Genomic DNA, 57,671 nt, shown 5'->3' on the forward strand with positions numbered 1-57,671 from the left:
CCGCGGCGGCGGCTCCCTGGAAGATCTGCTGCCGTTCAGCCATGAGGACCTGGTCCGGGCGGTTGCCGCGGCGCAGACTCCGGTGGTCAGCGCCATCGGCCATGAAGCCGACCGGCCACTGCTGGACGAAGTCGCGGACCTGCGGGCCTCCACGCCCACGGACGCCGCCAAACGGATCGTGCCCGACGTCGGCGAGGAACTGGCCCGGATTGGAACAGCCCGTTCGCAGCTGCGGCGGATCATGGAACTGATGCTCAGCCGTGAGGCAGACCGGCTCATGCACATCCGCACCCGTCCGGTGCTTTCCGCTCCGCAGACCATGCTGGCTACCCGTGCCGATGACGTCTCCCGGCTCCGCGACCGGGCCTTCTCCGCGATGCGCGCCGAGGTACGGCGCGACGCCGACCGGATCAGTTACCTGCGGGCGCAGGTCCTCTCCCTCTCACCGCAGAAAACGCTGGACCGCGGCTACGCCGTCGTCCAGCTTGCCGACGGTTCCGTTGTCCGCGAGGCCGCCGCGGTGGAGCCGGAGTCCGCCCTCCGGATCCGGGTGGCGTCCGGCGAGCTGGGAGCCGTCGCCACCGGGCCGCACCAGCCCTGAGATTTTCCGAACCACGATGAGCCACCAGGAGAAACCCATGAACGAAGCAGCAGCACTTCCCGCCGATATCGAGGCCATGAGCTACGAGCAGGCACGTGACGAACTTGTTGGCGTGGTGACGCGTCTGGAGGCCGGCGGGGCAAGCCTCGAAGAATCACTGGCGCTGTGGGAACGCGGCGAGGCCCTTGCCACCCGGTGCGAGTCCTGGCTTGAAGGCGCACGCCAGCGGCTGGACGCCGCCCGCGCCGCCCGCGAGGGCTCCGCCGAGTAAAACGGGCCCCTACGGCTTGTAGGTGCTCAGGAATTCTGCCAGCCGGGACACGGCGTCCTCGATGTCTTCAAGGGCGGGCAGCGTCACCATACGGAAGTGGTCGGGACGGATCCAGTTGAACGCCGTTCCGTGCGAAACCAGGATTTTCTGCTGTTTGAGCAGGTCCAGGGCGAACGACTCATCCGACGTGATGGGATACGCTTCGGGGTCCAGTTTCGGGAAGAGGTAGAGCGCCCCCTCGGCGTTCTCGACGCTGACGCCGGGAATGTCGTTCAGCATCTTGAAGGCCAGGTCGCGCTGCGCCTTGAGCCGGCCGCCGGGCAGGATCAGGTCATTGATGCTCTGGTAGCCGCCCAGAGCCGTCTGGATCGCATGCTGCGCCGGAACGTTGGCGCACAGGCGCATGTTCGCCAGCAGGTTGATGCCCTCGATGTAGTCGGCGGCAGCCCGCTTGGGGCCGGAGATGGTCATCCAGCCGCTGCGGAAGCCCGCGATCCGGTACGCCTTGGACAGTCCGCTGAAGGTCAGGCAGAGGACGTCGTCACCCGTAATGGACGCCGCGTTCACATGGACGGCGCCGTCGTAGAGGATCTTCTCGTAGATTTCGTCGGCGAAAATGATCAGCCCGTGCTTGCGGGCCAGATCCACGATCTGCCGGAGGACGTACTCCGGGTAGACGGCACCGGTGGGGTTGTTGGGGTTGATGAGCACAATGCCCTTGGTCCGGGGAGTGATCCGGGCTTCCATGTCCTCGACGTCGGGCCACCAGTGGTTGTCCTCGTCGCACAGGTAGTGCACCGCGGTGCCGCCGGCCAGCGACACTGAGGCCGTCCACAGCGGATAGTCGGGGGTGGGCACCAGGATCTCGTCACCGTTGTCCAGAAGAGCCTGGAGGGACATCGTGATCAGTTCACTGACCCCGTTGCCGAGGTACACGTCGTCGACGTCGATGTTGTGGATGCCTTGGCTTTGGTAGTACTGCACCACAGCCGTGCGGGCGGAGAAGATGCCGCGGGAGTCGCTGTACCCCTGCGCCGTGGGCAGGTGCCGGATCATGTCCACGAGGATGGCCTCGGGTGCCTCGAACCCGAAGGGCGCAGGATTGCCGATATTCAGCTTGAGGATGCGCTGGCCTGCGGCTTCCATCCGCTGGGCATGCTCAAGCAGCGGTCCACGAATGTCATAGAGGACGTTGTGGAGCTTCTGCGACTGGGTGAATTCGACCATCTACTCAGAATGCCATAACAGGGCCCGGCACCCGCTTTACCTGACGTTCGGAGGCGCGTTCCGCTCCCCCAAACCCCGCGAGAGGCCAGTTGCGGCTCGTTTGAGGCATCATTCGAGCCGTAACTGGCCTCTCGGCGGGAGACTGTGCGGGGACTGGGGCGTACTAGGCCAGGCCCTTTTCCTTCAGCCAGGCCTCGGCTGCGTCCTTGGGATCCTGCTTCTGGTCACCGGAGACGGCCTGGTTCAGCTTGATGAGGTCTTCGGTGGTCAGGACGGCGGAGACGCTGTTCAGGATGTCCTGGGCTTCCTGGGTAACTGCGTCCTGGTTCACCAGCGGGACGACCTGCTGGGCAATGAAGTTGTTCTTCGGGTCTTCCAGCACCACCAGGCTGTTCTCCTCGATGGACGGCGTGGTGGTGTAGATATCCGCAGCCTGGACCTTGTCGGTCAACAGGGCCTGCAGCGTTGCTTCGCCGCCGCCGTCGTTGATGGCCTCAAACCCGCCCGGCACGCAGTTGTACTTCTCTGCCAGTCCCGGCAGTCCGTAGGCCCGTTCCTGGAAGGTGGTCGGTGCCGCGATGGTGATCTCGCCGCAGACCTCTGCCAGGTCCTCGAGCGAGGTGAGGTCATACTTCTCGGCGGTCGCCTGCGTGACCACCAGTGCGTCCTTGCTCTCGGCGTCAGCCGGCTCAAGAACGGCGAGGTTCACGTCCGGGGACTCTTCCTCCAGCGCCGCCGGCAGGGCATCCATGATTTCCTGTGCCGACTGTGCGGTTGCTTCGGTGTCTGCGAACAGGAGCAGGTTGCCGCTGTAGTCCGGAATGATCTGGACCGAGCCGTCCTCCAGTGCACGGTAGTAGATCTCGCGGGAGCCGATGCCCGGTTTTGTTTCGACCTGGATTCCCTCTGCCCGCAGGGCACCGGCGTAGATCTCCGCGATGATCTGGGATTCGGGGAAGTCAGCAGACCCGATGACCAGGGTCGCGGAATCTTCCACCCCGGTTGGAGCGGTGCTGGGCTCCTGGCTCTGCGGGTCCGAGTTCGCTCCGCAGGATGCCAGCACCAGGGCAGCTGCCAGTCCGGCCGCGCCGGTCAGCAGGGTTTTGGCCCGGGGTCGGGTGTTTGTGCTCATGATGATGTTCCTCCTTGGAGACCGGCGGGCTGCGCCTGCCGGTGTTGGGTGAGCGGTTTCCGGGTGCTGCGGAAGCGCAGGCCCGGCGAGAGTACGAGGCGCTGGACGGCTGCCAGCACCAAATCGACGGCGAGGGCCAGAAGCGCGATGAGCAGCGCCCCGCCGAAAAGCCTTCCGTTGTCCCGCAGCTGCGTCCCCTCAATGAGATAGGTGCCCAATCCGCCGAGGGAGATAAACGCGACCACCGAGACCGTCGCCAGCACCTGGAGGACAGCACCGCGGAAGCCGCCGAACACCACCAGCAGGCCGTTCGGCAGTTCGACCCGGAAGAGGATCTGGAACTCGTTCATGCCCATCGCCCGGGCAGCGTCGACCACGGTGCGGTCCACCGAGGAGATCCCGGCATAGACACCGGCCAGCAGCGGAGGAATGGCCAGCAGCACCAGCGCCCAAATGGGCGGCATGAGGCCAATGCCGGCAAGCAGGACGAAGAGGAAGACCAGGCCAAGGGTCGGCAGGGCACGCAGGATGCCGGTGCCGGAGACCACGACGACGCGTCCCCGGCCGGTGTGCCCAATGTAGAGCCCGAGGGGCACGGCAATCAGGACGGCGATGCCGACGGCGAGGGCCGTGTAGCCGAGGTGCTCCAGAATCCGTGCCGGGATACCGCTGCTGGAGGTCCAGTTAGCCGGGGCCGTGAGCCATTCGTACATCTGGACGAGGACGTTCTCACTTGAGTAATCCATCAGGACGCCGCCGTCCGAGCTTCAACGGCTGCGACCGGGAGCCGGGGTACACCGTTTCGGGCTGCCCGGGTCCACGGGGTCAGCAGGCGCTGGGCGAGGACCAGGACCAGGTCCAGGACAAGTGCCAGCAGCAGGATCAGCGCAATGCCGATCACAATTTCGGTGGGGAAATTCCGGTAGAGACCGTCCATGAACAACCGTCCGAGACTGTCGATGCCCAGCAGTGCGCCGACACTGACCAGGGACATGTTGGAGACGGAGATGACCCGCAGTCCCGCGAAAAGCACCGGCACGGCCAACGGGAGGTCGACGGCGAAAAACCTGCGCAGCGGGCGGTATCCCATGGCGGTTGCTGCCTGCCGCACGTCGTCGTCCACCGAGTTCAGCGCATCAACGGTGGAGCGCACCAGCAGGGCCACTGCGTACAGGGTCAGCGCGACTATCACGTTGGTGATATCCAGCACCCGGGTTCCCAGCAGCACCGGCAGCAGCACGAACAGCGCCAGGGACGGGATGGTGTACAGCACGGCGGAAGAGCCAAGGATGAAGCCGCCGAGTCCGCGGTGCAGCCGGGCAGCCTGCGCCAGCGGAATTGCGATGAGCACGCCCAGCAGCAGCGGGATGACAGCCTGGTAAAGGTGCAGGGCCGTGAGCCGGCCAATCAGCTCCGTGTTGGCAAAGAACCAATCCATGCTCAGACCGCCGAGCCGTGCAGCGCCATGCCGCGCCGCAGCCGTGCCTGTTCAATCAGGTCGAAGATTTCCCCGGCCCGCACGACGCCGATGGCCCGGCCCTCGCCGTCGACCACCACGCCCATGCCGGACGGAGAGGAGAGGGCTGCGTCCAGGGCGCTTCGAAGGCTGTCCCCCCGGCGGTGCAGTGAACCGCCCGGCACTACGTCCGCCGGTGACGTTACGGCCGGGCGGCCGGAAGCCGGCACCCAGCCCAGCGGACGGCCGCCGTCGTCGACAGCCAGGGCCCAGCCCTCGCGGACGGGCACGGAGTGATCCCCCAGCTCCACCGGATCAAGCATTTGGACGGGGTGGACGGCCACGCTGTTGCCGGCCTGGAAACCCAGGTGGCGGAACCCGCGGTCCCGGCCCACAAAGCCGGCGACGAAATCGTCCACCGGAGCGCGCAGGACCCCTTCGGGGGTATCGAACTGGGCGAGCCGGCCGCCCACGGCGAAAACGGCAACCGTGTCGCCGAGGATGGTGGCTTCGTCGATGTCATGCGTGACGAACACAATGGTCTTTGCCAGATCCCGCTGCAGCCTCAGCAGTTCCTGCTGCAGTTCGGCCCGGACCACCGGGTCCACGGCGCTGAAGGGTTCGTCCATGAGCAGCACCGGCGGATCGGCTGCCAGCGCCCGGGCCACGCCCACCCGCTGTTGCTGGCCGCCGGAGAGCTGGGCAGGGTACCGCTTGCCCATCGCTGCTGAGAGGCCGACGACGTCGAGCAGTTCGGCCGCGCGGGCACGGGCCTGCCGCCGGGACACTCCGTTGAGCCGCGGAACCGTGGCGATGTTATCGATGACGGTGCGGTGCGGAAGCAGTCCCGAGGACTGCATCACGTAGCCCATGGACCGGCGGAGTTCGGAGGACGGGCTGTCGGCGGCATTCCGTCCGTCAATGTGGATGGTTCCCGACGTGGGTTCCACCATCCGGTTGATCATGCGCAGCGAGGTGGTCTTGCCGCAGCCTGAGGGCCCCACGAAAACCGTGATGGCGCCCTTGGCGATGTCCAGCGAGAGGTTGTCCACTGCAGGAGAGTCGGAGTCCGGATAGGACTTGGTCACGCCCCGGAAACGGATCATGGGCTCAGCAGTCTCTGCCCCTGGCGTTCTGGCATCCGGGATGGACATGGCAGCCTCCGTGTGTTGTAGCAGCTGCACATACGCCCGGACGACCGGCAGTATGCTGACAAGCTGTGGACTTAAGCTATGCGTTTGCGCGCCCCTGAGTCCAGCCGTAAACGGCGTTACGCGCCTAGCGAAGCTGCGCAGGGCCCTCCACGGACGAGGTAGGCGCGGCACTGAGCATCTCCAGTGCCACGTCCACCAAACCCACGCGTTGCAGGGACGGAACCTCATCCAGCGGGAACCAAGCCGCCTGGTCTGTGCTTCCGGACGTTTCGCTGGCCAGCGACCCGCCCGTGACTTCCGCACGGTAGACGATGCGCAGCGCGTGCAGCATGCGGCCTTCGCCGTGCATCCGCTTGGCCGGGGGAACAAAGTGGCTGTCTACACCCAGCAGCCCGGCAAGCTCTACGGAGTACCCGGTCTCCTCAGCGACTTCCCGCACTGCTGCCGTGGGTGCGTCCTCGCCGAACTCGAGTCCTCCCCCGGGCAGCGTCCATGCCGAATTCCCGTGCTGGTTCCAGTGCGCCAGCAGGATCGATCCGTTCCGGATCACGACGGCGTACGCACCGATCCGCACATCGAAGTTTTTCGCACTCATGCGGCGCCGCCTTCGAGCAGGTACCGCACACCGAAGACGGGGTCCTGGGTAAGGAAACGGATATCACCCAGTCCGCGGGCAGAGAGACCTGCCTCAAGCAGTTCCTGGAGCAGCGGCTGATGGATTCCGATCCCGCCGCCGATGACCACCGGCCCGCGCACCTGCAGCTGCGCGGCGACGTCGCCCACCAGACCTGCCAGGTCCCGGGCAGCCGTCGCCACGATGCTGCGGCTCGGGGCATGCCCTTCCTGCGCTGCCTCAAAGACAACCCGGGCCATGGAGGCCCAGTACCGGCGTCCGGTATCCGCATGGAACCGTGCGATGAGCTGCTGCGGTTCGCTGACCCCGACGGCGAGCATGAGTTCTGCGGACAGCCGGTCAGGTTCCTGTCCGAGATCGTGAAGGCGGAGGGCGTGGCGCACCGCCTCGCGGCCGATCCAGTAGGCGCTGCCCTCATCGCCAAGGAGGTAGCCCCATCCACCGGAACGGGCCTGTCTGCCGTCCGAGTCCATTCCCCAGGCCACGGAACCGGTTCCGGCGATGAGGCCAATGCCCGCCGGCGCCTCCCCCGCTGCCAGGATCAGCCGGGTGTCGTGAACCACCGTCACCTCGGCCGAGGGAACGTGCTCCAGGATCAGCTCGCGCAGTGCGGCCGCGTCTTCGGGGGTGTCCACTCCGCCGGAACCGGCAATGACCCGGTTGACGCCGCTGGTGCCCAGCGCCGCAAAGATCTCGGCAAGGTTGTGCCGTGCCTGTTCACGGGAAACGTTCTGGACGTTGGCGCTGCCGCTGACAGCCTCGGCAACTGCCTCGCCGCCCTGCAGCCTGATGCCGTGGGTCTTTGTTCCACCGATGTCCAAACCGATGGCGGCGTTTTCCGCCGGTTCCGCGGAGTTGTGGCTCTGTTGCATCCCTCCAGCCTACGCAGTCCGGCAGGCCGGCCAGCTATCAAACCCGCTTTTTGACCTGGCCGCAGCCCAACGTCGGAACGCTATCTGTCCTGTCCGCGGCTGCCGCTGAGCAGTTTCGCGGCCGCTTCCAGGCGTGCAGCAGCATTCTCGGCCCGCGTCAGCCTCCCCGCCCTGGCTCCGGGCACCAGGGAGAGGGCCACTCCCGCGGCTCGGGCCGCCAACGCTTCCGGCGAGCTTCCCGCCGCGGCAGCGGCAGCGTCGAACCCCTGCCGGTAATCGGCAAGCGCCTGTTCCAGTGCGGAGCCGGGAGCCAGCTCGGCGAGGACTGCGAGGTGGCCCGTAAAGCACGCGAGGTCGTCCACGCGGTGGCCCGGGCCCATCCCGTCGACGTCGAGCACTCCGGTGATCCTGCCGCCGTCCACCAGCAGGTTCCCTTCGTAGAAGTCGCCATGCACCGGCACCATGGGACCCGGGTCCAGCGCAGCTGTGAGCTCCTCGATCTTCCGGGCCATCGCTCTGATCCTGCCGGCTTGGCCGGGCAGCACAGCGGCAGCAGAGCGTCCGTAAGCCCTGGCACGTTCGGACCAGGCCGGACGGCGTTTCAGCGACAGGGCCGCTTCCGGAAGCTGGTCCAGCAGTCCCGAAAGCTCCTCTGGTCCTGGCGCCGCGCCGCTCTCCAGCGCCCGCAGCATGGGCGCCCCGTGCAGCTCGGAGAGAACGACGGCGCCGCCCGGCCAGGTGCCCGCGGCACCCGGCGGAGGCACGAGACCGGCAGCAGGAACAGCGGTACCGGCAAGCAGGCGGTGCCGCAGGATGAGTTCCTTTTCCTGTCCGGGCTGGAGGACTTTGATGTAGGCGCTTTGGCCGGGAACTGCTGCATGTACTACTGCCCGGCGCAGGGGCCGGTAGGCAGCGAGGCGGAGGCCGGCTCCATCGGCGGTCAGCTGGGGCCGTTCAAAAATCCTTGCCGCTGCCTGCCCGGGATCCAGTGCCCACGCCAGCGACGGCAGCAGCGGATCATGGGGGTGCAACCACAGGGAGAGCGGTGTCCCGTTCAGCGACGTACGTACCGCAGCCGGCGCGGACAACGGGGTTCGCGAGGTGGTGGCGCCGGCATAGAGGCTTAGCGTGGCTCCGCCGCGGTTGATGGCACGGATCCGGTACAGGGCAGAGACCCCGGCACCGGGACGGTGGAAGGTCCGTTGATGGGACCACGAATCCAGGACCAAGTGGGAGCGCGTGAGCAGTTCGCCGATCGGCACCGACATCCCGCTGCTCTCCACGGTGTCTCGGGCGGCCGGTCCGTCATGGACTGCGGCGCGGCTGCGCGGGTCCCGCCGGCTGGGGTTGCGTCCGCCGCGGGAAGGCGGCGCCATTGCGGGTTCTAGGCCCGACGCCGCTGAAGAACGTCGTCGAGGTTCAGGATGCCGGTGGCGGGACGGGGTTCGATCGCCGTGCTTCCGGCAACGGGAGCCGCGACGGGGCGGATCGGTGTCTTGAGCACGGGTTTCGGGGACGCGGGTGCCGCCAGCGGCTGCGGCGCAGCCCGGGGCGCAACGGGTGCGTCCACGTAGGTCGGTTTCGGTACGGCGACCGGTTCCCAGGAAGACGCTTCGGCACTCTTGGCAGCTTCAGCAAGGGCCGCGTCGCGCAGTTCCTGGGCTGTCAACCGCGGTACCGGTTTCGGAGCCGGAGCCGCCGGGCGTGTTTCGGCCGGAAGAGCAGCCGCAGGTACGGCCTTGGTCTCTTCTCCGGCGCCGTCGAAAACGGAATCAGCACGGGGGTTGGCTGGCAGTGGTGCCGGCGCCTGTTCGCGTTTGGCAGCGCGGGCGGCAGCGTTGCGGCGGGCCTGCCGGTTGCGGCGGTCGCGCACCGCGAGGCTGCGCAGGGATCCGAAGACACCGGCGATGCCGACGGCGGAGGCAGCGGGAAGCCAGACGGAGACGGCTCCCAGCAAGGCGGCGACACTTCCGGCGAGGACGCCGACAATGAACACCAGGCCCAGCAGCGCCAGGGTTATGCGCCCGTAGCGCAGTCGCAGGGGCGCCGTGGCAGGTGCAGCCTGCCCGGACGAGGGAACTCCGGCACTGCTGCCGGGCCCGGACGCCGGGCGCACGGATCCGTGCGGCGTGTGCTGGACGCCGGTGCTGGTGTTGTGCATGGTGTTCCCCTGAATACTCGGGTCCGGTGCGTGGTCGGGACTTCTGCCTGCAGCTGGCAAGGTACCTGCTCCGGGGGAAACCGGTGCTGCAGGAGCCTGCTTTCCGTGCAGGTATTGCGGGGCAACCCACAGCAACCAGAGTCCGACGGCTGCCGCCAGTACCAGGGAGCTATTAAGAGGGATGTCCACAAGTACGACCGTAGAAGAAAAGGAACCGCGCCCCCGGCATTAGTAACGGTGTGTCGGCGGACTTCAGGGAAAACTTGCCTGCCAGGGCATAACCCGAAGTCAGCGGGTAGCCAGCCAACGGTGCAGCAGGCCCTCCGGGACCTCTTCCGCGGTCAGCGCGAAGCTGAGGTGATCCGCCCATCTGCCCGCAATGTGGAGGTAGCGCCGGCGCAGCCCTTCCTCGCGGAAGCCAAGCTTTTCGACCACTCTCCGGCTCGGCCGGTTCTCGGGCCGGATGTTGATTTCCATCCGGTGCAGCCCCAGGACCCGGAAGCAGTGGTCAGTAGCCATGGCCACCGCCGTGGGAGCAATCCCCCGGCCCGCACGGTCAGCGTCCACCCAGTAGCCCAGCGTCGCCATGCGCGCCGATCCCCAGATGATCGTGGACACCGTGAGCTGGCCTACGATCGCCGGAGGCACCCGGCTCCCCTGCCGTTCAGTGATGACGAACGGCAGCGCCGTGTCCTGGCGCGCCTGCTGGTTGAGGCTGCGGACCATGCCCGCGTAGCTCGGCAGATCCGCTCCCGAGAGCGGGTTGGTTGCTTCCCAGGGGCCGATCCAATCCGCATTGCGGGAACGGACTTCGTTCCATTCCGCGCGGTCGCGGTAGCGTATGGGCCGCAGTACGAGGTCGCCGCACTCCAGCGTCACGGGCCAGATGGCCGACCCCAGCACGGAAGCTAGCCCTCGGAGGAGCGGTCGAACTCCTTCAGCCAGGCACGCAGCTCCGGCCCGAGGTCTTCCCGCTCGGAAGCAAGCGTCACAACGGCCTTGAGGTAGCTGAGCTTGTCCCCGGTGTCGTACCGGCGTCCGCGGAAGACGACGCCGTAGACGCCGGATCCTTCGCCCTCACCCGAGGCGAGGGTCTGCAGGGCATCGGTGAGCTGGATTTCGCCGCCGCGGCCCGGACCGGTTTCTTCGAGGACACCGAAAACGGAGGGGTGCAGGACGTAACGTCCGATCACGGCAAGGTTGGACGGGGCGTCGGCAGCGTCGGGCTTTTCGACCAGCTTGTTGACGCGGACGTAGTCTTCACCTTCGATGACGGAGATGTCGGCGCAGCCATAGGCGCTGATCTGGTCCGGCTCGACCTCGATCAGGGCAATCACGGAACCGCCGGTCTTGGCCTGGACCTCAACCATGGTTTCGAGCAGCGGATCACGGGCGTCGATCAGGTCATCGCCGAGCAGCACGGCAAAGGGATCGTCACCGATGTGGAGCTTGGCACGCAGGACAGCGTGTCCAAGACCCTTGGGGTCACCTTGGCGGAGGTAGTGGATCTCGCCGAGGTCGGAAGACTCCTGGACCAGGGCCAGCTTCTTGTCGTCGCCCTTTTCCTTCAGCGTCTGCTCGATGAACGGCACGCGGTCGAAGTGGTCCTCCAGGGAGCGCTTGTTACGTCCGGTGATCATCAGGATGTCCGGCATACCGGCGTTGACGGCTTCTTCAACGACGTACTGGATGGCCGGCTTATCCACCACCGGGAGCATTTCCTTCGGCATGGCCTTTGTTGCAGGCAGGAAGCGCGTACCCAATCCGGCGGCAGGAATAACGGCTTTGGTGATCTTCGAGCGTGAGGTCATGACGGTAAGAGTACCTAAGGGAAGCCGCAGGGCGCCAAATGCACCGCCGCTGGAGGCACAATGGGGTCATGAGCGCCGAGAGCAAAGAAGATGTCAGGGCCCGTCTCAAGGCGCGCCGGCGGAAAATGGCCGGATTGGCCAGCTCGACGGCGTCCCGGCTGTCCGCTGCGGCCGCTCCCCTCCTCGAATCGCTGCCCGAAAAGTCGTCTGTAGCCTGCTATCTGTCAGCCGGCACCGAACCGGACACATCTGACCTGCTGGCTGCCCTGGATGCAGCAGGGCACACCGTCCTCGTCCCGGTCTGCGAACCGGAACGGCAGCTGTCCTGGTGCCCGTGGACGCCGGCAACGGAACTGGCTCCGGGACTCTTTCCCGGAATACCGGAACCCGTCGGACCCCGGCTCGGGGCGGAGGAAGTCCTGGACCTGGACCTGCTGCTGATTCCCGCACTGGCAGTTGACGCCTCAGGAACCCGGATGGGCAAAGGCGGCGGATACTATGACCGCTTCCTGGCACAGTTCCGCGCCGGCGGCGGCAGTGCACCGGCAGTAGCGGTCGTCCATGACCATGAGTTCCTGCCGGAAGGAGGGCTGCCGGCTGATCCCCTCGATGCTCCGGTAGATGGGGTCCTGACGCCTGCGGGCTTCACTCCTGTGCGTGGAACCGGGGTGTATACTTAGCACTCTAGACCCCAGAGTGCCAACGCTGATCCGAATGACGGTTTCGCGGGTAACACTGAGGTCTTCCTTTCGCCCTTCAGGAGGAGTAAGAGTGCCCACGTATGCCTATGCCTGCAAGGATTGCGGCCACGCGTTCGATATCCAGCAGTCCTTCACCGACGACAGCTTGACGGTGTGCCCCGAATGCAGCGGCAACCTGCGCAAGAAGTTCAACAGCGTAGGCGTTGTCTTCAAGGGATCAGGTTTCTACCGCACGGATTCCCGTGATGCTGCTTCCACGGTTCCGGCTGCTCCTGCCAAGGATGCCGCTGCGGCCAAGCCTGCATCGGAATCTTCCGCACCGGCCCCTGCGCCTGCAAAGCCCGCCGCGGCCGCAGCCGCCAGCTAGAACAAAACCACACAGCAGCCTTAAGAGGCAGAACCGCATCAAGAGATAAGGCGCCGCCGGTCCTCCACAGGGACACCGGGGCGCCTTTCTCGTCCCCTGTTCCCTGCCTGTTCCGCCGGGCCAGGCAACCATGGTCCTAGCGTGGGACCATGTCTTCCAGATCGCGCCGCCCGCCCGGGGGCCGCAACCGGGGCCGCGGCCGTGGCCGCGGCATTTCGGCCCAGGGTTCGACGGGGCGGAGCGGGTCACGGTCCGGGCGCGGGTGGTTCCACCGGTTCCTGGTTCGACGCCGGCGCACTCTTGCCGGATTGCTGGCGGCAGCTGCCTGTGGCATTGCGGTCCAGGCGCTGCTGCCCGCTGATACCCGCACGGAAGCAGCCGTTGCGGTCACGGCAGATCTGCCGGCAGGGCACCTTCTGGAAGCCAGGGATCTGCGGACGGCCCGCGTGCCCGCGGGCACTGCCCCGCCGGGCTCGCTGGCTGGACCGGACGCTGCTGCCGGCGAGCGGCTGGCGGTTCCCGTCAGGGCGGGCACAATCCTGACCGATTCCTACTTTGTTGGGCCCGGGCTGCTGGCGGGCGCTCCGGAGGGCACGGTGGCGGTGCCGCTGCGGCCCGCGGACAAGTCAGCAACCGGGCTGCTCTCCCCGGGCGTCATTGTCGACGTGATCCTGGCGTCGGCCACGGGATTCGACGGAACGGTGGAGACGACTGTCCTTGCCGCAGGGGTGCCGGTGCTGTGGACAGCTGGTGAAGCGGGTGCCGGCGGCACCTGGCCGGGACCGGCAGCGGAGGATGCCGGGCTGGTGGTCGTAGCCGCGAAAGGCCAGGAATCTGCTGCGCTTGCAGGTGCCGGCGAAAGGGGGAACCTCTATCTGGTCCTCAGTGCACGCTAGGAAAACCAGGCCCGCAGTCCGGGCCCAGCGCGGCCGCGGGGCACGGGGGCCCAGCTCGGGCCGCGGGGCACGGGGCCCAGCTCGGGACGCAGGGCGCGGGGCGCGGGGCGCCTGAGATGGGATGGTGCGGTTCAGGGTATCCGCACTGGTTTAGCCCCAGTGCGGCGGGCGCTGTTCACGCAGCCAGTCAGCAGTGTCATCGGGACGGTCGCCCCAGGCCCGGGGATCGTCTTCCTCCGCCACGGAAGGCAGGATGCCTTCCGCCGGGGCAGCAGCCGTTGCGGGGGCCTTGGCAGCCGCAGCGTGCTGCGGCGAGCCTGCGGAGGTTCCCCCGCTCCCCTGCCTGGTCGCCGAATCGCTGGACCCGGAGATCCCCGGGGGAAGGCAAGGTGCCGTCTGCAGCAGTCCCGGCGCCCGCGCGAGCGTCGCCGGGGCCACCGTACTCCGGCGGGAGCGGCGCCTGCGCGGCTCCGCCGAGGGCGCCTCAGCGCCTGCCGGCTCCCCAGATGACGGGCTAAGCTTTTTGTCCTGTTGTGCTGCCATCGCCTGTGTCTTTCCCTCCGGCTGCAGCGGCTGCGGCAGCAGCTGCCGCAGCACGTATTGCGGGATTCGGTTCATTGTCGGCGCGCGGCCTGATCCGGGTGCTGCCGTGGGGCACCACGATGTTCCGGACGGCGGCCGGTGCGGCCTCCTTGATCGGCTCCGGCTGCGTTGCAGGTGCCGGCAAACCCAGGTAGCGGCTGACAAGGCCGGCGCAGGCCGCAGGGTCTGTAAAGACCTCAATGGTCCACAGCGGCATGTACCGCCACCCCAGGCGTTCGAGGAGCTGAGGCCGCAGGCGGCTGCGCTCCCGTACGCTCATGCTCCGGTAGCGCGCTGTGCCGTCAGACTCGATGGCCATCGGAACAGCAGGATCGGATGCGGTCTGCCGGTCTACGGTGGCGACTATGTCAATGACGCCGTCGTAATGGTCCCAGACCTTGGCACCGCGGGACCGCAGCCGTCCCACGAGGTCCGCAACGAGCGGGTCGTCGGACATGATCGAGTTTCCGGCGGGCCGCAGCGGGGCGGCCGCTTCCGGAGCGGCGTCGAGCTCGCGCTGAATCAGGCGGTAAAAGTCGAGCGCTCCGTGGCCGAGGCGGGACTCGTCCAGGTCCGAGGGCTGGAAGCAGGTCAGCACGTGCAGCCGCTGGCGGGCCCTGGTCATGGCGTTTACAAACCGGCCGCGGCCGCCCGGCTCCGAAAGCAGCCCGAAGTTGTGCAGGGCACGGCCATGCGGAGTACGGCCGAAGCCCAGCGAGAAGATGACCGCGTCGCGGACCAGCCCTGCAGCGCGGTCGGCGGTGACTACGCGGAAGGATTCTGCACCCGGTGCGAAGAAATCTGAGGCCCAGGGGAAATTGGCCATCTGCACCCGGATCGCCTCGCCCACCCGTGCCGCATGGCGGGGGCTGGCGGTGATGACTGCCAGCGACTGGCTCGGACGGCGCCGAACGTGTTCGAAGACCAGGTCCACCACCCGGTTCACTTCGGCAGAGACGCTTTCCACGCCCTCCTGGTCCGCGCTCGGCATACCCGTGCCGTCAGCAAGGTACTCAACGGTCAGCGGCTTCTCGCCGGTGGCGACCTCGTCTCCCCGCGGAACCCAGGAAAGCCGTCCCCCGTAGAACTCGTCACTCAGCTGCTTCAGCAGTGCCTTGTCCGTACCGCGGTACACCGTGGACAGGGCACGGCCGGGCAGAATCCGTGCAAGTGCTTCAAACGCGCTCGGAAGATCTTCTGCGGCTTCTGCGGGGTGACCCTGCACGTTGATGCTGAAGGGCCTCGGACCGCCGAGGTTGCCGTCGCCAAAGGCAACGACCTGGCCGGCGCGGGCGATGGCCGGCACGGCAGCCTGCAGGCTCATGGATTCGGCATCCAGGATGATGAGCGCATCGAACCGACGGGAGCCGGGCAGCATCATGGGAAGCAGCAGCGGGCTCGCGGCCCAGACAGGAAGGAGCGAGGATACGAGCGCCTCCGACTGGCTGCCGAGGGAATCCACCGTCAGGGGCCCGGACTTGATGACTTCCTTCAGGCGGTCGGCCTCACGCGGCTGGTCCTTGATGCCTTGGCGCCACCGGCCGGCGAGTGCCCACCGGAGGCGTGCTGCGCCGGACGCGATGTGCGCGTTGTCCGCCAGCCGGTACTCCGCTTCCAGCCTGCGCAGGCTGTCGCCGTCGGACATGGCCAGGTAGTCGTCACCGCTGATCATGGCCTCAAGGGCGGACTGCCACCAGGCCAGTTCCAGTTCGTAGCCGACCTGGCGGGGCGTGACTTCACGGGTTTCCAGGTCATCGAGGAGTTCCCCAAGTCCCTGGCCCCGCATTTCGTCAACGAGCAGGGTCCGTTCCGGCAGTGTCTCCAGGGTTTCCTTGTCCCCGGCCAGCGCCCGCAGGCGTTTCTCAAGGTCGTCCAGCGACTGGGCCGCCAGGTCCGGCTTGCCCGGGGTCCCCGCGAGGATACCGGTCAGTGTGTCCAGCTTCTCCTTGACCGCCAGGTAGGTCCGGTTAAGGTCCGCCAGTCCGGTGGGAACGGACGGGTGGCGCTGGGTGGTCGCATAGCGGGACCAGGTGACCCGCTGCTGCTGGACCTGGACCAGGGACGTGTGCAGGTCCGAGATGTGGACGCCGGGACGAATGTATTCCTTGGCCACGCGCCGCAGGCGGGAGCGGGTCATGGAGCTCATGTCGACGCCGTGTTCACGGCGCCAGGAGGAGGAGGCTGTGGCGGAAATCAGGTCCGTGACGGGACGGTCAAAGATGTCCGGCGTGAACTTGTCCAGGCTTTCGCGCACGGCAACCAGCAGTTCGAGCTGCTCGCCCCATTGCGCGAACGTCTCCCCGAGCCGGATCTGGGAGTGCTCAGCCACTTCCTGGACGCGGGCGCGCAGCTGCGGCAGTTCTTCCGCCAGCTCTTCCGTGAGCCGGTGGGCTGCCTCGGTTTCCTTGCGGTTCAGCAGCTTGGCGCCGAACCAGGGGCTGGAGACCGCAGCGCGCGAAAAGCTGCCGAGTTCCGCTGCCCGGCGCAGGCGGCCGGTAAGTTCCGTGCGGTCGGTGATGCTGTCCAGCACGCTTCGCTTCAGGCGCACGGTTGTGGCCGGAGCGGGCGTCATGGAGGTCAGCTCAGCCAGTGACTGCATCGCCTGGTAGGGCGAACATCCCCAGCGCTGCCGGACGTTGTGGAGGGACTTTACGTGGTCGCGCAGCTGGTGCCGGCTTTCCTGCAGCACCTTGTGCAGGTTCCCGAGGTTGGGCTCGGAGGCCTTCTCGTTGCGGACGATCGCCCGGACCAGGCGGTCGCGAAGCGCTTCTTCGCCCAGCCCGGCGTTGACCTGGAGCACCAGGGAGCCAAGGTTCAGGGCATCCAGTCCGGAGACGAACTCGTTCAGGGTCCCCCGGCGTTCGGCCACCACCAGCACTGACTTGCCGGAGTTCACCAAGGCTGCGGCGGCGTTGATGGCCGTTTGGGTTTGTCCGGTGCCCGGAGGCGCGGAAACCACCAGGGATTCGCCGGCGGCGACGAGGTCCAGCACGTCCTGCTGCTCCTGGTCGGCGTCCAGCACCAGCAGTTCATCGGCCGGGGACCGGTCGTCCAGCGGCGGCAGCCCCGGGTCGGCGGCTTCGGCCGGTTCGGCGCTTCCGTTGACGGCCGCGTCCATGAGGGCACGGAGGATCGGGTGCGAGGGGTCCAGCGCGGCGTCGCCCGCCAGATCGGGAAGGTCGGCAAAGGTGGAGAGCAGCAGCCGGTGTTCAATGTTCATCCCGCGCACGCCGTCGGTCAGCGCCCGCAGGCGGTCCAGGACGGGATGCGGGTCGAAACGTGCGGTCCCGTACGCCAGCTTGGCCAGGGAATCGGCGTCGACGTCCAAGCCCTGCTGGACCTCCAGGTGCCGCACGAGAGCCGGATTCAGCTCTGCCTTTCCGGTGAGCTGCAGCTCGTAGTCATCCTGGGAAGCGTGGACCGTGAGGGTGACAGGCGTCAGCAGTACCGGGGCAGTGAGGGATTCCGGCCGCACCGCTTCATCGGAGGCATACCGCCAGGACGCAGTGCCCGCGGCGAGGTACCCGACGTCGAGTCCGCGGTCGGAGCCGAGTTCGTAGATCTTTGCCCGCAGCAGGCGTGCTGCACGCATCGCCGTGCGGTAGTGGTCGGCGTCGCGCAGCAGGGTTGACAGCCGGGTGCGGCGGCCGGCGAGTAGCTGCGCCAGGCCTGAGGGATGCGCGTGGGTCAGGTCGATGCTGTTATCTGCCGAGACGGTGAAATGGAGCAGGGTGTCCGTCCCCGCATGCTGGCCCAGCCCGGCCAGCCACGGCAGCAGGAAGTCCGAGGCACTGTCCCCGGGATTCTGCTCAGACACTGGAGTCCTCTTTCCTGCACTTCCGCGCGACGATCTCGACCAAACTGGCATACCCTCCAAGCTATCGTCAATTGCCGGATAGCTCCGAATAGCAACGCGGGGGGACGGCTTTTCAGCCGTCCCCCCGCGCCTAAGATGCTATTCCCACTCAATCGTTCCCGGCGGCTTGCTCGTGACGTCGAGAACCACCCGGTTGACGCCGTCCACCTCGTTGGTGATCCGGTTGGAAATCCGAGCCAGCAGGTCATACGGAAGCCGTGACCAGTCTGCGGTCATGGCGTCTTCGCTGGAGACCGGACGCAGGACGATCGGGTGCCCGTAGGTCCGTCCGTCTCCCTGGACACCGACGCTGCGGACATCAGCCAGCAGCACTACCGGCATCTGCCACACGTCGTCGTCCAGGCCCGCTGCGGTGAGTTCGGCGCGCGCAATGGCGTCGGCGCGGCGCAGCAGGTCCAGGCGCTCCTGGTTGACTTCGCCGATGATGCGGATGCCCAGCCCGGGACCGGGGAACGGCTGGCGGCCGACGATCTCGGCCGGCAGGCCGAGTTCGCGCCCTACGGCACGGACTTCGTCCTTGAAGAGCAGACGCAGCGGTTCGACAAGCTCGAACTGCATGTCCTCGGGCAGGCCGCCCACGTTGTGGTGGCTCTTGATGTTGGCTGCACCTTCGCCGCCGCCGGATTCAACGACGTCGGGGTAGAGGGTGCCCTGCACCAGGAACCGGATGGGTTCGCCGGCAGCTTTGGCCTCGGCCATGATGGCACGCTCGGCTTCTTCGAAGGCACGGATGAACTCGCGGCCAATGATCTTGCGCTTGGTCTCCGGGTCGGTCACGCCGGCCAGGGCGTTCAGGAAGCGCTCCTGCTCGTTGGCGACGTAGAGGTTGACGCCGGTGGCGGCAACGAAGTCGCGTTCAACCTGTTCGGCTTCACCTTCACGCAGCAGTCCGTGGTCAACGAAGACGCAGGTGAGCTGGTCACCGACAGCCCGCTGCACCAGGGCAGCGGCGACGGCGGAATCCACGCCGCCGGACAAACCGCAGATCACGCGGGAGGAGCCAATCTGCTCACGGATCCGCTCGACCTGCTCCTCGACGATGTTGCCGGTGGTCCAGCTGCGGTCCAGGCGGGCTCCCTTGAACAGGAAGTTCTCCAGGACCTGCTGGCCGTGCGCAGAGTGCTTGACCTCGGGGTGCCACTGCACACCGTAGAGCTTCTTTTCCTCGTTGGCGAAGGCCGCCACGGGTGCGCCGGCAGTGCTGGCAAGGACGTCGAATCCCTCCGGGGCTTCCTGCACGCTGTCCCCGTGGCTCATCCAGGTGTTCTGGTGCTCGGGAGTGCCTTCGAGGATGGAACGGCTGCCGTCAACTGCGGCGGCGTCGGTCGATCCGTATTCGCGCAGGCCGGTCTTGGCGACCGTGCCGCCCAGGGCAGCGGCCATGGCCTGGAAGCCATAGCAGATCCCGAAGACCGGAACTCCTGCCTCGAACAGTTCAGGGTCTACTTTGGGGGCGCCCTCGGCGTAAACGCTGGACGGCCCGCCGGAGAGGATGATGGCTGCCGGGTTCTTGGCCAGCAGCGCTTCAGTGCTGTAGGTGTGCGGCACAACCTCGGAGTAGACGTCGGCTTCGCGTACGCGCCGGGCAATCAGCTGGGCGTACTGGGCACCGAAGTCCACAACCAGGACGGGGCGCTCTTCAATAGGAGCAGTCGCGGGATTAGTCACGGTTTCAAGGATAGTCGCCGCGGTGCCCCTGCCGCACATCAGGCCGGCTGGCCGGACTGTGTGACAGCCTTAGCCGCCACACGGTTAATAGCGCTTAATAGCGCTTCGCGGCCTCAGGGTGCGCGGCGAGCTCGGCAAGGACCTGCTTGTGGGTGCGGACCTCCACGATGAAGGACAGGAAGGGCACGACGCCGCCGAGCGCAACAACGATGAACTTGGTGAAAGGCCACCGCATGAGCTGCCACAGCCGGAAGTCGGCGAAGAGGTACACAACGTACAGCCAGCCGTGGGCGATCAGCACAGCCGTATAGAGGTTCAGCCCTCCCAGCATGACCGGCGGAATGCTGAGCATGTACTTCATGACCATTTCCGCCACCAGGAGCAGCAGGAAAATGCCGGTCACCCAGGAGGAGACCTTGTAAAAGGTCAGGGCCGAGCGGATCTGCGCGTGCGTTCCGCCAAACCGGCGCTTCTTCTTCTTCGGGCGCGGGGGCCTGGTGACTGCGGGATCGCTCACTTCTTTACCTCACTGCTGGTTGGTGCCGGCGGCTGTTCTTCGCCGTCAACGTCTTCAAAGTCGTCTTCGTCATACTCGTCGTCCTCGTATTCGTCCTCTTCGAGGCTGCGCTGGTAGGAGTCAGCGAGGAGGCGCCACCAGAGGAACACCGCAAACCCGGCGAACACCACCCATTCGACGGCGTAGAAGATGTTCATCCAGTTGATGGTGGTTTCCTGCGGCTGCGGCGCCACGGTTACCGTTTCCAGGTCGCTTGCGGCTGCAGGCTCACCGTCCACCAGGGTTTCGTGTGCCGTGACGAAAGCCGAGAAGAGCGGCTCGTCCCAGAGGTTGCCCAGTTCGGCGGTGGACAGGGCTGCAGAAGTTCCCTCCGGTACAGGTCCGGCAATCGGCGCTTCGGTGGGCAGCAGCCGCCCGATGATCGTAATTTCACCCTCCGGTGCACTCCCCGCCGCAGCAGGATCGGCGGTCCATCCGCGGACGACGGGAATGGCTGCGTCTGAGGGCGCGCCGTCGACGTCGAACGCCGTGACGACCCAGTAGCCTTCCTCTCCGTCCTGCAGACGGTTCTGGACCAGAACCTGGTCCTCCCGCTGGAAGGTGCCCGTAAAGGTCACCATTTGGTCTGCTTCGGTCGCGTAAAGCGGTACGCCGGGAGTGAAGACTTCCGTGAGCGGACGTACTTCCTCAGTGGCGGTGACCGGAGGCGGGCCCTCGCTTTCAGCGGCGGAGAACTGCCATTCCGAGAGCAGCACGAACACGGTGGAAATGGCCAGGGCAAGGATCAGGCCGGCGATCCATCGCGGTTGCAGGGCAGTCTTAAGCACGGCTTAACGGTACTTCGTAGTCGTGTAGAAAACCCAATGGACGGTGCCCCGGCGCCTAATGGTCAAAGAACACCAGCGAGGAATTAATGAGCTCGGCGATGACTTCGGCATCCTCTGCATGCCTCAGTGAGTCCCGGAACGCCGGCCGGAAAAGGGAACGCGCCAGCGTCGCCAGGACTTCCAGATGTTCGGAAAAGGAGGCGGCGGGGGTAGCTATCAGCAGCACCACAGTCGCCGGGCCGTCTGATGCACCGAAGTCAAGGCTGTGCCCGTACTTGCAGATCCCGACGGCAATCGAGGTCTGTACCGCATACCGGCTCCTCGCGTGCGGCAGCCCGATCCCTCCGGGCAGGCCCGTGGCCATCTGGTGCTCACGGGCGCTGACATCGTTGATGAACCCCTCAAGGTCCGTCAGCCTTCCCTGCCGGTACATCCGCTCCGCCAGCTGCGCCGCAGCGTCCGTCCTGTCCTTGGCCACCATTTGCAGGATGACCATTTCCGGCTCGGTCAGGACAGCGCCCTTTTCATTCAGGCTCAGTTCGTCGCTCATCCGCTGGTGTCCCCGGGCTAGCGCTGCGGTGCTATGTCCTCGACGGCAAGCCGGGCTGCGTCGGCGGAAACGTCATCGGGCTGCTTTTGGCTGAGCCGTTCTGCTTCCACGCGGGCCAGGTAATGACGTACTTCGCTCTCCACCCGTTCGGCGTCCCAACCGAGGACAGGGGCCATGAGGTCCGCCGCAACGGGAGCCGCAGAGACCCCCCGGTCCCAGGACTCGATGGAGATCCGGGTCCGCCGTGCCAGCACATCTTCCACGTGCCGGGCACCCTCGTGCGTCGTGGCGTAGACAACCTCGGCGCCCAGGTAGTCATCAGCCCCTGGCAGCGGTTCTCCCAGCTTGGGATTCTCGGCAATCAGGTCGAGCACCTCGGTTGCGAGGGCACCGTAGCGATTGAGCAGGTGCTCCACGCGCACCACATGGATTCCGTATTCATCGGCTGTGCGGTGCCTGCGGTTCCAGGCTGCCTTGTAGCCCACGGCACCAAGCAGCGGGATCGTCTGGGTGCAGCTTTCGGGCACCTTCTCATCGAGCGCCCGCGCTGCTTCGTCGACGGCGTCCTTCGCCATGACACGGTAAGTGGTCCACTTGCCTCCGGCCACGACGACCAGGCCGGGAACCGGGTGGGCCACCACATGTTCGCGCGAAAGCTTGGCGGTGGAATCGTTCTCGCCGGCCAGCAGCGGCCGCAGCCCCGCATAGACGCCTTCCACGTCTTCACGCGTCAGCGGCGTCTTCAGGACGGTGTTCACGTGTTCGAGGATGTAGTCAATGTCCGCTGACGTGGCCGCGGGATGGGCCTTGTCCAGGTTCCAGTCCGTGTCCGTTGTGCCGATGATCCAGTGCCGGCCCCACGGAATGACGAAGAGCACTGATTTTTCCGTGCGCAGGATCATGCCCACGGTGGACTGGATGCGGTCGCGGGGAACCACCAGGTGCACGCCCTTGGACGCGCGGACCTTGAGCTGGCCGCGGTCGGTGACCATGGCCTGCGTTTCATCCGTCCAGACGCCGGTGGCATTGACCACCTGGCTCGCACGAATATCAAACTCCCGGCCCGTTTCCTGGTCGCGGACCCGGGCACCGACAACGCGCTCGCCCTCACGCAGGAAGTCGACGACGGAAAGCCGGTTCACCGCTGTGGCACCGTAGTGGACGGCGGTGCGGACCATGTTCGCCACGTACCGCGCGTCGTCGACCTGCCCGTCGTAGTAGCGGATGGAGCCAATCATGGCGTCATCCTTCAGGCTGGGCGCAGCACGCAGGGTGCCCCGCCGGGTCAGGTGCTTCTGCATCGGAACACCCCGGGAGTTCCCGGAGGTCATGCCGAGGGTGTCATAGAGGAAGATCCCCGCGCCGACATAGGGCCGTTCAACAAACCGTTTTGTCAGCGGGTACAGGAAGGGCACAGGTTTCACCAGGTGGGGTGCGATGCGCTGCAGCAGCAGGCCCCGTTCCTTCAAGGCTTCCTGCACCAGGGCGAAGTCCAGCATCTCCAGGTAGCGCAGGCCGCCGTGGATGAGCTTCGAAGACCGGGAGGAGGTTCCCGAAGCCCAGTCCCGGGCTTCGACCATGCCGACCTTGAGTCCCCTGGTGACAGCGTCAAGCGCAGCGCCTGCCCCGACCACTCCGCCGCCCACGATCAGGACGTCCAGTTCCCCTCCGGGCTCTGACGTCGCCTGAAGTTTTTCCAGGGCAGCTTCGCGGTATTCCGGACTGAGTGCATTTGTTGCCATGGTCAAGATTCCTCTCTGAAGCAGGTGCCCCGGGGGTGTGGGGTCGATCGCGATCAGGTGTTGTATTGGTAGGGGGAAACCAGCATCTCGATGCGCTGGAAGGCCTTCAAATCAGAGTATCCGGTGGTAGCCATTGCGCGCCGCAGTGCACCCATGAGGTTGGAGGTCCCGTTGGTGTGATGGGAGGGCCCCCACAGTACTTCCTTCAGCGGGCCGACGGTATCCAGGTGAACCCTGTCGCCGCGCGGAAGCTCACCATGGTGTGCTTCCTGTCCCCAGTGCCAGCCGCGGCCCGGAGCTTCTTCGGCGCGGGCCAGGGCGGAGCCCAGCATGACGGCGTCCGCGCCCATGGCGATGGCCTTGACGATGTCGCCGCTGGTGCCCATGCCGCCGTCGGCAATCACGTGGACGTACCGGCCGCCGGACTCGTCCATGTAGTCACGCCGTGCTTCAGCGATGTCGGAAATGGCCGTGGCCATCGGCGCGTGGATGCCCAGTGCGCGCCTGGTGGTTGTGGTGGCCCCTCCGCCGAACCCGACCAGGACGCCGGCCGCGCCGGTGCGCATCAGGTGCAGTGCCGGGGTGTAGCCGGCGGCGCCGCCAACGATGACCGGAACGTCGAGTTCGTAGATGAACTGCTTCAGGTTCAGCGGTTCAGCATTCTTGGAGACGTGCTCGGCGGAGACAGTTGTTCCGCGGATCACGAAGATGTCCACACCGGCGGCCAGGACAGTCTTGTAGAACTCCTGGGTGCGCTGCGGGGTGAGGGACCCGGCAACTGTGACGCCGGCGTCGCGCATTTCCGCGAGGCGGGAAGTGATCAGCTCTGCTCGGATCGGGGCCGTGTAGATCTCCTGCAGCCGGCGGGTGGCTGCCGGGTTGAAATTCTCCTGGCTGAGGACGGCGATTTCGTCGAGGACCGGCTGCGGGTCCTCGTAGCGGGTCCAGAGTCCTTCGAGGTTCAGGACCCCGAGGCCGCCCAGGCGGCCGAGTGCAATTGCCGTGGCCGGTGACATCACCGAGTCCATCGGAGCGCCGATAACCGGCATCTCAAACTGGTAGGCGTCTATCTGCCAGCTGACCGAGACGTCCTGGGGATCGCGGGTGCGCCGGGAGGGCACAATCGCTACGTCATCCAGGGAGTAGGCTCTGCGCCCACGCTTGCCTCGGCCAATCTCTATCTCGTTAGTCACTGCTCTAGGTTATCCCAGTCGCAAAAGGAAGCAGGCACCGCTCCGGAACGGAACGGTGCCTGCTTCGAGGACCAGCGGCCTAGCGGCGGCCGTAGTTCGGCGCTTCGACGGTCATCATGATGTCGTGCGGGTGGGATTCCTTCAGGCCCGCAGGCGTGATGCGGACAAAGCGTCCCTTGGCCTTGAGCTCGGAAATGGTGTGCGCGCCGGTGTAGAACATGGTCTGGCGCAGGCCGCCCACCAGCTGGTGCGCGACGGCGGACAGGGGCCCGCGGTAGGGCACCTGGCCTTCGATGCCCTCGGGGATGAGCTTCTCATCGCTGGGGACGTCCGCCTGGAAGTAGCGGTCCTTGGAGTAGGACGTGTTCTTGCCGCGGGTCTGCATGGCGCCCAGGGAGCCCATGCCGCGGTACGTCTTGAACTGCTTTCCGTTGACGAAGACCAGGTCGCCCGGGCTCTCCGCCGATCCGGCGAGCAGGCCGCCGAGCATCACGGTGTCCGCGCCGGCAACAATGGCCTTGCCGATGTCCCCCGAGTACTGCAGGCCGCCGTCGGCAATGACCGGTACGCCCGCGGGAATGGCAGCCTTGGCCGCTTCATAAATGGCCGTAATCTGCGGGACGCCGACGCCGGCGACCACGCGGGTAGTGCAGATGGAGCCCGGACCCACGCCGACCTTGATGGCGTCAGCGCCGGCATCAATCAGGGCCTGGGCACCTTCGCGGGTCGCTGCCTGGCCGCCGATGACATCCACGTGCGCTGCTGCCGGGTCCTTCTTGAGGCGGGCAATCATTTCCAGGACGCCTGCGCTGTGGCCGTTGGCGGTGTCCACCACGAGGACGTCGACGCCGGCATCCACCAGCGCCATGGCGCGTTCGTACCCGTCACCGAAGAAGCCGACGGCGGCACCGACGCGGAGCCTGCCCTCGTCATCCTTGGTTGCGAGCGGATACTGCTCGGCCTTGTCGAAGTCCTTGACCGTGATCAGGCCCTGGAGGCGTCCGGCGTCATCCACCAGCGGCAGCTTCTCAATCCGGTTCTTGCCCAGGAGCTCAACCGTCTCCTCCGGGGTGATGCCCACCCGGCCGGTGATCAGCGGCATCCGGGTCATGACTTCCCCGACCTTGCGGGAGGGGTACTCGGACTTCGGGATAAAACGGGTATCGCGGTTGGTCACGATTCCCAGGAGCTTGTTTTCCGGATCCACGACGGGAAGGCCCGACACCCGGAAATGCGCGCAGAGATCGTCCAGTTCCTGCAGCGTGGCGTCCGGGTCGATGGTGACCGGGTTGGTGATCATGCCTGATTCGCTGCGCTTGACCCGGTCCACGTGTTCGGCCTGGTCCGCGATGGAGAGGTTGCGGTGGATGACACCCAGGCCGCCGTGGCGGGCCATCGCGATCGCCATCCGCGATTCGGTCACGGTATCCATGGCTGCGGAGAGCAGCGGGGTCTGTACCGTGATCCGCTTGGTCAGCCGGGAACTGGTGTCCGCCTCGGACGGGATGACGTCCGTGGGACCGGGCAGCAGGAGGACGTCATCATAGGTCAGGCCGACGAAGCCAAACGGATCGTGTTCTGGGGACTGCTGGCTCAAGTGCGCGCCTCTTTCAGGACCGGGGAGTTGTGGGGCCGGGCATCACGGCCGCGTTTATCCAATCGTAGAACGAAATGGACAGGGTTCCGTATTCCGGACGCTACCTGGTCCAGCTAAACCGACGCTGGCACGGTGACGCCTTCCCACCCGGTGGCGTCGAGGATCCGCTGGGCCAGTTCCGGGGAGACGGTCTCCATGTAGGTGCGGTTGAGGTGGTCGTGGTCCTTGTAGACGATCACGTTGCCGATGATGCCGGGGCAGGAGTCCTCAAAACAGAACTGGTCGCTCATGTCCAGGACGTGGACGCCCGGGATCCGTTCCTGGAGTCCTTCCAGAGGGGAAACCTCTGCCAGCAGCTCGCTGCGCGGGACGTGGCAGGCCTGGACGGAGAGGTCGTTTGCCTCCAGGCACTTGAACATATCGAACTCGAAGCGCGGGTTGTCCCGCATGGCCAGCACGGCGATCCCGGCTTCAGCGAAGGCCCGCACGCCGTCATCGTAGCCGCCGGCCAGATATTCGGCCGGGCTGGATTCTTCGGTGACGGAGGCGACAGTGAACACGGCGTCCGGCATCAGGCCCAGGGTGTATTCGCCTGCTGCCTCATTGAACGCGTTGCAGTCCTCGGAGCGTTCCGGATCCGCCGCCCCGTAACGGCATCCCATCTTCAGGACGGTGACCACGTGCCAGTCATTGGCCAGCGCGACGGGCCGCAGCGCTGCCGTCCACTGCATGGCGTGGGAATCGCCGAGCACGACGATTCTCTTTTGTGCACCGTCTGCGCTGCCGATCTGCTTGCAGGACGTTTCCAGGACGCTGCCTTCAGCCGGAGCGAATGCTTCGTCGCACGCATGGTCGAGCTTCGCCCATTCCTGGTCCATCTCGGACGCGGAAGGTTTCACCAGGGCGGTCGTCGATGCAGCGGTTTGGAATTCAGGATCGAGTGAGAGGGCGCCGGGGTTGTCGGCAATGCTCTGCAGCCTGACTGCCTGCGCATCAGAGGCAACCTTGGCCTGCCACCCGGCCAGGGGCGCTGCGACCAGCGCGAAGGAGGCGGCGAGCACCAGTGCGGAGCGCCACGATGCGGCTTCCGGCCAGGACCAGCCGCGCAGCGGGGTTTCCACCAGTTTGGTCGTGAGCACCGCCAGGAGCAGCGAAACAGCAATCACTGCGGCGCCGTCGACGATTCCGGCGTTTTCCTGGCCGGAGGCGATGAGCCAGAAGACGAGGACGGGCCAGTGCCAGAGGTACAGGGCATAGGAGTTGTCTCCCAGTTTCACCAGCGGCTTCGCTGTGAGCCAGCGGTCCGCTCCCAGCCTGCTGCCGGTGTCACCCGCAGCAATCACCATGGCGGCTGCCAGGGTGGGCCACAGGGCCAGGTATCCCGGGAACTGCTGCTGCACCTGCAGGATGATGCCGCAGCCGAGCATGGCTGCCACGCCGGTCCAGCCGATCAGGATGCGAAGCCTGCGGCCAAGGTGCAGATACGGCAGCGCGAGTGCCAGGAGGGTTCCAAGCGCGAATTCCCAGAGCCGGGTCCGCGTATCGAAGTATGCATACGCCTGGTTCGCGCCGGTCTGCCAGATGGAAAACGCGAGCGAAGCGGCGAAGATTATCCCGAAGATCCCGGTGAGCACGGTTCGGTAGCCGATTCGGGCCAGCCGGGCCGCCGGAAGCGCAGCAGCGAAAAGAAGCGGCCACAGCAGGAAGACCTGGCCCTGGATCGAGAGGGACCAGAAGTGCTGGAGCGGGCTGGCGCCGCTGTGGTCAGCGGCCAGGTAGTCGACGGCGTTGTTCGCCAGGGTCCAGTTCTGCACATAGAACAGGGAGGACCAGGACTCGGTGATGAGGTCCTGCCGGTAGCTGGCGGGCAGCAGGAATGCAGTGGCCGCGAGGACGGAGAGAAGCACGACGACGACGGCCGGCAGCAGCCGCTTGAACAGGTGCAGCCAGTAGCGGCCCAGGGCCAGTGCCCTGCCTGCTTCGGCTTTGCGGACAAAGGAACCGGTCAGCAGGAAGGCGGAGATGAGGAGGAAGACGTCCACTCCGCCGGAAACCCTGCCAAGCCACACGTGGTAAATGACAACCAGTATCACCGCCAGCGCCCGCAGGCCCTGGACTTCCGGACGGTAGCGGCGTTCACCGGCTGCGGGGGCGGAAGGAACTGACGGTTTTTCGGAGCGCGAAGCGGCAGCGTGCTGCTCGGTTGCTGACACTTGCGGGTGTCCTTTCAGATGGCAAATACCGCAAGAGTTTACCTGTCCCTGCGCCCGCCCTTTGAATGTGCCGGCCCGGCGCGCCCCGGGCCGGCACACACAAAAGGGCCCCTCCGGGGCGGAGTTCCGCGCCTGGAGGGGCCCATTTGTTCAGCCCGAATTAGTGCTGGTGACCGTGGTCATCATTCTCTTCGGAGGGCTTCTCCACAACCAGTGCCTCAGTGGTGAGGACCAGTGCGGCGATCGATGCTGCGTTGCGCAGGGCCGAACGCGTGACCTTGACCGGGTCGATAATGCCGGCTTCGATCAGGTTGCCGTATTCGCCGGTTGCAGCGTTGAAGCCGTGGTTGACTTCGAGCTCGCTGACCTTGGAGACAACGACCATGCCTTCGGCACCGGCGTTTTCGGCGATCCAGCGCAGCGGCTGGGCCAGCGCGCGCCGGACCAGGCCAACGGCCGTGGCGGCGTCGCCGTCGAGCTTGGCTACCTCGGAATCGGTGTCCAGGGCGCGGGCAGCGTGGACCAGCGCGGAACCGCCGCCGGCCACGATGCCCTCTTCCAGGGCAGCGCGGGTCGAGGACACAGCGTCCTCAATGCGGTGCTTCTTTTCCTTCAGCTCAACCTCGGTGGCTGCGCCAACCTTGATCACGCCGATGCCGCCGGAGAGCTTGGCCAGGCGTTCCTGCAGCTTTTCGCGGTCCCAGTCGGAGTCCGTGCGCTCGATCTCGGCACGGATCTGTGCCACGCGGTCGGCGACGTCGGCTTCGGAGCCATTGCCGTCAACGATCGTGGTGTTGTCCTTGGTGACGGTGATGCGGCGGGCGGAGCCCAGCACCTCCAGGCCAACCTGGTCCAGCTTCAGGCCGAGGTCCGGGGACACAACCTGGGCGCCGGTGAGCGTGGCGATGTCCTGCATCATGGCCTTGCGGCGGTCGCCGAAGCCCGGAGCCTTCACTGCAACCACGTTCAGGGTGCCGCGGATCTTGTTGACCACCAGGGTGGACAGCGCTTCGCCGTCAACGTCTTCGGCAATGATGAACAGCGGCTTGGAGGCCTGCAGTGCCTTTTCCAGCAGCGGCAGGAACTCTGCAACCGAGGAAATCTTGCCGGAGTTGATCAGGATCAGCGCGTCTTCGAGGACGGCTTCCTGGCGCTCCGGGTCGGTCACGAAGTACGGCGAGAGGTAGCCCTTGTCGAACTGCATGCCTTCGGTGATGACCAGTTCGGTGGACGTCGAGGAAGACTCCTCGATGGTGATGACGCCGTCCTTGCCAACCTTGTCGAAAGCTTCGGCCAGGAGCTGGCCGACCTCTTCGCTCTGCGCGGAGATAGCCGCCACGTGGGCAACCTGGTTGCCTTCAACTTCCTTGGCGTTCTCCAGCAGGCGGGCCGCAACGGCCTCGACTGCGGTCTCGATGCCGTGCTTCAGGGCACCGGGAGCGGCGCCTGCTGCCACGTTGCGCAGGCCTTCCTTGACCAGTGCCTGGGCCAGCACCGTTGCGGTGGTGGTGCCGTCGCCGGCGACGTCGTTGGTCTTGGTGGCAACTTCCTTGGCCAGCTGTGCGCCAAGGTTCTCGTACGGATCGTCGAGTTCGACCTCGCGGGCGATCGTGACGCCGTCGTTGGTGATGGTGGGGGCGCCCCAGGTCTTGGCGAGCACCACGTTGCGGCCGCGCGGGCCGAGGGTGACCTTGACGGTGTTGGCGAGCTTGTCGACACCGGCTTCCAGTGAACGACGGGCGGAGTCGTTGAACTCCAACTGCTTTGCCATGTGTGTGTCCTTTCCGACAACAACTACATCTACAAAAGAAGACCCCGGCCGAATCTGGCCGGGGTCTTCAAAGACTTACTTGACGACGATGGCCAGCACGTCGCGTGCGGAGAGCACCAGGTATTCCTGGCCGCCCTGCTTGACCTCGGTTCCGCCGTACTTCGAGTAGATGACGACGTCGCCCTCGGCGACATCGATCGGCACACGGTTGCCGTTGTCGTCAACGCGGCCGGGGCCGACTGCTACGACTTCGCCCTCCTGGGGCTTTTCCTTAGCGGTGTCCGGGATAACCAGGCCGGAGGCCGTGGTCTGCTCAGCTTCGAGCGGGCGAACAACAATGCGATCCTCAAGGGGCTTAATAGAGACCGACACTCGGGCTCTCCTTTGCTTAGTTACTAACGGGTTTGTGGACCGTCGGTAGGCGCTTGCCGTCGTCGCGGGTGCCGGTGAACGCTTCCCTCAGGAATTAGCACCCTCACGTGGGGAGTGCTAGGTCCGACTTTATGCAACGGTTAGCACTCGGTCAAGGTGAGTGCCAACAAAGATCATTGGGATGCCCCTGCCTCCCGTGGCGCCGTCGTCTCTGTTACGGATTCGGTCTCCCCGTCCGGTGACTCAAGTTGCTTAGCCTTGCCTAACCAGATAACTTTCAAGGGCGCGCAAAAATTAGCCAACAATTTTGTGTCCTAATGGCGGAGGCATCCGGCAGGCGACGCATCCTTTGAGAGAAATACTGGAGCACCACTCGTGAAGACGACCCTGAAGTCCCGGCTGCTGGCCGGAACCGCCCTCGTGTCCCTGCTTGCCGTGAGCGCGTGCGGCTCCGAGACCGATGCCGCCGCCGAACCCGCCGCCACGGAACCCAGCATGATCACTGTGGAGCACACGCAGGGCACCACTGAGGTCCCCGTGAACCCCGAGGTCGTCTACACCTTCGACCTGGGCGCCCTGGATACCTTGGACGCCCTGGGCATCGAGGTTGACGGCGTTCCGGCAGCAAACTTCCCCGAGAGCCTCTCCAAGTTCGGCTCGGATGACTACGCCAAGATCGGCAGCATGAAGGAACCGGACTTCGAAGCCATCAGCGCCGGAGCTCCGGATCTGATCATCATGTCCGGCCGTACCGCCGACTTCTACGACGAGTTCTCCAAGATCGCCCCCACGATCAACCTCAGCACCGACGCTGCCGACCCGTGGAACTCCTTCATCGAGAACACCGAAATCATCGGCGACATCTTCGGCAAGGAAGCCGAGGTCGAGGAGAAGCTCGCCGCTCTGGACACCAAGGTCGACGAAACCAAGGCCACCGCGGCGGACGCCGGCAACGGCCTGATCATCATGACCAGCGGCGGCGAAATGACTGCTTATGGCGCGGGTTCACGCTTCGGCCTGATCCACGATGTCCTCGGCGTCGCCACTGCAGCGGACATCAAGTCCGAAGCCCAGCACGGCGAGTCGGTCTCCTTCGAATACGTGGCCGAGATCAACCCGGACCACCTGTTCGTCATTGACCGCGACGTCGCTGTCGGCAATGCAGGCGAAGTTGCCTCCGCTGTCCTGGACAACGAACTGGTCAAGGGCACCAAGGCAGCAGCCAACGACAACATCACCATGCTCGATTCCTCCAGCTGGTACCTGGTGGGCTATGGCCTGAACAACGTTGACGCAATGGTCAGCGCTGTCCAGGACGGCATCTCCTAACCCGTTCCCTTACCTGCTAGATCCTCATTGGCCGGGTCTGCCTTCGGGCAGGCCCGGCCAGTGAGGGAGACGGAATCGCATGACAACGCAGCTCACTCCCCCCACAGCCCCGGCCTCCTCCGGGGCCGCTGCCGTATCCAGGCGACGCCGCTTCGGCCCCGCGGCCATGATGGTCCTGGGCGGTGCGGCTGTGCTTGTACTCGCCGTCGTCAGCATGTTCGTCGGCGTCAGCGACGTCTCCCTGTCCTCGCTGCTGGCCGGCGATCAACATGCCTGGGACATCTTCTGGATCAGCCGGGTTCCGCGGACGCTAAGCATCATCCTGGCCGGCATGGCGCTCAGCGTGGCCGGGCTCATCATGCAGCTGATGGCGCGGAACAAATTCGTGGAGCCCTCCACAGTCGGGACCATTGAATCCGCGTCACTGGGCATCCTGGTGGTGACGGTCCTGCTGCCCGGTGCTTCGCTGTTCATGAAGATGTCCACCGCCACCGTCTTCGCCGTCGCCGGAACCGCCCTCTTCCTGCTCATCCTGCGCCGCATTCCGCTGCGCAACACGCTGATCGTGCCCCTGGTGGGAATCATGCTCGGCGGCGTGATCGCTGCCGTCACCACCTTCTTCGCCTACCGGTTCGACCTGCTGCAGACCCTAAACTCCTGGATGACCGGCGACTTCTCCGGGGTGCTGCGCGGACGCTATGAACTGCTGTGGATCGTGGGTGCACTGACCCTCATTGGGTTCCTGGCTGCCGACCGTTTCACCGTTGCCGGCATGGGCCAGGAGTTCACGACCAATTTGGGACTGAACTACAACCGCGTCATGACCCTGGGCCTGATCATCGTGTCCCTGATCAGCGCCGTCGTGGTGGTCAGTGTTGGTTCCGTGCCGTTCCTGGGGCTGATCGTCCCGAACCTCGTCTCCCTCCTGGTGGGCGACAACGTCCGCCGCGCCATACCGTGGGTGGCGATTTTCGGTGCCGGCTTTGTCCTGGCCTGCGACATCATCGGCCGGACCATCCGCTATCCGTATGAAATCCCGGTCGGCGTGATCGTCTCTGCCGTGGGCAGTGCCCTGTTCCTCTACCTGCTCCTGAGAAAGCGCTCAGCCCGTGCCTAGCTCCCCCACCAGCGTCCTGCCTTCGGCCATGACCGTGCAGCGCCGGCGTCCGGTGCGAAACCTCTCCCCGCGGTCCTGGATCATCATCCTCTCTGTGGTGGCCGCAGCACTTGTGGCCGTCTTTATGACCATTGAGCTGCGCGGCAATATCGGCTACGTGCTGCCGCGCCGCGCCATCAAGGTGGGCTCGATGATCCTGGTGGCGTACGCCGTCGGGGTTTCCACCGTCCTGTTCCAGACGGTCACCGCCAACCGGATCCTGACGCCGTCAATCATGGGGTTTGACGCCCTGTACGTGCTGATCCAGACGGTCCTGGTATTTACGCTGGGCGGCGGGTTCGTGCTCGCCATGTCCGAGCCGCTTCGCTACGGCATGGAAGTGGCCCTGATGGTGGGCTTCTCCTTCCTGCTTTACCGCTGGCTGTTTACCGGGGGCGGGAAATCCCTGCACCTGATGCTGCTGGTCGGCATCGTCCTGGGCACCATGTTCCGGGGCATGTCTTCGCTGCTGCAGCGGTTGATCGAGCCCAGCGAGTTCATCATCCTGCAGGACCTGTTCTTCGCGTCCTTTAACAACGTCGACGGAGCGCTGCTTGGCTACTCGTTGATCGCCGTCGTGCTGGTCAGCATTCCTGCCTGGCGGATGCGGCATCAGCTCGACGTGATGTCGCTGGGCCGGGAAACGTCCATCAACCTGGGCGTGAACCACAAGCGGTCCGTCACCCTGGTGCTGGTCATCTGCTCCGTCCTCGTGGCGGTGTCCACCGCCCTGGTGGGCCCGGTGACCTTCTTTGGCCTGCTGGTGGCGTCGCTGGCCTACCAGCTCTGCTCGCACTTCAAGCATTCAGCCGTTGTGCCCATGGCCGTGCTGATCGGCATCATCGCCCTGGTGGGCGGCCAGCTGGTGCTGGAACGGATCTTCTCGTTCAACACTGCGCTGAGCATTGTCATTGAATTCGTTGGCGGGATCGTCTTTTTGATCCTGCTCCTGAAAGGCTCCCTCAAATGATCCAGGTCACCGGCGTCACTAAGCAGTACGCGGGCACTACAGTTGTGGACGGGGTGAGCTGCCACATCAAGGAGGGCGGAGTCACCTCAATCATCGGCCCCAACGGCGCCGGCAAATCCACGATGCTCTCCATCATCAGCCGCCTGCTGAAGGCCGACGAGGGTTCGGTCACGGTGGACGGCCTGGATGTCTCTGCCGCCCCGGGCAAGGAGCTGGCGCGCAAGATGGCGATCCTGCGGCAGGACAACCACCTGACCGTCCGGCTCACCGTCCGCGATCTGGTCGGCTTCGGCCGCTACCCGCACAACGGCGGACGCCCGACGGCGGTGTGCCGGGAGAAGATCGAGCAGGCCATGGCCTTCCTGGACTTGAGCGAACTGGCCGACCGGTTTGTCGACGAGCTATCCGGCGGGCAGCGCCAGCGCGCGTTCATCGCGATGGTGCTGGCACAGGACACCGACTACCTGCTGCTGGATGAGCCGCTGAACAACCTGGACATGAAGCACTCAGTGGAGATGATGCGGCTGCTGCGCCGGCTCACGGACGAGCTCGGCAAGACCGTGGTCCTGGTCATCCACGACATCAACTTCGCGTCCTGCTACTCCGACGACATCATTGCCATGGCTGACGGCAAGCTGCTCCACCAGGGACCGCCGTCGATGATCATGCAGCCCGAGGTCCTGAAGGACATCTACGAGATCGACATCCGGATCGAAGAGATTGAGGGCAACCGGATCGGCGTGTACTTCGCCTAGCCGGGCCTAGGGGTACTCCGCCCAGACTTTTCCTTCGGGGACTCTGCCGTCAGCCGGGCGTTCGTCGAAGCCCGGCAGCTCCGGGATCCAGAGCGGTGTCCCTTCGACCGAGGCATGGATAAACCGCACCAGCGTGTCCCAGACAGCGGCTGAAGAGACCGGCTCCAGAATCACCGAACCGCCGTAACCCGGACCCAGCCGGTACTGGCCAGCCGTTCCGGCGTTCACGAAGCCGAACCAGCCTCCTGTCCGCTCATCGAGGAGCTCCCATTCTGTCCATGGCTGTTGCCACATTCGCCGGGCCGCTTCGCTCAGGCCTATGGGGGCTCTCGCCCGCGCGGACTTCACCTTGGCTTCGTACTGGTCCCTTGCCAGGACCACCGGTTCATGCGCAATGCTCCATGCCGGTGAGAACCCCAGCCAGTCCGCTATGGCTTTGGGAACGGCATTTGCCTGGAGGACCTGTACGGACAGGTCATCCGGGCCGGGTACGCGTGCGGATGGACGGGAGAAGCGTGACGGTTCGGCCGTCACCCTTCCGCACCCTCCCCCAATCCATGCCTGAAGGACAGCCCCGCCGCGCTCATCTGCAGCGGTGACTTGGAAGGCTGCGACCGGGGTCCGTAACGGGGCGCCGTAGTCCGTGCCGGCCGGGGTCAGCGAGCCGTCGGCGGCAAGGAAGCCTGCTTCCCGGAGTGCCGTGAACTCCGGGCCCTTGCGCTGGAACATCCCCAGCCGGTTCCTGTCCGCCAGGCTGTCCATCAGTTCCAGGGCGGGAATAGGCAGGAGCAGTACCGGTTCCTGGCAAGGCTGGGCGGCGGCCAGAGCGCCGAGGTCTTCACGGTCCTCACCGGCCAAACGCGATGCTGCCTCGTCCAGCCGCGGCTCTGTGGGCGCAAAGGTATCCATGGCGTCGCGTTCCTGACCATCAGCTGCCGCGTTGGCCGGTTCGATCCGAAGATCCATAATCATCTGCTCGAACAGCAGCTTCATTCCTGCGTGCTGGTCAACGGTGTAGCTTGCGGTTGCTTCGAAGACCTGGTGGCCTGAAATCCACAGCCAGCGGTCCACACACACCGGGTGCTGCTCCACCTGATGCACAAAGCGCTGCCTCCGGCCCCTCACCGGCCCCTCGGAGCCGTTCACCGGCCACGTCTCGTGTGAAATGATGCGGACCTGCTGTGCCGTCTGCAGGGTCGAGGCCAGTGCCGCGGTTGCATATCGGGCCAGGGAGATTCCGTTCGCCGGCGCCCAGCGTAGAACCATGTTGGGGCGAAAGATCCCTCGTGGCACGGGAGGATGTGCCACGACGAGCATGTCTGCGGAATTCACTTCCATTTCCCAGCCCTGGGGACGAGGCACCAAGACACCGGACATCCGTTCGTGGCTGAAGCCATCGGCGTCAGTGGTCATGGACTTCCTTTCCCCGTTGGAGAAGCGTTTAGTGAACAGGTCTTCCCCGCGAGCCTCCACCTTGTCTCCTTCTTTCATCCAGCGCGGCTGCATAAACCGGGGCATCCAGAACCAGCCCATGAGTCCGATCGCGAGGCATCCGAGAAGAACAATGCCGTAGGGAACAATGAGGGCGTCAATGCCGGTTTGAAGTACGAATTCGCTGGGTGCCATCAAGAGGAGCCACGCCCCCAAAAAGGTGGTAGCCAGGGACGGTTTACCCGGCATGAAATTATCCAGGACCAGCAGGCCAACAAACTTATTCGTATAAAGCAGGACGCCACCCACAAACGGGACGATCCCCAGCAGAAAAAGGATCGCGGAGAGCGCCCACTCGTTAGTTCCAGATTCCATGTCTTGCCTTACCTTCGTTGTGTTGCCGATGTCGTTCCTGCTGGACAGCCCCCCCTGACCTTCCGTACCTCTAGCAGTGCGGGCAGCCTATCCTCCGAAGAGCTTGTTCCATCCGTTGGCCATGTTGTCGATGGCCTCCATGGCACGGTCTGCGGCAGCATCCTTGATGGTACGGCCATCCAGGAAGTCGAACTCCATTGAAGTAATCACCGAGATCCCGATCCCGATCCCCGCACCAACCACGGTGCCTACTGGCCCGCCAATTGCGGTACCAATGGCGGCACCCGTGCCTGCAGCAACGAGGTCAATGCCGACCTTAGTCCCGCCCTTGACCCCGCCCTCGAGGTTTGCACGTCCCTCGAGTTCATCCCGGCTCCAGGTAGGATTTGCGTGCAGCAATTCGTTGTATGCATCTTCCCGTTCATCGGCAATGGTGAATCCCGCCGTGACGAGAGTAAATGCGCCACCCCCGAGTTTGATACTTTTCGCCGCGTTAGTGAGGTCGCCGAATCGTTCCGCATTCACCCACTTTGACGGGTTAGCATCCACCCTCGCTCGGTACCATTCGAAGTTGTTGTAGAACATCCTGCTCACGGCTGGACGGGGCTCAAAACGAAGCGTGGTTCTTGCCTTCCTTTCCCCTTGCATCCACCGCCCCCTGGCCATGTGCCGCTGGCGTTCTTCCGTAGTGTCATAGCGGAGATAAGTACGTTCGGATTCCCTGGTTGTCTGCCGCACCGCAATTCTGTTGATTACGCCCGAAGCCGTTCCGTACCCGATAGTGGCGGGAATGCTCGTCAGGTTGTCCAGCAAGGTATCCCTGTTGTACGCGGACCGCAGTCTGGCAGCCGTTTCTTCTTCCAGGTTTCGGTACCTCGCCGCAAGTCCGGCGATCTCCGCCGGCAGCAGCAGGTCTTCCCCGGTGACGGGCCGGTCAAACGGAACATTGGGTTCGCTCCGATAAAGTCCTTCCGGAGTGTCAGACGCCCGGGTACTGGCAGCCTGGATCCTTGCCATGAGTTGATCCCGCTTGGCTTCCAAGGTTCGAATACCGGCGGCGAAACCCACCAGCGCGTCTTTCACACCCGCTGCCGTCTCTTCGAGCATCTCCGCGTGAGGCATCACGGTCCGGAAAGCCCCGACCATTTCGTCCCCGCCATCCCCGGAGTAGTGGAGACCTAACTGTTTCCAGGTCTCCCCGGTTTCCTCTACCGCGTTGAGGTAGGCTTCACCGGCTGCTTCCACGGAAGGATAGGCGGACTCGATGCTGTCCGATGACGGCCACCCGAAAAGTCCTGACGTATCTACAGCCATGAGCGCTTGTCCCTGAACCGGGGTTCGGCGTAGATCCCAGCCTGCACCTCAGCAAGGCTGGCCTTCGCTGTCGCAGCCATCTCCTGGTCAGCACCGGCAATGATCGAGACCGCTCTTCGGACGCCTTCGACCGCGTTGTGGATGCGGACTTCCGCGGCCTCCAGCTGCGGGCCCATTGTGTCTTGCCAAACCTCGGCGAGCGCCTGTCCCACGATTCCGGAGCCGGCCATGCAAGCTGCCTCTGCTGCGTTCATGCCGCCCCGCAAGACAGACACGGCCGCGTACCTGGTCTCGTCTTCCTCCACCTGGGAAAGGACGTTTGCACACCCTTCCGGATTGACGTTGTAGCCGTTGAATGGCATGCGTATCCCCTCCCCGTTGCAGCTCGCCACAGCGCGTGTGCGTACACGCTCGCCTTCATCCGGCGTCCGCGCTGCTCTTCCTTTCGGGCGAGTGTACGTGCTCCCGGGCCGTTAGGATTTGGCTGCGCTCAGCCTGTGGATAGCCTCCTCGAGTACCTCGGGCGCACAGCCAAAATTCAATCGGGCACAGCCTGCCCCGGCCGTCCCGAACTTGAGGCCTGGTTCAAGTGCCACACGTGCCTTTTCGAGGGCGGTTGCCGCTGGGTCGTCTCCCCAGCCCAGCGCGCGCAGGTCAAGCCAAGCCAGATAGCTGGCATCGGGGAAGCGGTACGCCACTCCCGGAAGCTCCGCGGACAGCAGTTCTCCGAGCAGTTCCCGGTTGGCTGCCAGGACGGCCAGCACGCCGTCGAGCCACTCCTCGCCCTCGGCATACGCGGCGGCCGTGCCGTGCAGGCCAAGGATTGAGGTCCGGAAGCCTACTTCCTCCGGCATTTCATCCAGCAGCAGCCGGGTCTCGGGGGCCGAAGCAATCATCAGGGCGCACTTTGACCCGGCGATGTTCCACCCCTTACTGGCCGCCGTGACGCACACTCCGTGGGCGCGGGCATCGTCGGAGACGGACAGGAAGGGGGTGAAGGTCTCCGGGGAATAGACCAGCGGCGCATGGATTTCGTCGCTGACCACCGTAACGCCGTACCTGGCTGCCAGACGGGCGACGGCGCCGAGCGTTTCCTTCGGGTGCACCAGGCCCAGCGGGTTGTGCGGGTTGCACAGCAGCAGCGCCCGGGCACCTGCGGCGAACGCCGCCTCAAGCCCGTCCAGGTCCAGGGACCATCCGGCTTCGTCCTGCAGCAGCGGCACCTCGCGGACTGTGCCGCCCGCCTCCACGGGAAGATCGAAGAACGGCGGATAAACCGGCGGTGTTATGACCACCTCATCCCCCGCGGTTATGACCTGCCGGAGGGTCTCCACGATGGCCACGCTGACGTCGGTGGTGGTCCGTACGTCCTCCGGGTCCACTTCCCAGTTCCAGCGCCGCTGCGCGAAGCCGGCGAATGCGGGACCGACAGGACCAGGTCCGGATACGTACCCGACGTCGGATGCTTCGATCCGTTCGATCATCGCGCGGGCTACGGGCGGGGCCAGCGGATAGTCCATTTCTGCTACGAACATCGGCAGCACGTCGCCGGGATAGGTGCACCATTTGGCACTGGTGCGGCGGCGCAGAACATCGAGGGAATCAACAGCCATCTCAGTCATGGCCCCAAAGATACCCGGTGTGCGTGCCTCGACCCGCGCACCAGGAGAGGGTTCGCCGCTCACCGCACGTCGAATGCACCCTGGGCTGCGGCAAGGATGAAATCGAATCCGCCGATCACGGTTGCTGTCTATCCGACGGCCGCTGGACCTGCCCTTGAAGGAAACGTTTGGCGAAAAGGTCTTCGCCCCTGGCCTGCAGTTCTGCGTCACGGCGCATCCAGCGGGGCCGGAGGAACACTGGATACCAGAACATTCCAACAATGCCCGCAAACATTGCCGGGAACATGATCAGCCCCATGAGGCCCGGTACCGGGTCCGGCAGCCTGTCCATACCCACGAGGCCGCCCAGTCCTATCAGGCAAAAGGCCAACCCGAGCCACGTGTTCGCCAGTGCCGGCTGCCCCGGAAACAGTACGTTTATGTTCAGGAGCAGCAGCCAACGCTTGAGGTGAACCATCACGCCGCACACCAGCAGGAAAAGCCCCATCCCGCCCAAGAATCCGAACACCAGCAAATCAGTCAATGCAACGTCCTTCTCTGGGGCTGATTCCGCGATAGGGGGATGACAGTGGGTGCATCAACACTAGACCGCCGGTCATGCCGCTCACAATCTGACCGAGACGTCCCCCTGCTGCGGCCTCACCTCCGGCATCCGTCCGCAGCTAACTCCCCCGGTGCGCGAAGAACTAGGCTTGTATCCATGCCCGACACTTCCCTCGCCCATGTCCTGACACCCGAAGGCTGGGCCCTGCTCAACTCGCTCGGCCCGTACCTGGAGTCCGAGTCCCTGAAGCTGAACACCGACCTTCGCAAGGCCGGGCACTCCCCCGAACTCGTTGCCGCCGTCCTCACCCAGGCCAAACTGCGGATGAAGGCCCGGGCCAAGTTCGGGCCGTTCGCCGAGCACATGCTGTTTACGCCTGCCGGCCTTGAACAGGCCACCCGTCTGAACGTGGCAGCCCTCCATGCCCAGCGCTACCAGGAAGCCGGCCTGGAAAAGGTCGCCGATCTGGGCTGCGGAATCGGTGCAGATTCCCTGGCCCTGGCCACGCTGGACCGCCGGGTCACCGCCGTCGAACTGGATGAAATCACCGCCGCCGTCGCCACCATCAACCTCATGCCCTGGCCGGAAGCCACCGTGGTCCAGGGCGACGCTGAGAGCTTTGACCTGACCGGGTTCGACGGCGTGTGGCTGGATCCCGCGCGGCGCACGACATCGACGTCGGGCACCTCCCGCATCTTCGACCCGGAAGCTTTTTCACCGCCGCTGTCCTTCGTGGAGTCCCTCGCCGGCGGCGGGATGCCGGTGGGCGTGAAACTGGGCCCGGGGATTCCGCATGAGTCCGTCCCGGCCGGCTGCGAGGTCCAATGGGTGTCCGTGGGCGGCGACGTCATCGAGGCCACGCTCTGGTTCAACGAGCTGCGCCGTCCCGGTATCCGCCGTGCGGCGCTGGTGATTGGCCCGGCCGGCGCCGCGGAGCTGACCTCGCACGAGGACTATGTTCCCGGTGCCCAGGATGTACGGACCGGTCCGGCTGAGGGCTACCTGTATGAGCCCGACGGCGCGGTCATCCGCGCGGGTCTGGTGGCCGACGTCGCGCGTTCCCTGGGCGGACACCTCCTGGATCCTCAGATCGCCTACATTGCGGCTCCGGACCTGATGGAGACTCCGTTCGCCCGCGCCTACCGGATCCTGGAAGTCCGGCCCTACAACGTCAAGGCGCTCAAGGCCTGGGTCCGCGCCAACGGCATCGGGGTGCTGGACATCAAGAAGCGCGGTATGTCCGTGACGCCTGAGGAACTGCGCAAACAGCTGCTCACCGGCTCGGGCAAGGGCCCGAACAAAGCAACCCTGGTCCTCACCCGGATCGGTGAGGACCGTGTGGCGATCGTCGTCGAGCCTGTTGCGTCCGCAGTGGAAAGCTAGCGGCTTGGAAGCCTAACTGCGCGAGAACTCGCTGGCTTCGCGGACCTGCTCCGGTGTTGGGCGGACTCCGGTGTAGAGCACGAACTGTTCCTCTGCCTGGATCGCGATGACTTCGGCGCCGGTGATGACCTTTTTACCGGCAGCACGGGCGGCACGGATCAGCGGAGTTTCGGAGGGAAGCGCGACGACGTCGAACACCGTCTGTGCGGCTGCGATGGTTTCGTCCTCGAAGGACTGCACGTCCTCTTCGGATCCTGCCATGCCAAGCGGCGTGACGTTGATCAGCAGGTCAGCGGTGGCCATTCCCGGTTCTGCCCGCCAGTCGAAGTCATACAGGTCGGCCAGTGCGCGGCCGGTGCCCTCGTTGCGGGCCACGATGCACACGTCGCTGAATCCTGCATCACGGAGGGCTGCAGCCACTGCCTTGGCCATCCCGCCGGAACCGCGCAGCAGCACGGAGCTGGACGGAGGGACCTCGTGGTCTGCCAGCAGCCGGGCGATCGCCAGGTAATCGGTGTTGTAGGCGGTAAGGACGCCGTCGTCGTTCACGATGGTGTTCACGGAATCGATGGCCGCAGCTGAGGGGTCCATCCGGTCCACCAGGGCAATGACGTCCTCTTTGTACGGCATTGAAACTGCTGCTCCGCGGATCGGCAGGCCCCGCACCCCCGCAATGGCCTGGGCCAGGTCCGCGGGCGCAAAGGCCTTGTAGACATAATTCAGGCCCAGCTGCTCATAGAGGTAGTTGTGGAAGCGGGTGCCGATATTGCTGGGACGGGCCGCCAGCGAGATGCACAGGGTCATGTCTTTGTTCAGGATGGGCATTATCCCATTATCGCCGGGACGGCATCCGGGCAGGCTTTCGGAGCGTAACTCACCAGTGATGTCACCGGGCTACGATTGAACTGGCTCTTATAACGCAATGGCGCGCAGATGGAGGCAACATTTCGACGCACAGCAGGAGACATATTGGACATTGAGTTTGCAGCTTCCCCGCAGTCGACCCTTGGGGTCGAGTGGGAATTGGCCCTGGTCGACCGGGAATCAGGTGAGCTGCTCTCTGTGGCCGACGAAGTCCTGCGGGCGGTCAACGCCGCGGACCCGGAGCTTAGTGCGGATGAGGAACACCCGCATATCAAGCAGGAACTCCTGGAAAACACGGTGGAGCTCGTCACCGGTATCTGCAACACCGTGGCCGAGGCAAAGGCGGACCTGGCCCGTTCCATGGCGGCCGTGCGGCGGGTCACCGATGAGATGGGCGTTGAGCTGTTCTGCGCCGGCACCCATCCGTTTGCTGTTCCGCGTTCCCAGCCGGTGACGGATAAGGAACGGTACGCCAAGCTGATCGACCGCACGCAGTGGTGGGGCCAGCAGATGCTGATCTACGGCGTCCACGTCCATGTGGGCCTGGATTCCCGGGACAAGGTGCTGCCGGTCCTGGACGGACTGGTCAACTACTTCCCGCACTTCCAGGCGCTCTCCGCATCCTCTCCGTTCTGGTCAGGGGATGACACAGGCTACGCCTCACAGCGGGCGCTGATGTTCCAGCAGCTGCCGACGGCCGGGCTGCCGTTCCAGTTCCGTTCGTGGAGTGAGTACGAGTCCTATGTGCAGGACATGTTCACCACCGGCGTGATCGATTCGATCAGCGAGATCCGGTGGGATATCCGTCCGGTGCCCGCACTCGGGACTATTGAACTGCGGGTCTGCGACGGGCTTGCCACCGCTACTGATATTGGTGCCATTGCTGCCCTGACCCAGTGCCTGGTAGATGAGTTTTCCACCATCCTGGACAACGGCGGATCCATCCCCACCATGCCGCCGTGGCATGTGCAGGAGAACAAGTGGCGTGCTGCCCGGTACGGGCTGGACGCAATCATCATCCTTGATGCTGCCGGCAACGAGAAGCTGGTGACCGAGCACCTGCTTGAGGATGTCCTTCCCCGCCTGACTCCTGTTGCCGAGAAGCTTGGCTGCAGTGCGGAACTTGCCGACGTTGCGGGGATCATCGAGCGGGGTGCGGGCTACCAGCGCCAGCGCCGGGTTGCGGAAGCGAATGGCGGGGACCTGCGTGCTGTGGTGCTCGACGGCGTCCGGCAGCTCCGCGGCGAAAGCTAACCTTCCGGTTGTTGCCGCAGCTCGAATGACTGGTTCGGTGCCCCATTCCATCCGGTTCCGCGCTGTTCCGTGCTGTTTCGCGCTGACCCGCCTGACCCGCAAGCATCGTCCCCTAACGCGAATAAACGGGTAAACCACCCGTAATTGGCGGCGCTGAAAAGGCCTGTTTGAGGCCCCGAAATGTCAGTGGCAGCTGAGAGTGTTGGGGGTATGAACCACTTCTCGGACACTCCGTTTCCCCGGTCAGCTGACCGGGATGGCGGTGGTGCGCCGGGTGTGGAAACCGGCGGTTTGTCGGGTGCTTCGTCAAGCGGTTCGTCCGGCGGTTTGTCGGGTGCTTCGTCGGGCGATGCGCCCAGCGCTTCTCCAGGAGCCTCGCCCTTTGACCCTTCCGGGTTTGCGGGTGGTTTCGCCGCCTCCGTGTTTTGTGCCGATCCTGCCTTAGCTGAGGACGCGGTGGCCGATGCTCTGCCGGAGGGGTTCGCGGGCCGGTTATCGTTTCGCGCCGCGGAGACTTTGGGCTATGAGCAATCCGTTTCCGCCCTGCAGCGGCTGGGTATGCTCGTTTCCTGGGCGCAGACGCAGCAGGCCCGTGCTCCAGGCGCGGGACGGAAACTGCCGTTTCCCGGGCTGTTCAGTAAATGTCCCCACACCGAAATCGATCACACCACGCCCTTCTCGCGGGGCGGGCCAACAGACCACACCAACCTGGAACACCTCTGCCCCAAACACCACCGGTTCAAGACCCTGGGCCATTGGAACGCACGCCAACCAGAACCTGGAACCCTCCAATGGAACTCGCCCACCGGCCGCACCTACAGCACCCAACCAGCCCTGGACTACGCCTCAGCTCAACAGACGACACCCGGTCAGCGGGTCCCATTCCAGAAAACCCCGCTACAGGAGGCCCAGTTGTCCAAGGACCTGAACCCAGCCAGCGATCCGGACAGCGACCCACCACCCTACTAAGTTGTGCAGTCTGAGGCTCATCGCACTTCTCCACTGCCCTCCAACTCCGGGTGTCTTGCCTGCACCAAGTAGGACAGCGGGAAGGGCACGCGAAGGGCAACGAGGAAAGACGTTCATGCTGAAGTGTCGTCAGCTAAAGGTGCGTAACTCCCGGGTGGTGTTGGAGGCCCCCGCACCACCGCCCAGCTAGGCAGCAGGAAGATGAATGCTGGTCACAGGCTGGGACGGATCGGGCGTGAAATCGATGCCGGACGGCTCGCCGCCGGCCATGACGATCTGCGCGCCCAAAGCAGCAACCATGGCGCCGTTATCCGTGCACAGGCGGATAGGAGGAACACGAAGCGAAATGCCGGCAGCAGCACAACGCTCGGCAGTGAGCTCACGAAGCCGGGAATTCGCAGCAACACCACCACCAAGCAAAAGGTTCGTAATCCCCTGCTCGGTACAGGCGAGAACAGCCTTCGAAGTAATCACATCTACAACTGCTTCCTGGAAAGAAGCAGCAATGTCCGCAACAGGAAGTTCCTGCCCGGCAGCCTCATACTGCTCCACACAGCGGGCGACAGCGGTCTTCAAACCAGAGAAAGACCAGTCATAGCGGTGCGGACCAGGAACCTCGGCAGTACCCATGTACTTCGGCTGGGTCAGGCCGCGGGGAAAACGGATAGCCTTCGGATCGCCTTCACGGGCAAGCTTGTCGATAGCAGGACCACCGGGATAACCCAGACCCAGTATCCGCGCCACCTTGTCGTACGCTTCACCGGCAGCGTCATCAATGGTCGATCCCAGGAGCTGGACATTTGTTGTCAGGGAACCAACACGAAGGATTTCGGTATGCCCGCCGGAAACCAGCAGGGCACCAAGATCCTCCGGAAGTTTGCCGCCATCGAGCACTCCAACACCCACATGGGCAACAAGATGGTTAATCGCATACAGCGGCTTGCCGGTAGCAACAGCAAGAGCCTTCGCAGCACAAACACCAACCATCAGTGCACCCGCCAGACCTGGCCCGGAAGTCACAGCAATCGCATCGACGTCGTCGAGGGTCACGCCAGCCTCATCAAGGGCCTGGCGCAGCGTGGGAACAAAGGCATCCAAATGCGCACGGGAAGCAATTTCCGGAATCACGCCGCCGAAGCGGACATGCTCCTCCATGGAAGATGACACGGCGTTGGTCAGCAAAGTATCGCCCCGGACAATACCGACGCCGGTCTCGTCACAGGAGGATTCGATGCCGAGCACCAAAGGTTCGCTGCGGTTCATTTATGCTTCCTTCGGAGTCTGTGGAGTGCGCGGCGGCATGCCCTGCCAGGCGGAAAGATAAAGGCGCATGATCAGTGCATCGACGCCGTCGCGGTAATAACGGGGACGGACGTGGATCTGTTCGAACCCGAACCGCCGGTAGAGGTCCTGGGCGCGTGGATTGTCCGCACGGACCTCGAGCAGCACGTCATCGGCACCCCGGCTCTTCGCCTCGTCCAGCAGTGTGGCCAGCAGCCGGGAACCGGTACCCGCACCCTCATGGCCGGAGTTGACGGCGATGGTCTGCACATCCGCAATGGGCAGCACACACATCAGTCCGGCATAGCCGATGACCGTGCCGTCCGGGGCCTGCGCTACGTAATAGGACCGGGTGTCACTCTGCGCGAGTTCGTCGTAGAACATCTGCGTAGGCCACGCGTCGACAGGGAACATGGCTTTTTCCAGTGTGTCCACGGCAGGAATATCGGCCTCGGTCATGGGCCGGATGCTGACCGGCCTTCCGGACGGGGCGCTCACAATGCGCGCTTCCGCGGGCCGGGAACCTTGGCGTCGGATTCCCGGAGGTACAGGGGCAGATCCGGGAGCAGGTCCAAACCACGGACAAGACGGACGACGGCGGTGCGGCCCAGCGCTGCAGCTGTTGGCTGGGCGTCGGCAAAGTCCTGCACCGCGTGCAGCGCATCCGGATAGAGACCGGCCCCGGCACCGTAGGCCGGCAGCGCGGGAACTTCGGATGGTGACGTGACATGCGGACCATCAATCAGTTCCGCAGTTCCACCGGTGCTGCGGTAATGCGCCCAGTAGACCTCTTTGCGCCGGGCATCCGTGGCGACGACGAACTCGTCTACTCCGGCCCGCCAGGCGTCCAGGGCGGCGTCGATGGCGATGGCGTCCAGGCTCATAACGCCGTGCAGCGGCTTGTTCCAGGCGAATGCCAAGGTCCGTGCGGTCGCGATACCCGAGCGGAGACCGGTAAAGGGACCAGGCCCGACTCCGACAACAAGCTCATCGATGTCTGTGCCGGTAACGTCTGCGCTCTTCAGCAGGTCCTGGATGCCGGGGGCAAGAACTTCCGCATGGGAACGGGTGTCCTCCGTGGCGAAGGCTGCGAGCGTTTCTCCCTCACCGGTCAGAAGTGCCGCACTGGCAATGGCGGAAGTATCGATGGCGAGGATAAGCACGGTGTTCAGTTTACGCCGTCGGCCGGTGCTCCTGCTCCGGGAAGGCCGCCTGGGGATAGTCGTCAGGCCAGCTCGGCACTGACCGCCTGAAGCAGAGCCCGGTAGGCCTGCGCCGCTGGCCATGGACGGAGCAGCAGCCCCGATCCGCTGTTCAGCAGCTGCCAGGTCCCCGCAGTCCCAGCGTGGATTCCCGTCTGAAGGGCGGCGGTTCCCCCCACCTGCTGCCAGATAAACCACTCCTGCTTCCACATGTTCCGCACTACCGCGCCCGCGCCTTCCGGAGGAGCAACGTCTGTTCCGGAAGCACCTGCCATCCGTGCCTGGATTGCCCCGGGAGACACTTTCACTTCAGCGTCCAGAAGCCACGAAGGCCCAAGTCCAAGCCACACCGCAAGAGCGGGGAAGAACTGGTCGAGGGACAGGAAATCCACCTGCCGCGCGTCAGCGTAAGCGTGAGCGCCGCTGCGCAGCCTGGCACATGATGGACCGGCGAGCACCAAAACACCCTCGCGTCCCAGCGCACCGTAGAAAGCACTCTTCACGCCGCCGAAGCCGGCCGTGAACTGTACGCTGCCGGAGGTACCGTCGAGCGGTGAAGCGACGAGCCGGCCCTCTGCGGTCAACCGGCCCTTACCTGTTGCCAGCCCTGCTGCTTCGAGCTCGAGCAGGCCTTCCTGCGCTCCGCCAAGCGCCCTCTGCGCCTGGATCGTACGGCCACAGGTTCCAGCTGAGCACCTGAGGGGACTCCAGGGCAGCAAAGACACCGGCAATTTCCTGGGTTGCCGCCCTACCCGCCGTCCCCTCGAAGGGAAGGGTTCGGAGGGTCAGATTCGCCCGGAACCCATCGGTCGATGGTGCCAGGACCAGGGCCTCCGTGCCCTGTTGGCTGGCTTCCCAGCCTGGCTGGACCTGCATGCGAACTGAACCTGTGGTGATGACTCCCGCTCTCACCCTGCGTGTTCCTTGACGTTCTCAGCCATTTTGACCCACCGGGGAATCATGAAGCGAGGCAGCCACACCAGGCTCATGAGGAACGTCCAGATTCCGCCGAGTATGACTACCAGCAGCACCGCAAGGAGCGGCCGGGGAATGGAATCGCCGTCAACGTCCCACAGCAGCGTGCCGGTCAGCAGACCGGCACCCCCGTAAAGCATGCCCAGGGCTGGATAGCCCTTCACCCTCGGCAGCAGGCCAGGATGACCCAGCCACGTGCGCCAGCGGCCGGTATAGGCGCACCATCCCATGGCGAGTATCACGAGGCTCAGGATCAGCCCGAGAATGAATCCCATAGATCCTTGGCCTTCTTTCGGATCTTTTCTCCAACACCGCTGCCTATGATGCCGCCGGCAATGCCACCCACGATACCGCCTGCGACCGCACCGGCAGGTGTTCCCACCACCGGGAACCAGCTGCCAGCAACACCGCCGACGACGGCCCCGGCTTTCGCTCCGCCCAGGCGCCTCCGGCGCCGGCTGTCAGGGAAGCGCCTCCTACAATCGCCGCATTCTCCGTGACGGACAAGGCCCGCTGCCCGGGGAGGCCAGTCCGGGTGTTCAACCCTGTCCGCGTTGTACTGCTCGCTGCCGTGGTCCCAGGCAGTAACTCCTGCATCCAGAACGAAAAGGCCGCGACCGGCCCAGCGGGCCCAGGCGGGAGGAGTAGCAGCATCAGAGTTGAGCCGCAGTTCCGGTGCCGGACGGGCAAAGTCGTCAGCCGGGTGCACCGGCGATGGGGAGAACTGCCCATCGCCGGAGCCGGGTCAGGGAACCGTTACCGGGACAGCTGCCCAGCGCGGACCATACCCGGCGATCCGGATGGTCCGCTCCTCGTCGTCGTCCTCCGCTGAGAAATCGGTGACCAGTTCGCCCGTGGCACCCGCCCCTCCTCCGGTTGCACGCAGCAGGGTGATTTCCAGGCGGCTTTCGGAGAGATGCTCCACCAGCCCGTGTCCCCACTCGACCACAGTCACGGCGGTGTCCATGGTGTTCTCCAGGTCAATGTCATCAATCTCCGCCGGCGAGCCCAGGCGGTAGGCATCGACATGGACCAGATCGGGTCCGGATCCCAGAGACGGATGGATACGCACCAGGACGAAGGTCGGCGAGATGATCCCGGGACGGACACCAAGGCCCTCGCCCAGGCCCTGGGTAAAGGTGGTCTTTCCCGCCCCAAGCTCACCGGTCAGCAGCAGCAGGTCCCCCGCCCGCAGGGACGCACCGAGGGTCCGTGCGAGTTCCTGGGTCTGGGCAGCACTCGAGGTGCGAAACTCACGCTCCCAGCGCAGCTCGGCGCCGGCGTCATTCATGGCAGTACCGCGGCGGAGCCGGCCGCGATGCCGGCGTCTGCGCCGCTTTTATCGGTGTCCTCGGCATCTGCGCCGCCGGTATGGGTGTCGACGTAGCTGCGGGTGACCCTGCCGCTGATCCGGGTGATGATCTCATAGTTGATCGAACCCGCGGCCTGTGCCCATTCCTCGACTTGGGGCGCCCCTTCGCCGCCAAACAGGATTGCTTCCTTGCCAATGAACGACGCCGGGGTACCGGCAATGCCGGTCCGGCCCAAGTCGATCACCATCTGGTCCATGGCGATGCGCCCGACAACGGGGAACACTTCTCCGTCCACCATGACCGGACCGCCGGTGGCGACCCGTGGAATGCCGTCGGCATAGCCCAGGGGTACCAGGGCCAGGGTGGTAGGCTCCGGCGTCTGGTAATGCAGCCCGTAGGAGACGCCCTGACCGGCAGGCACGGCCTTGCAGTTGGCAATGGTGGTTTTGAGGGTCATTGCAGGCCGCAGCCCCAGTTCAGCGGCGCTCTGGCCGGCAAACGGAGACAGCCCGTACATTCCCAGGCCCACACGGACCAGGTCGAAATGGGAGTCCGGGCGGGACAGCACAGCGGGAGTGTTGGCGATGTGCCGGACTTCGTGGTCCACTCCCGCGTCTTCGGCTACGGCTACGGCGTCACGGAACTTCTGCAGCTGGACATCCGTTTCCGCGCGGTGCGGTTCGTCCGCCACTGCCAGATGGGAGAAGATGCCAACGACCCGAAGCAGGCCGTCTTCCTGGTAGGCCAGCGCCCGGCCCACAAACGTTTCCCAGAGGTCCTCGGGACAGCCGTTCCGCCCAAGTCCGGTATCGATCTTCAGGTGGACCCGCGCCGGGACCTCCAGTTCACGCGCCGCCGCCACCACGGCTTCGAGTTCCCAGCCGGAAACTCCGATGTCGATATTCGCGGCAACCGCAGCAGCGAAGTCGCTGTCCGCAGTGTGCAGCCACGCCAGCAGGGGTGCGGAAATGCCGCCGGTCCGCAGCGCCAGTGCTTCGGAAATATGTGCGACGCCGAGCCATCCGGCTCCTGCTTCCAAAGCGGCACGGGCGACCTCCAGGGCGCCGTGCCCGTAGGCATCCGCTTTCACGACGGCCATGAGGCGGGCGGGCCTGGCGATTTCGGCGAGGTGGCGGACGTTATGCCTGATTGCGGCAAGATCAACGACGGCGCTGCGCTCCGCCGGAGGTACTGCTTCGAGGTAATTCACGGATCCATTGTTTCATTGACGGCACTGCTGCGGATCACTGGGTGCCTTCTGCGAGGTCCTTATGCATAATGTGCAGGCCCGTCAGGCCCTGCACCGGGTGCTCGAACGCGCGCGGGACGGTGGCCAGGATCCGGAAGCCGAGGGACTGCCAGAGGGCCACGGCCCGGACGTTGGTTTCCACCACGGCATTGAACTGCATCGCCAGGTACCCCTGCGCCGCAGCCTCGGCCAGGACATGCGCAGCCAGCGCCCGGGCGATGCCGCGCCCGGATGCTGCCTGCGCCGTCATGAATGAAGCGTTGGCAACGTGGCTTCCTCCGCCGCCGCGGTTCGGATGCAGCTGGGCGGTCCCCAGGATCCGGTCCCCTTCCCCGTCCGGGTCCCCGTCGACTGCCACGTAGACGCAGGTCGGGGCAGGCTCGAACCACAGTTCCCGCGCGCCTCCGCTGTCCATCTGCCTGTCCCAGCAATACGTCTCACCGGCACGCACAATCGGTTCCATCAGTGCCCAGATGCCGGGCCAGTCACTGTCCACCGCTTCGCGGACGGACACGCGCCCTGCCAGCGAAAATGTTCCGGTGCCGCTCCGCGGCGGTTGCGGTCCTGCCGGTACAGCCTCTGCCATGGTTTCTCAGGCGTCCAGTGCTGCGGCCCAGAGATTGATGCCGGCGTCCTGCGCGTACGTGTCGATCTCCGCCAGTTCCGCGTCCGTGAAGGACAGGTTCTTCACCGCGGCGAGGCTGTCTTCAAGCTGCCGCACGCTGGAGGCTCCCACCAGCGCAGAGGTGACGGCAGTCCCGTTCTTCTGCGGGCGCAGTACCCAGGCGATAGCCATCTGCGCCAGCGTCTGGTTCCGGGATTCGGCAATGCCGTTCAGCCCGCGGATCCGTTCCAGGTTTTCTTCCGACAGCTGGGAGGGGTCCAGGGATTTGCCGGCTGCGGCCCGCGACTGCTCGGGAACGCCATTCAGGTACTTGTTCGTGAGCAGTCCCTGTGCGAGCGGCGAGAACGCGATTGAGCCTGCGCCGGCTTCCTCCAGTGCCTGGAACAAGTTGGGATCGCCCTGCTCCACCCAGCGGTTGAGCATGGAATAGGAGGGCTGGTGGATCAGCAGCGGGGTACCCATTTCCTGCAGGATGCGTGCAGCTTCCAGGGTCTTCTCCGGCGAGTAGGAGGAAATGCCGGCATACAGTGCCCGCCCGGACCGGACCGCTGTGTCCAAGGCGCCCATCGTCTCTTCCAGCGGCGTGTGGGGATCCGGACGGTGGCTGTAGAAAATGTCCACATAGTCCAGGCCCATCCGGTTGAGCGACTGGTCCAGGCTCGAGAGCAGATACTTTCGGGAGCCCCAGTTTCCGTACGGACCGGGCCACATGTCGTAGCCCGCTTTGCTGGAGATCACCAGTTCGTCGCGGAATGGCCGGAAATCGTCCCGAAGGTGGCGGCCGAAGTTGGTTTCCGCCGATCCGTACGGCGGTCCGTAGTTGTTGGCGAGGTCGAAATGGGTAACGCCCAGGTCGAAGGCGCGGCGGAGGATGGCCCGCTGCGTCTCAAAGTCCCTGTCGTCGCCGAAGTTGTGCCACAGGCCCAGCGATACAGCGGGCAGCTGCAGTCCGCTGCGGCCAACTCGCCGGTAGGGCATGGAATCGTAGCGGTCATCCGCGGGGGTGTAAGTCATGGGTCCATCCTGCCACCGGTGCTGGGGCTGGTCGAAAACACTGTCGGGTGTCCCGGGTTTAGACGCCCGACACGATGGCTGCCCCGTATCCGGGGAGCTCGATCGCTCCGTCGGCCGTGAGCGACGGTGCCGTCTCCAGCACGACCGTTACGGGACCTTCCAGGGGAAGCGGCAGTTCCCTCGGCGAGTCGGCGAAGTTCAACGCCACCAAGACCTTCCCGCGCCGGATACTGAGCCAGCGGGAGACTTCATCGAAATCCACCTCGATCTTGCGGAAATCCGGTTCGCTCAGCTCGGGCATGGTTCGCCGAAGATGCAGCAGCTGACGATAGAGCTGCAGCAGGAACGGGTGGCGGCCCACGGCGATTTCCGACCAGTCCAGCTTGGAGTTCTCGAAGGTCTGCGGGTCCTGGGGGTCAGGCACCAGCGCAGGGTCCCATCCCATGCGGGCGAACTCCAGCATCCGGCCTTCTGCCGTTGCCTTGCCCAGGTCTTCCTCGGGATGCGACGTGAAGAACTGCCAGGGTGTCGAGGCACCGAATTCCTCGCCCATGAAAATCATGGGGGTGCAGGAGGACGCGAGGTTCAGCACGGCGGCGAGCGCCAGCTGCTCATAGCCCAGTCCTGCCGTCAGCCGGTCCCCCGCAGCCCGGTTGCCGATCTGGTCGTGGTTCTGTGTTGCCACCACCAGCTGGCGGGCGTTGTGCACCGACTTATCCAGCGGACGCCCATGGCTGCGTCCCCGGAAGGAAGAGTAGGACCCGTCGTGGAAAAAGCCGTGCTGCAATACCTTCGCCAGCGCGGCAAGGGAATCGAAATCTGCGTAGTAACCGTCTGTCTCCCCGGTCAGGTTGGTGTGCGCGGCATGGTGGAAATCATCGGACCACTGTGCTGCCAGCCCGTACCCGTTCAAGCTGCGCGGCGTGATGACCCGGGGGTTGTTTATGTCCGATTCGGCAATCAGGAACAGTGAGCCGCCAAGCTCCGCGGAGAGGTCGTCGGTCAGTGCAGCCATCTCTTCCAGGATGTGGAGGGCGCGTTCGTCCCGGAGCGCATGCACTGCATCCAGCCGCAGCCCGTCAACATGGTAGTCACGGAACCACATCTCGAGGTTGTCCAGGATGTACTGGCGCACGTGGTCCGACTGCGGCCCGTCCAGGTTGACGGCGTCGCCCCATCCCGTGGCGGCAGCCTCATTCAGGTAAGGGCCAAAGAGGTTCAGATAGTTGCCGCTGGGGCCGAGGTGGTTGTACACAACATCCTGGATCACACCTAGGCCGTGGGCATGGGCCTGGTCAACAAACCGCTGGTAGGCCTCCGGTCCGCCGTAGGTCTCCTGCACGGCGTACCAGAGCACTCCGTCATAGCCCCAGTTGTGGTGCCCGTTGAAAGCGTTGACCGGCATCAGCTCCACATACTGCACTCCGAGCTCGGCCAGGTAGTCAAGCCGCTGCGCCGCTGCATCCAGCGTGCCTTCCGGGGTAAAGGTGCCAATGTGGAGCTCATAGATGGCTCCGCCGGTCAGGCCCGGGGATGCCCAATCCTGGTCTGTCCAGGAAAACGCATCCGGGTTGAAGGTGCGGGAAAGTCCGTGAACCCCCGCGGGCTGGCGGCGGGAACGCGGATCCGGCACGGCGTGGGCGGCGTCGTCGATCAGGTACCCGTATTCTGCTTCGCCCGGCACGGGCTCAGGGGCATGCCACCATCCTTGTTCACCCCGTACCATCTGCTGCTCAAAGCCATTTGCCAGCAATCGCATGTTGTTGGCCTTCGGTGCCCATACGTCAAATGCAGTGCTCATGCGTCCTCCTCACGGACCAGCAGCGCTACGGGGTACTGCGCGAATAGTTCTGCGGCTTTAACGGCCGCCCCTGTGAAGGCAGCGCCGCTCAGTGCATCCCGGTAGGTTCCGGACGGAAGCTGGACCGTGGTGTCCTGCCAGCCCCCGGCGCGTTCGAGTCCGAGGGGAAGCCTGGTCACCGCGGTGAGTACACCCCCGCGGTCGAATCCAAAGAAGTGACCGGCAGCCGCGCCGGTGGCTACCAGAGCCGAATACCCGGTGAAAAGCGCGGGTTTGTCCCGGCGCAGTCTCAGGGCCTCCCTGGTCACCAGGAGCTTGGCTGCCCCGGATTCGTCTATTTCGGGAAGCCCGTCTTCCCCCGACAGGTCCGAAACAGCGGACAGGAGGGTCCTGCGCGCCTCGAAGTCAACGGGCCGCCGGTTGTCCGGATCCACGAGGGAGTGGTCCCACAGCTCGGTCCCCTGATACACGTCAGGGACACCCGGCATCGTGAGCTGGACCAGCTTCGCACCCAGCGCATTGGAGTAACCGGCACCGCGGATCCGGTCAACGACCGCTTCCAGGACAGCGTTGGCCTTCGGGTGGTCGTACGCACCGTCAACCAGGGCATGAAGCTGCTTCTCGAAAGCCTCATCGGGCGCCGTCCACATAGTGCTGTCTCCCGCTTCGCGCGCTGCCTTTTCAGCGTAGGCATGTGCCCGGCTCCGCTCCAGCGGCCAGGTTCCCACGAGCGCCTGCCACACCAGTTCGGCAAGCGGGCGGTCCTCAAGCGGCAGCAGCCCGGCCAGTTCGGCGGCGGCTTCGGTCCACTCCTGCGGCATCTCAGTCAGGACGCTGATCCGGGCCCGGGTGTCCTCGCTGCGCTTCGTATCATGGGTGCTCAGCGTCGTCATGGCATCCGGGGCCTCCTGCTGGCGCAGCATCATCCCCAGATGCAGGTCGTGCGGTTCCATGGCGAACAGTGAGGGGTCCGCTCCCACTTCGTTGAGTGACGTCAAACGGGTGTAGCGGTAGAACGCGGTGTCCTCGACGCCCTTGGCCATCACCATTCCGGAGGTCTGCTGGAACCGCACGGCCAGCTCACCGAGTCCGTCCTCGCCGTCACCGCCCTGGCCCTGCAGCAGCGGCAGCAAGACCTCGATGGCGGGTTCCAGGTCAGGGCGGCGCACCCGTGCATTCAGCGCCGCCTCGTCCAGATAGCCCGCGCCTTCGGGAAGGTAGCTGCGGTAGACCGGGAAGCAGGCCAGCAGCTCCGCGAGTGCGTCCGCTGCGGTTTCCGCTTCCAGTCCGGAGCCGGGCGGGAGCAGCCGGACCAGCCGCTGCACTTCCGAATGCAGGAGCCCGTCCGCCACTGCACGCTTGGTGTCATGGATCATGTGCCGGTAGGGCTCGGCGTCGGAAGCATCTGTCAGCGCAGCAGCGGCCTCCGGATCGACGAACAGCCGGTCCACCTCGGCGAGCGCGTCATACCCGGTGGTTCCTGCCGCGGACCAGGAGGCGGGCAGCTTTTCTCCCGGTTCCAGGATCTTCTCCACCAGCACGTAGGCTCCGCCGGTGAGTTCCCGGAGCTGTTCCAGGTAACCGGCCGGGTCGGCCAGCCCGTCAGGATGGTCGATGCGCAGGCCGTCGGCCAGGCCTTCCTGGAACCAGCGGCGGATCTCGGCGTGCGATTCCTCGAACACCCACGGAACCTCCACCCTGACCCCGGCCAGGGTATTGACGCCGAAGAACCGCCGGTAATTCAGCTCGTTGTCCGCCCGGCGCCAATTCACCAGCTCGTAGTGCTGGCGGGAGTGCACCTGCCGTGCGGAGTCACCCGGTGTAAACGTTCCCTCTGCCAGGGGAAAAGCCTGCTCGTGGTAGCGCAGCTCACCGTCCTCAATCCGCAGCTCGTCCAGGGCATCACCGTTGTCCCCGAGCACCGGCAGCCGGAGTTTTCCGTTCCCGGCGGCCCAGTCAATGTCGAAGGCCTCGGCGTACCGGGACTCCGGACCGTCACGCAGCACGGACCACCACCACTGGTTCGCCCGCGGGGTGGCCACGCCCATGTGGTTCGGCACGATGTCCACCAGCACACCCATGCCTGCGCCGTGGGCAGCATCGGCCAGGGCCTGGAATCCCTCAGGTCCTCCCCTGGCCGGGTCGATGCAGGAGGGATCGGTGACGTCATACCCGTGTGTTGAACCCTCTTCCGCCTTCAGCAAGGGCGAGAGGTAGACCCAATCCACTCCGAGGTCCCGCAGGTACGGGACCAGTGCCGCAGCGTCAAAGAGGGTGAAGTCCTCATGGAGCTGCAGCCGGTACGTAGAGCGGGGCGCCCTCATACGGTGCTCTCCCGCGTCTTGGCGCCGGCCAGCACTGCCAGCGAAGCTGCGACTGAATGGTCGTGGACTTCTTCTTCCTGCGGGTGGGCGCGCAGCACGACCATGGACTTCGCAGCGACCTTCAGCTTGCCGTCGCTGCTCACAGGATCCGAGTCAGCTCCCTCCCCCGCGGTGTCGATGACCTGGTCCCAGAGGTCCCCGTACTCCTGCGGCGGCAACGTGACCGTAACGGTGGCGTCGTCAGCGTTGAAGTAGAGCAGGAAGCTCGCGTCAGTGATCGGCTGGCCGCGGCGGTCGTTTCCGCGGATACCCTGTCCGTTCAGGAACACTCCCAGGGACCGCCCCAGCTGGCTGTCCCAGTCTTCGGGCTTCATGGGCGTGCCGTCGTCATTGAGCCAGACGATGTCCGGCAGGACGTCTTCTTCCCCGCGCTCCACCGGGCGGCCGTCGAAGAATTTGCGCCGGCGGAACGTGGGGTGCTCGGCGCGCAGCTTGTTCACCGCGGCGGTGAACTCCATCAGCGGAGCGTCCATGTTCTCCCAGTTGATCCAGGTCAGTTCGGAGTCCTGCGCGTAGCCGTTGTTGTTGCCGTTCTGGGTCCTGCCGAGCTCGTCGCCGTGGGAAATCATCGGAACGCCCTGGGACAGCAGGAGCGTGGCCAGGAAGTTGCGCTGCTGGCGGGCACGCAGGGACAGGACGTCAGGGTCATCCGTGGGGCCCTCGGCGCCGCAGTTCCACGAACGGTTGTGGGACTCGCCGTCGTTGTTGTCTTCGCCGTTGGCCTCGTTGTGCTTCTCGTTGTACGAGACCAGGTCGCGCAGGGTAAACCCGTCGTGCGCGGTGACGAAGTTGATGGAGGCAACCGGACGGCGTCCCGAGGACTCATAGAGGTCTGCGGAACCCGTGATGCGGGAGGCGAATTCTCCCAGCGTCGAGGGCTCTCCGCGCCAGAAATCCCGGACCGTGTCACGGTACTTGCCGTTCCATTCCGTCCACTGCGGCGGGAAGTTGCCCACCTGGTAGCCGCCGGGTCCGATGTCCCACGGTTCGGCGATCAGTTTGACCTGGGAGACTACCGGGTCCTGCTGCACCAGCTCGAAGAACGCGGACAGCTTGTCCACATCGTAGAACTCGCGGGCCAGGGTGGAAGCGAGGTCGAAGCGGAAACCGTCAACGTGCATTTCCGTCACCCAGTAACGCAGCGAATCCATGATCAGCTGCAGGGAGTGCGGGTTGCCGACGTTCAGCGAGTTGCCGGTGCCCGTGTAGTCCATGTAATAGCGCTTGTCGTCCTCCACCAGCCGGTAATAGGCAGCGTTGTCGATTCCGCGGAAGGAGAGCGTGGGGCCCAGGTGGTTGCCTTCGGCGGTGTGGTTGTAGACCACGTCCAGGATCACTTCGATGCCGGCCGTGTGCAGGGCCTTGACCATGGCCTTGAACTCCTGGACCTGCTGACCGTCGTCCCCGGTTGACCCGTAGGTGTTCTGCGGGGCGAAGAAACCGATGGTGTTGTAGCCCCAGTAGTTGGAGAGGCCCTTTTCCTGCAGCGTTGAATCGTCGACGAACTGGTGCACCGGCATCAGCTCCAAGGCCGTCACGCCCAGCTTCTGCAGGTGGGCGATCACGGCCGGGTGGGCGATGCCGGCGTAGGTGCCGCGCTGTTCCTCGGGAACCTCGGGGTGCTGTTCGGTCAGGCCCCTGACGTGCGCTTCGTAGATGACCGACTGGT

General features: G+C 65.2%; 53 protein-coding genes (2 of these 53 cut by a window edge). 12 read left to right on the forward strand and 41 right to left on the reverse strand.

Annotation, left to right across the window (positions count from 1 at the left end):
• Together xseA and NF551_RS12320 are read left to right on the forward strand one after the other, a co-directional pair.
• Positions 1-601, forward strand: the final stretch of a protein-coding gene (xseA, locus tag NF551_RS12315; RefSeq protein ID WP_423721117.1) for an exodeoxyribonuclease VII large subunit. Its footprint begins 677 nt before the window's first position; 601 of the gene's 1,278 nt are visible here — the last part of the coding sequence; the start codon falls outside the window, past its left edge; the stop codon is at positions 599-601.
• A 37-nt stretch (positions 602-638) separates the two neighbouring features.
• On the forward strand, positions 639-872 hold the full coding sequence (locus tag NF551_RS12320) for an exodeoxyribonuclease VII small subunit (RefSeq protein ID WP_423721115.1): 234 nt from the start codon (positions 639-641) through the stop codon (positions 870-872).
• Positions 873-881: 9 nt separating this feature from the next.
• On the opposite strand, the gene NF551_RS12325 is transcribed toward NF551_RS12320, so the two are convergent.
• The 11 genes from NF551_RS12325 to galU form a co-directional block, all read right to left on the reverse strand.
• Positions 882-2,099 carry a pyridoxal phosphate-dependent aminotransferase gene (locus NF551_RS12325; protein WP_227894386.1) on the reverse strand — a complete coding sequence of 406 codons (1,218 nt, stop codon included), beginning with the start codon at positions 2,097-2,099 and terminating at the stop codon, positions 882-884.
• A 163-nt stretch (positions 2,100-2,262) separates the two neighbouring features.
• Complete coding sequence (locus NF551_RS12330; protein WP_227894385.1) at positions 2,263-3,231, reverse strand: ABC transporter substrate-binding protein; 969 nt, start codon at positions 3,229-3,231, stop codon at positions 2,263-2,265.
• Positions 3,228-3,977 (reverse strand): ABC transporter permease, encoded by a 750-nt coding sequence (locus NF551_RS12335; protein WP_227894384.1) that lies wholly within the window; start codon positions 3,975-3,977, stop codon positions 3,228-3,230. Before NF551_RS12335 ends, NF551_RS12330 begins: the two co-directional genes overlap by 4 nt.
• Complete coding sequence (locus NF551_RS12340; RefSeq protein ID WP_227894383.1) at positions 3,977-4,669, reverse strand: ABC transporter permease; 693 nt, start codon at positions 4,667-4,669, stop codon at positions 3,977-3,979. The genes NF551_RS12335 and NF551_RS12340 overlap by 1 nt, the downstream gene beginning before the upstream one ends.
• A gap of 2 nt (positions 4,670-4,671) precedes the next feature.
• Positions 4,672-5,793: an ABC transporter ATP-binding protein gene (locus NF551_RS12345; protein ID WP_227894382.1), complete on the reverse strand. Its 1,122-nt coding sequence runs from the start codon at positions 5,791-5,793 to the stop codon at positions 4,672-4,674.
• A gap of 172 nt (positions 5,794-5,965) precedes the next feature.
• Positions 5,966-6,436 carry an NUDIX hydrolase gene (locus NF551_RS12350; protein WP_227894381.1) on the reverse strand — a complete coding sequence of 157 codons (471 nt, stop codon included), beginning with the start codon at positions 6,434-6,436 and terminating at the stop codon, positions 5,966-5,968.
• Positions 6,433-7,347: an N-acetylglucosamine kinase gene (locus NF551_RS12355; RefSeq protein ID WP_227894380.1), complete on the reverse strand. Its 915-nt coding sequence runs from the start codon at positions 7,345-7,347 to the stop codon at positions 6,433-6,435. The genes NF551_RS12350 and NF551_RS12355 overlap by 4 nt, the downstream gene beginning before the upstream one ends.
• Before the next feature lie 80 nt (positions 7,348-7,427).
• On the reverse strand, positions 7,428-8,723 hold the full coding sequence (locus NF551_RS12360) for a phosphotransferase (RefSeq protein WP_227894379.1): 1,296 nt from the start codon (positions 8,721-8,723) through the stop codon (positions 7,428-7,430).
• A gap of 8 nt (positions 8,724-8,731) precedes the next feature.
• Positions 8,732-9,508 carry a hypothetical protein gene (locus NF551_RS12365; RefSeq protein ID WP_227894378.1) on the reverse strand — a complete coding sequence of 259 codons (777 nt, stop codon included), beginning with the start codon at positions 9,506-9,508 and terminating at the stop codon, positions 8,732-8,734.
• 288 nt (positions 9,509-9,796) lie between these two features.
• Positions 9,797-10,411, reverse strand: coding sequence for a GNAT family N-acetyltransferase (locus tag NF551_RS12370; RefSeq protein WP_227894377.1), 615 nt, complete (start codon positions 10,409-10,411; stop codon positions 9,797-9,799).
• Between the two features lie 5 nt (positions 10,412-10,416).
• Positions 10,417-11,319, reverse strand: coding sequence for a UTP--glucose-1-phosphate uridylyltransferase GalU (gene galU / locus NF551_RS12375; protein ID WP_227894376.1), 903 nt, complete (start codon positions 11,317-11,319; stop codon positions 10,417-10,419).
• Positions 11,320-11,387: 68 nt separating this feature from the next.
• Here galU and NF551_RS12380 point away from each other — a divergent pair, with 68 nt between their 5' ends.
• The 3 genes from NF551_RS12380 (at position 11,388) to cpaB (ending at position 13,283) form a co-directional block, all read left to right on the forward strand.
• Positions 11,388-11,999, forward strand: a complete 612-nt coding sequence (locus NF551_RS12380) for a 5-formyltetrahydrofolate cyclo-ligase (RefSeq protein WP_227894375.1) — start codon at positions 11,388-11,390, stop codon at positions 11,997-11,999.
• Between the two features lie 91 nt (positions 12,000-12,090).
• Complete coding sequence (locus NF551_RS12385) at positions 12,091-12,387, forward strand: FmdB family zinc ribbon protein (protein ID WP_227894374.1); 297 nt, start codon at positions 12,091-12,093, stop codon at positions 12,385-12,387.
• A gap of 149 nt (positions 12,388-12,536) precedes the next feature.
• On the forward strand, positions 12,537-13,283 hold the full coding sequence (gene cpaB / locus NF551_RS12390) for a Flp pilus assembly protein CpaB (RefSeq protein ID WP_227894373.1): 747 nt from the start codon (positions 12,537-12,539) through the stop codon (positions 13,281-13,283).
• Between the two features lie 150 nt (positions 13,284-13,433).
• On the opposite strand, the gene NF551_RS12395 is transcribed toward cpaB, so the two are convergent.
• The 12 genes from NF551_RS12395 to groES all read right to left on the reverse strand — a co-directional run bounded on the left by NF551_RS12395 (position 13,434) and on the right by groES (position 30,192).
• Entirely contained in the window at positions 13,434-13,826 is a 393-nt protein-coding gene (locus NF551_RS12395; protein ID WP_227894372.1) for a hypothetical protein, read from the reverse strand.
• The gene (locus NF551_RS12400) at positions 13,798-17,682 is read right to left on the reverse strand and encodes a DUF4011 domain-containing protein (RefSeq protein WP_423721108.1); all 3,885 of its coding nucleotides are present in this window, start codon (positions 17,680-17,682) and stop codon (positions 13,798-13,800) included. Before NF551_RS12400 ends, NF551_RS12395 begins: the two co-directional genes overlap by 29 nt.
• 138 nt (positions 17,683-17,820) lie before the next feature.
• Entirely contained in the window at positions 17,821-19,410 is a 1,590-nt protein-coding gene (guaA, locus tag NF551_RS12405) for a glutamine-hydrolyzing GMP synthase (protein WP_227894370.1), read from the reverse strand.
• Positions 19,411-19,504: 94 nt separating this feature from the next.
• On the reverse strand, positions 19,505-19,927 hold the full coding sequence (locus NF551_RS12410; RefSeq protein WP_227894369.1) for a DUF3817 domain-containing protein: 423 nt from the start codon (positions 19,925-19,927) through the stop codon (positions 19,505-19,507).
• Positions 19,924-20,754 carry an SURF1 family protein gene (locus tag NF551_RS12415; protein ID WP_227894368.1) on the reverse strand — a complete coding sequence of 277 codons (831 nt, stop codon included), beginning with the start codon at positions 20,752-20,754 and terminating at the stop codon, positions 19,924-19,926. Before NF551_RS12415 ends, NF551_RS12410 begins: the two co-directional genes overlap by 4 nt.
• A gap of 55 nt (positions 20,755-20,809) precedes the next feature.
• Entirely contained in the window at positions 20,810-21,304 is a 495-nt protein-coding gene (locus NF551_RS12420; RefSeq protein ID WP_227894367.1) for a PTS sugar transporter subunit IIA, read from the reverse strand.
• A gap of 17 nt (positions 21,305-21,321) precedes the next feature.
• Positions 21,322-23,046 carry a glycerol-3-phosphate dehydrogenase/oxidase gene (locus NF551_RS12425; protein WP_227894366.1) on the reverse strand — a complete coding sequence of 575 codons (1,725 nt, stop codon included), beginning with the start codon at positions 23,044-23,046 and terminating at the stop codon, positions 21,322-21,324.
• 53 nt (positions 23,047-23,099) lie between these two features.
• Complete coding sequence (locus tag NF551_RS12430; protein WP_227894365.1) at positions 23,100-24,239, reverse strand: GuaB3 family IMP dehydrogenase-related protein; 1,140 nt, start codon at positions 24,237-24,239, stop codon at positions 23,100-23,102.
• Between the two features lie 79 nt (positions 24,240-24,318).
• Positions 24,319-25,836 carry an IMP dehydrogenase gene (gene guaB / locus NF551_RS12435; RefSeq protein WP_227894364.1) on the reverse strand — a complete coding sequence of 506 codons (1,518 nt, stop codon included), beginning with the start codon at positions 25,834-25,836 and terminating at the stop codon, positions 24,319-24,321.
• Positions 25,837-25,949: 113 nt separating this feature from the next.
• On the reverse strand, positions 25,950-28,049 hold the full coding sequence (locus tag NF551_RS12440; protein WP_227894363.1) for an acyltransferase family protein: 2,100 nt from the start codon (positions 28,047-28,049) through the stop codon (positions 25,950-25,952).
• A gap of 160 nt (positions 28,050-28,209) precedes the next feature.
• Positions 28,210-29,820, reverse strand: a complete 1,611-nt coding sequence (groL, locus tag NF551_RS12445) for a chaperonin GroEL (protein ID WP_227894362.1) — start codon at positions 29,818-29,820, stop codon at positions 28,210-28,212.
• Positions 29,821-29,895: 75 nt separating this feature from the next.
• A complete protein-coding gene (gene groES, locus NF551_RS12450) occupies positions 29,896-30,192 on the reverse strand; it encodes a co-chaperone GroES (RefSeq protein ID WP_055239413.1) in 297 nt (98 codons plus the stop codon).
• 375 nt (positions 30,193-30,567) lie between these two features.
• On the opposite strand from groES, the gene NF551_RS12455 reads away from it, so the two are divergent.
• From NF551_RS12455 to NF551_RS12470, 4 genes are all read left to right on the forward strand, one after another.
• Positions 30,568-31,521, forward strand: a complete 954-nt coding sequence (locus NF551_RS12455) for a siderophore ABC transporter substrate-binding protein (protein WP_227894361.1) — start codon at positions 30,568-30,570, stop codon at positions 31,519-31,521.
• A gap of 79 nt (positions 31,522-31,600) precedes the next feature.
• Positions 31,601-32,638, forward strand: coding sequence for an ABC transporter permease (locus NF551_RS12460; protein ID WP_227894360.1), 1,038 nt, complete (start codon positions 31,601-31,603; stop codon positions 32,636-32,638).
• Positions 32,631-33,647, forward strand: a complete 1,017-nt coding sequence (locus NF551_RS12465; protein ID WP_423721102.1) for an iron chelate uptake ABC transporter family permease subunit — start codon at positions 32,631-32,633, stop codon at positions 33,645-33,647. The genes NF551_RS12460 and NF551_RS12465 overlap by 8 nt, the downstream gene beginning before the upstream one ends.
• Positions 33,644-34,402, forward strand: coding sequence for an iron ABC transporter ATP-binding protein (locus NF551_RS12470; protein WP_227894359.1), 759 nt, complete (start codon positions 33,644-33,646; stop codon positions 34,400-34,402). Before NF551_RS12465 ends, NF551_RS12470 begins: the two co-directional genes overlap by 4 nt.
• Before the next feature lie 6 nt (positions 34,403-34,408).
• On the opposite strand, the gene NF551_RS12475 is transcribed toward NF551_RS12470, so the two are convergent.
• The 5 genes from NF551_RS12475 to NF551_RS12495 all read right to left on the reverse strand — a co-directional run bounded on the left by NF551_RS12475 (position 34,409) and on the right by NF551_RS12495 (position 39,667).
• Positions 34,409-36,208 (reverse strand): hypothetical protein, encoded by a 1,800-nt coding sequence (locus NF551_RS12475; protein ID WP_227894358.1) that lies wholly within the window; start codon positions 36,206-36,208, stop codon positions 34,409-34,411.
• 87 nt (positions 36,209-36,295) lie between these two features.
• The gene (locus NF551_RS12480) at positions 36,296-37,453 is read right to left on the reverse strand and encodes a hypothetical protein (protein ID WP_227894357.1); all 1,158 of its coding nucleotides are present in this window, start codon (positions 37,451-37,453) and stop codon (positions 36,296-36,298) included.
• 59 nt (positions 37,454-37,512) lie between these two features.
• Positions 37,513-37,884 carry a DUF6507 family protein gene (locus NF551_RS12485; protein WP_227894356.1) on the reverse strand — a complete coding sequence of 124 codons (372 nt, stop codon included), beginning with the start codon at positions 37,882-37,884 and terminating at the stop codon, positions 37,513-37,515.
• A 111-nt stretch (positions 37,885-37,995) separates the two neighbouring features.
• Positions 37,996-39,144 carry a MalY/PatB family protein gene (locus tag NF551_RS12490; protein ID WP_227894355.1) on the reverse strand — a complete coding sequence of 383 codons (1,149 nt, stop codon included), beginning with the start codon at positions 39,142-39,144 and terminating at the stop codon, positions 37,996-37,998.
• Between the two features lie 115 nt (positions 39,145-39,259).
• Entirely contained in the window at positions 39,260-39,667 is a 408-nt protein-coding gene (locus tag NF551_RS12495; RefSeq protein WP_227894354.1) for a hypothetical protein, read from the reverse strand.
• Positions 39,668-39,844: 177 nt separating this feature from the next.
• Here NF551_RS12495 and NF551_RS12500 point away from each other — a divergent pair, with 177 nt between their 5' ends.
• Positions 39,845-41,071, forward strand: coding sequence for a class I SAM-dependent methyltransferase (locus tag NF551_RS12500; RefSeq protein WP_227894353.1), 1,227 nt, complete (start codon positions 39,845-39,847; stop codon positions 41,069-41,071).
• Between the two features lie 12 nt (positions 41,072-41,083).
• Here NF551_RS12500 and NF551_RS12505 read toward each other — a convergent pair whose 3' ends face one another.
• Complete coding sequence (locus NF551_RS12505; protein WP_227894352.1) at positions 41,084-41,896, reverse strand: shikimate 5-dehydrogenase; 813 nt, start codon at positions 41,894-41,896, stop codon at positions 41,084-41,086.
• Between the two features lie 144 nt (positions 41,897-42,040).
• Between NF551_RS12505 and NF551_RS12510 the strand changes: the two genes are divergently transcribed.
• Positions 42,041-43,189, forward strand: coding sequence for a glutamate--cysteine ligase (locus NF551_RS12510; protein WP_227894351.1), 1,149 nt, complete (start codon positions 42,041-42,043; stop codon positions 43,187-43,189).
• A gap of 210 nt (positions 43,190-43,399) precedes the next feature.
• On the forward strand, positions 43,400-44,158 hold the full coding sequence (locus tag NF551_RS12515) for an HNH endonuclease (protein ID WP_227894350.1): 759 nt from the start codon (positions 43,400-43,402) through the stop codon (positions 44,156-44,158).
• Positions 44,159-44,344: 186 nt separating this feature from the next.
• Here the strand turns inward: NF551_RS12515 and tsaD are convergent, their stop codons facing one another.
• The 12 genes from tsaD to glgX form a co-directional block, all read right to left on the reverse strand.
• Complete coding sequence (gene tsaD / locus NF551_RS12520) at positions 44,345-45,421, reverse strand: tRNA (adenosine(37)-N6)-threonylcarbamoyltransferase complex transferase subunit TsaD (protein ID WP_227894349.1); 1,077 nt, start codon at positions 45,419-45,421, stop codon at positions 44,345-44,347.
• Positions 45,422-45,898, reverse strand: a complete 477-nt coding sequence (gene rimI / locus NF551_RS12525) for a ribosomal protein S18-alanine N-acetyltransferase (protein ID WP_227894348.1) — start codon at positions 45,896-45,898, stop codon at positions 45,422-45,424.
• A gap of 35 nt (positions 45,899-45,933) precedes the next feature.
• Positions 45,934-46,602, reverse strand: a complete 669-nt coding sequence (gene tsaB / locus NF551_RS12530) for a tRNA (adenosine(37)-N6)-threonylcarbamoyltransferase complex dimerization subunit type 1 TsaB (RefSeq protein ID WP_227894345.1) — start codon at positions 46,600-46,602, stop codon at positions 45,934-45,936.
• A gap of 62 nt (positions 46,603-46,664) precedes the next feature.
• Positions 46,665-47,366, reverse strand: coding sequence for a hypothetical protein (locus NF551_RS12535; RefSeq protein WP_227894343.1), 702 nt, complete (start codon positions 47,364-47,366; stop codon positions 46,665-46,667).
• Between the two features lie 183 nt (positions 47,367-47,549).
• A complete protein-coding gene (locus tag NF551_RS12540; protein WP_227894340.1) occupies positions 47,550-47,891 on the reverse strand; it encodes a hypothetical protein in 342 nt (113 codons plus the stop codon).
• 470 nt (positions 47,892-48,361) lie between these two features.
• Positions 48,362-48,907 carry a tRNA (adenosine(37)-N6)-threonylcarbamoyltransferase complex ATPase subunit type 1 TsaE gene (gene tsaE, locus NF551_RS12545; RefSeq protein WP_227894337.1) on the reverse strand — a complete coding sequence of 182 codons (546 nt, stop codon included), beginning with the start codon at positions 48,905-48,907 and terminating at the stop codon, positions 48,362-48,364.
• The gene (gene alr, locus NF551_RS12550; protein WP_227894335.1) at positions 48,904-50,139 is read right to left on the reverse strand and encodes an alanine racemase; all 1,236 of its coding nucleotides are present in this window, start codon (positions 50,137-50,139) and stop codon (positions 48,904-48,906) included. The genes tsaE and alr overlap by 4 nt, the downstream gene beginning before the upstream one ends.
• Before the next feature lie 34 nt (positions 50,140-50,173).
• A complete protein-coding gene (locus NF551_RS12555) occupies positions 50,174-50,764 on the reverse strand; it encodes a GNAT family N-acetyltransferase (RefSeq protein ID WP_227894333.1) in 591 nt (196 codons plus the stop codon).
• 6 nt (positions 50,765-50,770) lie between these two features.
• Entirely contained in the window at positions 50,771-51,817 is a 1,047-nt protein-coding gene (gene mgrA / locus NF551_RS12560; RefSeq protein ID WP_227894331.1) for an L-glyceraldehyde 3-phosphate reductase, read from the reverse strand.
• Between the two features lie 58 nt (positions 51,818-51,875).
• On the reverse strand, positions 51,876-53,618 hold the full coding sequence (gene treZ / locus NF551_RS12565; protein WP_227894329.1) for a malto-oligosyltrehalose trehalohydrolase: 1,743 nt from the start codon (positions 53,616-53,618) through the stop codon (positions 51,876-51,878).
• On the reverse strand, positions 53,615-55,942 hold the full coding sequence (gene treY, locus NF551_RS12570; RefSeq protein ID WP_227894328.1) for a malto-oligosyltrehalose synthase: 2,328 nt from the start codon (positions 55,940-55,942) through the stop codon (positions 53,615-53,617). Before treY ends, treZ begins: the two co-directional genes overlap by 4 nt.
• Positions 55,939-57,671, reverse strand: partial view of a glycogen debranching protein GlgX gene (gene glgX / locus NF551_RS12575; RefSeq protein WP_227894325.1) — the 3' portion only. The gene runs 454 nt beyond the window's last position; the window shows 1,733 of its 2,187 coding nt (coding positions 455-2,187); its start codon lies beyond the right edge, outside the window — the gene reads right to left on this strand; it ends in the stop codon at positions 55,939-55,941. Before glgX ends, treY begins: the two co-directional genes overlap by 4 nt.

It is taken from the genome of Arthrobacter caoxuetaonis, from assembly GCF_023921125.1.
Classification (GTDB): Bacteria; Actinomycetota; Actinomycetes; order Actinomycetales; family Micrococcaceae; genus Arthrobacter_B; species Arthrobacter_B caoxuetaonis.

What these genes read in the sequence shown, in the direction of transcription:
- NF551_RS12475 (WP_227894358.1), bottom strand. Translation starts at nt 36,208, where the DNA reads ATGGAATCTGGAACTAACGAGTGGGCGCTCTCCGCGATCCTTTTTCTG.
- NF551_RS12365 (WP_227894378.1), bottom strand. Translation starts at nt 9,508, where the DNA reads ATGCACAACACCAGCACCGGCGTCCAGCACACGCCGCACGGATCCGTG.
- galU (WP_227894376.1), bottom strand. Translation starts at nt 11,319, where the DNA reads ATGACCTCACGCTCGAAGATCACCAAAGCCGTTATTCCTGCCGCCGGA.
- tsaE (WP_227894337.1), bottom strand. Translation starts at nt 48,907, where the DNA reads ATGAATGACGCCGGCGCCGAGCTGCGCTGGGAGCGTGAGTTTCGCACC.
- NF551_RS12320 (WP_423721115.1), top strand. Translation starts at nt 639, where the DNA reads ATGAACGAAGCAGCAGCACTTCCCGCCGATATCGAGGCCATGAGCTAC.
- NF551_RS12395 (WP_227894372.1), bottom strand. Translation starts at nt 13,826, where the DNA reads ATGGCAGCACAACAGGACAAAAAGCTTAGCCCGTCATCTGGGGAGCCG.
- NF551_RS12340 (WP_227894383.1), bottom strand. Translation starts at nt 4,669, where the DNA reads ATGGATTGGTTCTTTGCCAACACGGAGCTGATTGGCCGGCTCACGGCC.
- mgrA (WP_227894331.1), bottom strand. Translation starts at nt 51,817, where the DNA reads ATGACTTACACCCCCGCGGATGACCGCTACGATTCCATGCCCTACCGG.
- NF551_RS12355 (WP_227894380.1), bottom strand. Translation starts at nt 7,347, where the DNA reads ATGCAACAGAGCCACAACTCCGCGGAACCGGCGGAAAACGCCGCCATC.
- NF551_RS12485 (WP_227894356.1), bottom strand. Translation starts at nt 37,884, where the DNA reads ATGCCATTCAACGGCTACAACGTCAATCCGGAAGGGTGTGCAAACGTC.
- NF551_RS12555 (WP_227894333.1), bottom strand. Translation starts at nt 50,764, where the DNA reads ATGGCAGAGGCTGTACCGGCAGGACCGCAACCGCCGCGGAGCGGCACC.
- NF551_RS12335 (WP_227894384.1), bottom strand. Translation starts at nt 3,977, where the DNA reads ATGGATTACTCAAGTGAGAACGTCCTCGTCCAGATGTACGAATGGCTC.
- NF551_RS12490 (WP_227894355.1), bottom strand. Translation starts at nt 39,144, where the DNA reads ATGACTGAGATGGCTGTTGATTCCCTCGATGTTCTGCGCCGCCGCACC.
- cpaB (WP_227894373.1), top strand. Translation starts at nt 12,537, where the DNA reads ATGTCTTCCAGATCGCGCCGCCCGCCCGGGGGCCGCAACCGGGGCCGC.
- NF551_RS12345 (WP_227894382.1), bottom strand. Translation starts at nt 5,793, where the DNA reads ATGATCCGTTTCCGGGGCGTGACCAAGTCCTATCCGGACTCCGACTCT.
- tsaD (WP_227894349.1), bottom strand. Translation starts at nt 45,421, where the DNA reads ATGAACCGCAGCGAACCTTTGGTGCTCGGCATCGAATCCTCCTGTGAC.
- NF551_RS12380 (WP_227894375.1), top strand. Translation starts at nt 11,388, where the DNA reads ATGAGCGCCGAGAGCAAAGAAGATGTCAGGGCCCGTCTCAAGGCGCGC.
- NF551_RS12540 (WP_227894340.1), bottom strand. Translation starts at nt 47,891, where the DNA reads ATGGGATTCATTCTCGGGCTGATCCTGAGCCTCGTGATACTCGCCATG.
- NF551_RS12505 (WP_227894352.1), bottom strand. Translation starts at nt 41,896, where the DNA reads ATGCCCATCCTGAACAAAGACATGACCCTGTGCATCTCGCTGGCGGCC.
- NF551_RS12460 (WP_227894360.1), top strand. Translation starts at nt 31,601, where the DNA reads ATGACAACGCAGCTCACTCCCCCCACAGCCCCGGCCTCCTCCGGGGCC.
- NF551_RS12470 (WP_227894359.1), top strand. Translation starts at nt 33,644, where the DNA reads ATGATCCAGGTCACCGGCGTCACTAAGCAGTACGCGGGCACTACAGTT.
- NF551_RS12330 (WP_227894385.1), bottom strand. Translation starts at nt 3,231, where the DNA reads ATGAGCACAAACACCCGACCCCGGGCCAAAACCCTGCTGACCGGCGCG.
- treY (WP_227894328.1), bottom strand. Translation starts at nt 55,942, where the DNA reads ATGAGGGCGCCCCGCTCTACGTACCGGCTGCAGCTCCATGAGGACTTC.
- treZ (WP_227894329.1), bottom strand. Translation starts at nt 53,618, where the DNA reads ATGAGCACTGCATTTGACGTATGGGCACCGAAGGCCAACAACATGCGA.
- NF551_RS12515 (WP_227894350.1), top strand. Translation starts at nt 43,400, where the DNA reads ATGAACCACTTCTCGGACACTCCGTTTCCCCGGTCAGCTGACCGGGAT.
- NF551_RS12420 (WP_227894367.1), bottom strand. Translation starts at nt 21,304, where the DNA reads ATGAGCGACGAACTGAGCCTGAATGAAAAGGGCGCTGTCCTGACCGAG.
- rimI (WP_227894348.1), bottom strand. Translation starts at nt 45,898, where the DNA reads ATGACCGAGGCCGATATTCCTGCCGTGGACACACTGGAAAAAGCCATG.
- NF551_RS12425 (WP_227894366.1), bottom strand. Translation starts at nt 23,046, where the DNA reads ATGGCAACAAATGCACTCAGTCCGGAATACCGCGAAGCTGCCCTGGAA.
- NF551_RS12350 (WP_227894381.1), bottom strand. Translation starts at nt 6,436, where the DNA reads ATGAGTGCGAAAAACTTCGATGTGCGGATCGGTGCGTACGCCGTCGTG.
- NF551_RS12500 (WP_227894353.1), top strand. Translation starts at nt 39,845, where the DNA reads ATGCCCGACACTTCCCTCGCCCATGTCCTGACACCCGAAGGCTGGGCC.
- NF551_RS12360 (WP_227894379.1), bottom strand. Translation starts at nt 8,723, where the DNA reads ATGGCGCCGCCTTCCCGCGGCGGACGCAACCCCAGCCGGCGGGACCCG.
- NF551_RS12325 (WP_227894386.1), bottom strand. Translation starts at nt 2,099, where the DNA reads ATGGTCGAATTCACCCAGTCGCAGAAGCTCCACAACGTCCTCTATGAC.
- groL (WP_227894362.1), bottom strand. Translation starts at nt 29,820, where the DNA reads ATGGCAAAGCAGTTGGAGTTCAACGACTCCGCCCGTCGTTCACTGGAA.